This window comes from Scandinavium lactucae, from assembly GCF_033843265.1.
Lineage (GTDB): Bacteria > Pseudomonadota > Gammaproteobacteria > Enterobacterales > Enterobacteriaceae > Scandinavium > Scandinavium lactucae.
In genome coordinates, this window is record NZ_JAWXRD010000040.1 from 56523 (window position 1) to 111540 (window position 55018).

The following is a 55018-nucleotide window of genomic DNA, read 5'->3' on the forward strand; positions in this document are numbered from 1 at the left end:
AGCCTTCGACACGCGCCCTGAAGTAAAAGAGCAAGTGCAGAGTATGGGTGCCGAGTTCCTCGAACTGGATTTCGAAGAGGAAGCCGGGAGCGGCGACGGTTACGCCAAAGTGATGTCTGAAGCCTTTATTAAGGCAGAAATGGAACTCTTCGCCGCCCAGGCAAAAGAGGTAGACATCATCGTTACCACCGCGCTGATACCAGGTAAACCTGCGCCGAAACTGATCACCCGCGAAATGGTTGACTCGATGACGCCAGGCAGCGTGGTCGTTGATCTCGCGGCCCAGAACGGCGGGAACTGTGAATACACCGTGCCGGGTGAGGTGTTCACCACCGCCAACGGCGTGAAGGTAATTGGCTATACCGATCTCGCCGGTCGCCTGCCAACGCAGTCATCTCAGCTGTACGGCACCAACCTGGTGAACCTACTTAAACTGCTGTGCAAAGAAAAAGACGGCAACATCACTATCGATTTTGACGATGTCGTCATTCGTGGTGTGACCGTGGTGCGCGACGGCGAAGTCACCTGGCCTGCGCCGCCGATTCAGGTATCAGCCCAGCCGAAAGCGACGGCAAAAATCGACACCACGCCGGTTGAGCCAGAAGCTCCGAAATCCCCGTGGCGTAAATATGCGCTGATGGCGCTGGCCATTATCCTGTTTGGCTGGCTGGCAGACGTTGCGCCGAAAGAGTTCCTTGGTCACTTCACCGTGTTCGCGCTCTCCTGCGTGGTGGGTTACTACGTGGTGTGGAATGTTTCTCATGCGCTGCATACCCCGCTGATGTCGGTCACCAACGCCATTTCAGGGATTATCGTGGTGGGGGCGCTGTTGCAAATCGGTCATGGCGGCTGGGTGAGTTTCCTCAGCTTCATCGCCGTGCTGATTGCCAGCATCAATATTTTCGGTGGCTTCACCGTGACTCAGCGCATGCTGAAAATGTTCCGCAAAGGGTAAGGGGTAACACATGTCTGGAGGATTAGTTACAGCTGCATACATTGTTGCCGCGATCCTGTTTATTTTCAGTCTGGCAGGGCTTTCAAAACACGAAACGTCACAGCAGGGCAACTATTTCGGTATCGCCGGGATGGCCATCGCGCTGATTGCCACTATCTTTGGGCCAGAAACCGGCAACGTCGCCTGGATCCTGGTGGCGATGATCATCGGTGGAGCCATCGGTATTCGTCTGGCCAAGCGCGTCGAAATGACCGAAATGCCAGAGCTGGTGGCGGTGCTGCACAGCTTCGTGGGTCTGGCGGCGGTGCTGGTGGGCTTCAACAGCTACCTGTATCACGAACCGGGCCTGGAACCGATTCTGGTGAATATTCACCTGACCGAAGTGTTCCTCGGCATCTTCATCGGGGCGGTGACCTTTACCGGTTCCATCGTGGCGTTTGGTAAACTGCGCGGCAAGATTTCGTCCAAGCCGTTGATGCTGCCGAACCGTCATAAAATGAACCTCGCCGCGCTGGTTGTTTCCTTCCTGCTGATGGTGATGTTCGTTCGCACCGAAAGCGTGGGCCTGCAGGCGCTGGCGCTGCTGATTATGACCGTTATCGCGCTGGCTTTTGGCTGGCATCTGGTGGCGTCTATTGGCGGGGCAGACATGCCAGTTGTGGTGTCGATGCTGAACTCCTACTCCGGTTGGGCGGCAGCGGCGGCGGGCTTTATGCTCAGCAACGACCTGTTGATCGTGACCGGTGCGCTGGTCGGTTCGTCCGGTGCTATCCTGTCCTACATCATGTGTAAGGCGATGAACCGATCGTTCTTCAGCGTTATCGCGGGCGGGTTCGGTACAGACGGTTCCTCGACCGGTGCGGATGAAGAAGTGGGTGAACACCGCGAAATCAGCGCGGAAGATACCGCAGAGATGCTGAAAGGCTCGCAAACGGTGATCATCACCCCAGGCTACGGCATGGCGGTGGCCCAGGCGCAATATCCGGTGGCGGAAATTACTGAGAAGCTGCGCGCGCGCGGCATCAAGGTCCGTTTCGGTATTCACCCGGTGGCGGGTCGTCTACCGGGACACATGAACGTGCTGCTGGCGGAAGCCAAAGTGCCGTATGACATTGTGCTGGAAATGGACGAAATCAACGACGATTTCCGTGACACCGACACCGTACTGGTGATCGGCGCTAACGATACCGTTAACCCGGCAGCGTTAGACGATCCGAAGAGCCCAATCGCCGGGATGCCGGTGCTGGAAGTGTGGAAAGCGCAGAACGTAATCGTCTTCAAACGTTCTATGAACACCGGTTATGCTGGCGTGCAAAACCCGCTGTTCTTCAAAGAGAACACTCACATGCTGTTCGGCGATGCGAAAGCCAGCGTGGATGCGATCCTGAAAGCGCTGTAATCCCGTCAGAAAATAGGTAAATAAAGCCGTCTTCCGTTAAAAGGAAGGCGGCTTTTTTGTTATGATGGCCGTCACATTTTGAAATAGCAGCAGTGAAGGGAGAACAGCGTGTTTGCGGATTTCGGCGTACTGAATTACTGGACCTACGTGGTGGGGGCAATATTTATCATTCTGGTTCCGGGGCCCAATACCTTATTTGTGCTCAAGACCGGGGCCGCCTACGGGATTCGCACCGGCTATATGGCCGCGCTGGCGGTATTTATCGGTGATGCCGTGCTGATGTTCCTCTCCTACGCAGGCGTCGCCACGCTGATTAAAACCACGCCACTGCTGTTTAATATCGTGCGTTACCTTGGGGCGATGTACCTGCTGTACCTCGGCATTAAGATGCTGTGGGCAGTCATCAAACAGAAGGGCGGCGAGCATACTCACACCGCCGATCAGCGCAGCACCATCTTTAAACGCGCGCTGACGCTGAGCCTGACCAACCCGAAGGCTATCCTGTTCTACGTCTCTTTCTTCGTGCAGTTTATCGACGTCCAGTCCAGTACGCCGGGTCTGGCATTCCTGATCCTCGGCGTCACCCTGGAAATGGTCAGCTTTGTTTATCTGAGTTTCCTGATTGTCTCCGGTTCGGTCGTCAGCCGTTTTGTCGGCAGCCGTAAGAAATTGGTGAAGCTTGGCAACAGCCTGATTGGCCTGGTGTTTGTGGGATTTGCTGCACGACTGGCGTCGTTACAGTCGTAATGATGTAGGCCGTTCATCTGCTACCATCGTATTTAAAATAACTGACAACAAGGGAAGAGACGGAAATGAAATCACGTGCTGCAGTTGCGTTTGGCCCGGGCCAGCCGCTGAAAATTGTTGAAATCGACGTTGCGCCGCCGAAGAAAGGCGAAGTGCTGGTCAAAATCACCCATACCGGCGTGTGTCATACCGATGCTTTCACCCTGTCCGGTGACGATCCGGAAGGCGTCTTCCCGGCGGTGCTGGGTCACGAAGGCGGCGGGATTGTGGTCGAAGTCGGTGAGGGCGTGACCAGCCTGCAACCGGGCGATCACGTTATTCCGCTGTACACCGCCGAATGTCGCGAGTGTAAGTTCTGTAAATCCGGCAAAACCAACCTCTGCCAGGCGGTGCGAGCCACTCAGGGCAAAGGGCTGATGCCGGACGGCACCACCCGTTTCTCTTACAACGGCGAGCCGATTTATCACTACATGGGCACCAGCACCTTCAGCGAATACACCGTAGTGGCTGAAATTTCCCTCGCGAAAGTGAACCCGCAGGCACCGCTGGATAAAGTGTGCCTGTTGGGCTGCGGCGTCACCACCGGGATCGGCGCGGTGCACAATACTGCGAAAGTGAAAGAAGGCGACAGCGTGGCGGTCTTTGGGCTGGGCGGCATTGGCCTGGCAGTTATCCAGGGCGCGGTGCAGGCCAAGGCCGGACGGATTATTGCCGTTGACACCAACCCGGAGAAATTCAAACTGGCCGGAGAGATGGGCGCGACCGATTTCGTCAACCCGAATGACTCCGACAAACCGGTACAGGACGTGATCGTCGAACTGACCGACGGCGGCGTGGACTTCAGCTTCGAGTGCATCGGCAACGTCAACGTGATGCGTGCCGCGCTGGAATGCTGCCATAAAGGCTGGGGCGAAAGCGTGATCATCGGCGTTGCGGGGGCGGGCCAGGAAATCAAAACCCGTCCGTTCCAGCTGGTGACCGGGCGCGTATGGCGCGGTTCGGCGTTTGGCGGCGTGAAGGGTCGTACCCAACTGCCGGGCATGGTCGAAGATGCGATGGTCGGCAAAATTAATCTCGATCCGTTCATCACCCACCGTCTGCCGTTAGACCAGATCAACGAAGCCTTTGATCTGATGCACGAAGGCAAATCTATCCGCACCGTTATTCATTTCGGCGATAACTAATGCCCATGCCAGCGGGGTTCCTCCGCTGGCGTTTTCCCGCTTTATGTTCAAAGTGTGACCGGTGTAGCGCTTTTACCGGTAAGCAATCTCGCCGTCAGGCCGATGACAATCTTACGGGCGTTTTGATACGCCTCTACAATAAGAGAGTCGATAAGCCATGGACAAATCAGCCGTAGGGCAAAAGTCGCAAACCGTTAGTTTTTTACATCACATCCGTCTCGTGCCGCTGTTCTCCTCCATTCTGGGCGGGATCCTGCTGCTGTTCGCATTGAGTTCGGGCCTGGCGGGCTATTTCCTGTTGCAGGCCGACCGCGACCAGAACGATGTCACGCAAGAATTAGAAGTGCGGATGGGGCTGTCGAACAGTTCAAATCACCTGCGCACTGCGCGAATCAACCTGATCCACGCCGGGGCCGCCAGCCGTATTGCTGAAATGGACGACATGAAGCGCAATATTGCCGAAGCGGATCTGCGGATCAAACAGTCGCAGGACGGGTTTAAACAGTATGTGAATCGCGAAGTGAAAACCCCGGCCGACGAAGCGCTGGATAGTGAAATCAACGCGCGCTATAACGCCTACATCGACGGGATGAAACCGATGCTGAAATATGCCAAAAACGGCATGTTTGAAGCAATCATCAACCACGAAAACGAACACGCCCGTCTACTGGATGCCGCCTATAACAACGTATTGCTGAAAGCGATTAAGATCCGCAGCGAGCGGGCGCAGCATCTGTCTGAAACCGCCCATCATCGTACTCAGCTTGGCCTGGCCTTTATGGTCGGGGCGTTTGCCCTGGCGCTGGTTCTGACCCTGTTGACCTTCGTCTCACTGCGCCGCACGGTGATTAACCCGCTGCGCCGGGCGCTGCATCGCATTGAACAGATTGCCGACGGCAATTTGACTCTGCCGGAGGAAGCCACCGGACGCAGTGAAATTGGCAAACTGAACCATGACCTGCAAAAAATGCAGAGCGCGCTGGCCCAAACGGTTGGGACGGTGCGTCAGGGTGCCGAAGAGATCTACCGTGGCACCAGTGAAATATCCGCGGGCAACACCGATCTCTCTTCCCGAACCGAACAGCAGGCCGCGGCGATTGAACAGACTGCCGCCAGCATGGAGCAACTGACGGCTACGGTGAAACAAAATGCCGACAACGCCCATCACGCCACCAAATTGGCGGAAGATGCCTCCGGCAAAGCTACACGCGGGGGGCAAATTGTCTCCGGGGTGGTGGCGACCATGGGCAGTATCTCCACCAGTTCGAAGAAAATTTCCGAAATTACCGCCGTTATTAACAGCATTGCGTTCCAGACCAATATTCTGGCGCTGAACGCGGCGGTAGAAGCCGCCCGCGCGGGCGAACAGGGCCGTGGATTTGCGGTAGTGGCGAGCGAAGTTCGCACCCTGGCCAGCCGCAGCGCCCAGGCGGCGAAAGAGATTGAGGGGCTGATCAGTGAATCCGTCACCCTGATTGAGCGGGGATCTGGCGAAGTGGTTGCGGCGGGGAGCACCATGAGTGAAATCGTGGCAGCGGTGAAGCGCGTGACCGATATCATGCTGGAAATCGCCGCGGCGTCTGACGAGCAGAGCCGGGGCATTTTGCAGGTCAGCCAGGCGATTACTGAAATGGATAGCGTTACCCAGCAGAACGCCTCGCTGGTTGAAGAAGCCTCCGCCGCAGCCGGTTCGCTGGAAGAGCAGGCCGCACGCCTGACCGAAGCCGTTGGCGCATTCCGTTTGCAGCAGGGGGGTACGGTACGTCAGCCGAAATCGTCAGCCGGGAAAACCTATGTCCCGCAGCGTCCGGCGCTGGCCGAGGGCGATAACTGGGAAACGTTCTGATTACTCAAGGAAAAATGCCCGGCGGCGAAAACTTGCCGGGCCAACGGTAGGCCTGGCGAGCATAGCGCCGCCAGGCACTATTTCAGGGAGGGTTACTGCTTGTCTGGCAACGCGTAGGCGATGATGTAATCGCCGCGATCCGGAGACTGACGGGCACCGCCCGCATTAATGATGATGTACTGCTTCCCGGTTTTCGGTGACACGTAAGTCATCGGCCCGGACTGACTGCCTACCGGCAGACGGGATTTCCAGATTTCCTTCCCGTTGGCGGTATCAAACGCACGCAGGTAGAAATCCTGGGTGCCCGCGAAGAACAGCAGACCAGACTGGGTAGACAGCGATGCGCCGAGGGTTGGCATCCCAATCGGAATGGGCAGATGCATACGGATGCCCAGCGGACCGGTATCTTGTACCGTACCTACCGGAACTTGCCACACCACTTTCCCGCTTTTCAGATCCACTGCAGACATGGTCCCGAACGGCGGTTTCTGGCACGGAATACCCAGCGGAGACAGGAAGCGCTCACGCATTGCACCAAACGGCGTACCGTCCATCGGGACAATACCCATCTCGATACCACTGGCGTTTTTCGCTACGTTAGCACGCGGCACCATGTAGTTCGCGAGGCCCAGGCGCATATCGTTCACAAACATCAGGCTGTTGTTCGGGTCAACCGACACGCTGCCCCAGTTCATGCCGCCAAGTGAGCCCGGGAACTGCAAGGAGCGATCGAGGCCCGGCGGGGTGAAGACGCCTTGATGGCGCATCTCTTTAAACTGGATGCGGCATAGCAGCAGGTCAATCGGCGTTGCGCCCCACATATCGGACTCTTTCAGGGTCTGGTTACCGATCATCGGCATCCCTACAGAGTACGGCTGCGTTGGGGAATAGCGTTCGCCTTCAATATTGCCCGCAGGCACCGGGCGCTCTTCCACTTTCGCCACCGGCTGACCGGTTTGGCGATTGAGCATAAAGATCATGCCCTGTTTGGAGGTCTGCACCAGCACTGGCGTCGTGCCGCCTTTCCCGTCCGGCAAATCGTACAGCAGCGGCTGAGAGGGCAGGTCGAAATCCCACAGATCGTGATGGGTGGTTTGATAATGCCAGCGCACCTGGCCGGTTGTCGCGTCTACCGCGACGATAGACGAACTGTATTTATCGTCCAGGGCGGTACGTTCCCCGGCAAAGAAATCAGGGGTGGCGTTACCGGTTGGCAGATAAATCAGGTTCAGCTTCGCATCATAAGACATCGCAGACCAGACGTTCGGCGTACCGCGCGTATAGGTCGAGCCTGCCGGTGGCTCACCGGTCAGATTCGGGTTGCCCGGATCCCACGCCCATGCCAGTTTTCCGCTGTGAACATCAAACGCACGGACCACGCCCGGCGGTTCACCCGTCGAGAAGTTATCCGCCACGCGACCACCGACGACGACCACGTTTCCGGCCACCAGCGGGGTAGAGGTTTGCTGATAATAACCCGGTTTGATTTCGCCCATGCCGACGCTTAAATCGACCACGCCGTGGTTGCCAAAGTCTTCACAGGCTTTACCGGTATCGGCATTAATGGCAATCAGACGCGCGTCGGTGGTGGGCAGGAACAGGCGGCGAGGGCAGGCGGCAGGCTGGGTTTCTGCTGCCGGAGCCGCAGCGGCCTGAGTGTCCTCGTAATAGCCGAGCCCGCGGCAGCGCTGCCAGTTTGGTGCCGTGGCCTTCGAATCATAACGCCACTTCTCTTTGCCGCTGTCGACGTCCAGAGCCAGCACTTTGCTGTAAGGCGTACACACGAACAGCGTATCGCCTACCTGCAACGGTGTGTTCTGATCTTCTGCGCCGGAACCATTACTCTTAGGAATGTCTCCGGTGTGCGCGGTCCATGCCACCTGCAGCTGGTTTACGTTTTGCTTATTGATTTGATCCAGCGCGGCAAAACGATCGCCGCGGGTGGTATTCCCCCAATGCTCCCAGTTTTTCTGTGCTTCGCCAGGCGCGACCGGTTTGACGGGCACCGGCTCGCTGGCGGTGACCAGCGTTTGTGGGCGGAACATCCCCCCGGCGCTGACGAGCAGGATTATGGCCAGCACCGCCGCCACGCCAAATGCGGGCGCTTTGCGCACAGTGGCGGAGTGACCGAGGAACGGCCAAACTAGCGCAGCCAGCAGCGCCAGTACGCCAAAGGTGAACAGGCGTGAAAACAGCGGCCAGAACTCCCAACCCGCATCGCTGACGGCCCAGATAATCGAGGCCAAAAACGCCACCGCGTACAGCACAATCCCGCCGCGACGATTTTTGGCGATAAACCAGGCTGCAATCAGCATCACCACACCGATGATGACGAAGTACCAGCTCCCACCCACGCTGGCGAGCTTGGCACCCAGTCCAGCGACGGCGAGGCCGATAACGGCCATCAATACCACTAAAAGCCACTGCAGGATCCGGGGTAATCCGCGTGGCGAACGACCAGTTGCCATTTCTGTCTCCTTAACGACACCCATTCGCAAGCGTTATGAACCAGACGAATCATAAAAAACGTAATGGGTTTTTGAATGAAGCAAAAAATGCCTTCAGAGAGGCGTTGATATCACGTACATGAATTTCGAATGAACCATTTGGTGAATGCGAGCATGATAGATCTGTTAAATTGCATTGCGCAATTGTAAATAAATGATTTCGCATTATTTGATTAGCGACGGATTGATGCTGTGTTGTTTTTGGTCAAAAAACAAACAGTGAGGGCTGCTATACTTAAGACGTTATCAACAAAAAAGAGGATGCTATGGATACCGAATTAACCCCCACGCAGTTGGCCGTCGAATTTCTCCGTCGCGATACGAACCCAATCACTCCTGCACAGTATTTGAAACGCGTAAAACAGCTGGAACTGGAATTTGCTGATTTGATGGCGCTTTCCGCTATTGAGCTGAAAGAAGAGATCGACTACGCCTGGCACATGGGTATCCATTGATCCTGATGTCAGACACAAAAAAAACGGTGAGTTTCCTCACCGTTTTTTTATATCGCGTTAACGCTTAATCGTCATCTTCATCGTCGAGTTCAACCGGGGTCTGATACTGATCCGGTTTCAACGCCAGCAGGTCACAACGTAGGTGATCGATAACCTGTTCCGCGGTATTGCCGAGGAACGCCGCTGACAGCCCGGTACGTCCGACCGTGCCCAACACTACAATCCCCGCCTGTAAATGCTCGGCCAGATCCGGGATCACTTCTTCCGGTAGCCCTTTTTCGACGTGGGTCATCTCCTCGGAAATGCTGTATTTCTGACGCAGCGATTTCATCGCCAGCAGATGCTGGCCGCGAATGGCGTCGTTGTACACGCTCGGATCGAAATCCGGCAGTTCGATAGCGATATTAATGGGCGTGACCGGATACGCGCCGACCAGATGCACTTCGGTATGGTTAATCTCTTCGGCGAGTTGCAGCGTCTCACGCACCAGCTTGTCATTAAGCGCGTTGTGATACTCCTCCTCGCTGGCCAAATTCACCGCCACGATAGCTTTGCCGCCTTCCGGCCACGGCTGGTCTTTCACCATCCACACCGGGCAAGGGCATTTTCGTAGCAAGTGCCAGTCGGTGGGGGTGAAAATTACGGATTCCAGTTTGTCGTGCTGATGGGCCATTTTCAGCAGCAGATCGTGTCCGCCACTTATGATTTCCTGAATGATGGCCTCGAACGGACGGTTGTGCCAGACGACTTTGATTTCAATCGGCACCCCGGCATCGAGATAGAATTTTGCCTGCTCGCGGATCCATGCGGTCCGTTGGCTAATGACGCCCTGACGCATAGCGGTGCGCTCGTCAGGCGACAGAAGGGTGGTCATCTCGTAGGAAAAATCATAGATCGGCAAAAAGGCTGTAATCGCGCCACCAATCCGTTGATGAAGGTAAACAGCGCGCCGTAATGCGGGTTGATCGTCCTGGTTAGGATCGATGGCTACCAGCATGTGTTGATACTTTGCCATACAGGGTCTCCTTACAACTGTCACCACAGTCTGTAAATAAAAGATAACCCATCCGGCGTGATTGAAACAGGGGATAACCTTCCCCAGATCAATAAATCACGAAAATTCATCGATTAGTGTTAGGGGATGTTTACTTGTTGCGCAAATGATAACGAAAAGTTGAATATTTTTCCCCGCCTTGATGGATTAGCGTTATTTGCAATTTCAACCACAGGAAGAAAACAATGAACAAACTCTTTGGGCTGGCCCTGTTATCCACCTCGCTTCTGGCACCTGTCGCCTATAGTGCGCCGATGGGCACGCTCAGTGTCCATATCCTGAATCAGCAGACGGGTATTCCGTCGAAAGATGTGGATGTCACTCTGGAAAAGCAGCAGCCAACAGGCTGGGACAAACTTGCTCAGGGAAAAACGGATAACGATGGACGGATAAAGTCGCTTTATCCTCAGGACCAGGACATGCAGCCCGGGGTTTATCGGGTGACGTTCAAAACGGGGGAGTATTTTAAGCGTGATAACTTATCGTCGTTTTTCCCGGAAGTCCCGGTGCTGTTCACTGTGACCAAAACCAATGAAAAACTGCATATCCCTCTGTTGCTGAGCCAGTACGGCTACTCGACGTATAAGGGCAGTTGATACTCGCAGGTCAGGTAAAGCGGGGAATTACCTTCGCCAGATCGCGTACCTACGATCTGGCGAAAGGAAAAGGAAAGGGTGTTATCAGGCGACGTTGCGGGCGTGGCCAGCGAGAATGGCCAGCGCATCGCTATTTTCGATGGTGATGTACTTCCCTTTCACCGCCAGCATGCCGCTTTTCTGGAAGCGACCCAGCAGACGACTGATGGTTTCCACCGTCAGACCGAGATAGTTACCGATGTCGCCCCGGGTCATGGTCAGACGGAACTCACGCGGAGAGAAACCCCGTTCGGCGAAACGACGCGAGAGGTTATAGATAAACGCCGCCAGGCGCTCTTCCGCGTTTTTCTTCGACAGCAGCAGGATCATATCCTGGTCGCCTTTGATTTCGCCGCTCATCAGACGCATCATCTGCTGACGCAGGTTTGGCATCTTACCGGACAGATCGTCCAACGTTTCAAACGGGATTTCACAGACCATTGACGTTTCCAGCGCCTGAGCAAAGCTCGGGTGATGGGCGGTGCCGATGGCATCAAAGCCGACTAAATCGCCCGCCAGATGGAAGCCGGTGATTTGCTCGTCGCCTTGTTCGGTGATGGTGTAGCTTTTGATGGTCCCGGAACGAATGGCATACAGGGATTTCAGCTCATCGCCTGCTTTGAAAAGGGTCTGACCCTTCTGAATCGGCTTTTTACGCTCGATGATATTATCAAGCTGATCGAGCTCATGTTCATTGAGGGTGAACGGGATGCAGAGCTGGCTGATGCTGCAATCCTGGCAGTGGATAGCACAACCGCCAGACTGGATGCGTCGAATAATTCGCTTTTCCGGGATCATAGATTTGCTCAGGCTTTAATTGATATTGGTCAATTTTAACATCTTTTTGTGGAGCAAGTAAGCCTCGACACCTCGATTCACGCAATATATGCAGGGGAAATGATAAAATGCGCATATCCCTATGAAATCTATGATTTTAAGCTGGAATGAATTACTTATAAACTCCCTAAAAATTCCAGAAAGGCACGAAAAATCAAAGTAACAGATAGCCTTCATGGCGCAACAACCACTCTTTACGCTGTACGCCGCCGGCATAACCGGTCAGGGTGCCGTTGCGCCCGATGACCCGGTGGCAGGGTACTACCACGCTGACAGGGTTTGAGCCATTGGCGGCCCCTACAGCACGGGCCGCACCCGGTCGGCCCAACTGCTCGGCAAGCTCGCCGTAATGCATCACCTGCCCACAGGGAATGGAGCGCAGCGCCTGCCAGACCTCGCGCTGAAACGGCGTGCCAGCGGTGGCGCTGGGCAGGGCATCTATGACGCTCAGATCGCCGTCGAAATAATCTTTCATCTTACGACTTAAGCCATTGGGATCGCTGGCGGCAATGCGCTCATAGCCTTCGGTTCGATAGTGCAGCGCCAACAATTGCTCCATCCGGTCACTATGTTCTTCCCACTCGACAGCGCGCAGATTGAACGCTTCATCGCACAGGATCCACAGCGACCCGAGCGGGGTCGCAATTTTATCTTCCAGCAGTCTTAGCATCACGATTCCTTGGTTCAGTCGGGGGATCATTCCCGGCCCAATGGGAGGCTGACAAGATAGCATGCCACCCATCTCAGCAACCATAGAATTACCCCAGAGGGTGAGCTGGATTTTACTATTAATAGTTATTATCAGTAGCGTTACAATCGCGGGTTGGTGGTTGAAATATCATATAAATAAAAAGGTGACGATATTGTCCAGAACAGATCTGTTGAGCCGAAGGGATTATTATTACCAGCGGCAAGAATAATTCAGTCGTCGCGTGAAAATAGCGAAGTGTTAACCGTGGATGGGGTTATTTCAGGCGTGAGTATATTCAACGTATAAAAAAACAGGATCTGTCGACATCCGCCAGACCCCGCAGTATACACAGCAATATTTCCATAACGTGACCCTGCAATTGACTCCCCGTGCAGGTATTACAGTTATAGCGAATCTGGACGTAAATACCAGTACTTTTAGGTGATAGATTTCACGCTTTCCTAACATTATTTTTTGCATGTTACCCTGCATAAATTTTAGTTTAGTACAGGTTAACTGTCGATATTCCCCATTTGGTTAAAATTTATCCCAGAATATATTCTTTCAGCAATCAGTTTCCAGAATTCCAAAACGCGTTGAGCGTGAGGCAGGGCGCGGCTATAGTAGTTTTTCAGCAGTCGCCGTTGCAGCAGGAGGAGGTGAAGATGAACCCTGACGACAAATTTCTGTTTCTTGACGCCATGGAGGATGTCCAGCCCCTGAAGCGCGGCCACGATGTTCACTGGCAGCCCAGCCGCAATAACCGTTCGCCACAGCGGATCGACACGCTTCAACTGGATAACTTTCTCACCACCGGTTTTCTCGATATTGTGCCGCTTGGTACGCCGCTGGAGTTCAAGCGCGAAGGGCTGCAAAACGGCGTGCTGGATAAGCTGCGTCTGGGAAAATACAGCCAACAGGCCAGTTTGACCCTGTTGCGTCAGTCGGTAGAGCAGAGCCGGCAGCTGCTGTTTGCGTTTATCCATCAGGCGCGTCAGGACGGTTTACGTAATGTGCTGGTGGTCCACGGCAAAGGTAAGGCCGATAATTCGCACGCCAACATTATTCGCAGTTATCTGGCGCGCTGGCTGACCGAGTTTGACGACGTGCAGGCGTTTTGTAGCGCACTGCCGCATCACGGCGGCAGCGGGGCATGTTATGTGGCGCTGAAAAAATCAGAGCAGGCAAAACAGGATAACTGGGAGCGTCACGCTAAACGCAGCCGCTAGCGCAACAGCAGGGTCAGTTCTTTCGCCGCTTTCTGCAATTCCGGCAGCACGCGCTCGACCATCTCGCTGGCGGAGACCTGACCTGCATGCACCCCGACGTTAAGCGCCGCCACACAATGCCCCTGCGGATTAAACAGCGGCACCGCCAGCGAACGTAACCCCATCTCCAATTCCTGATCGTTGAGCGCGTAGCCCTGCTGGCGTACGCGCTTCAGCTCCGTGCGTAGTTTACTCACCGAATCAACCGTCTGCGGGGTGTAACGAATCATTGTCACCCGCGCCAGCATATCGTTCAGCTTCTCTTCCGGCTGGTGGCTCAATAACACCCGGCCCATCGAGGTGGCCCATGCGGGCAGACGGCTGCCGATATCCAGGTCGATGGTCATGATTCGGGAACTCGATGCCCGCGCGATGTACAAAATATCGTCCCCGTCCAGGGTGGCGATAGAACAGGATTCGTTCAGCATTTCACTCAGGTGTTTGAGCACCGGCTGCGCCGAACGTGCCAGCGGCGTGGAGGCCAGCCAGGCGTGGCCCAGCGACAAAATGCGTGGGCGTAACTGAAAGTTTTTTCCGTCTTCCGCGTACACAAATCCCAGCTTGCCGAGGGTGTACAGGCAGCGCCGCACCGCGGCGCGCGGAATGCCGGTTTTCTGACTGATTTGGGAAATCGACAGCACCGGGCGCTGCGGGGTAAAGGCCTGGATCACCTCCAGCCCACGGGCCAGCGAGGCCATATAATTCGGGTCACCTTTAAACGGGTCACTCTCGCCGTTCAGCACATCGTCGGGATGTTTGGTCATCTTTTTTGTCTCCGCGTTTGCCTGCGATCACATTCTGAAGACAAAGATACAGGATGTTCGATAATCGCACCATATTTCGATTATCGCCCTTGACCGACATCGTTAAGCGGGTCACATTTTGTGCGAACAACGCATAAAAGTGCGATAACCGCACAACAAGGAGCGACCTGATGATCGACAAAAGCGTCCCGACGCCGGAACAGGCCATCGCCGGGATCCCCGACGGTGCCACCATCATGATTGGTGGCTTCGGCCCCGCCGGACAGCCGACCTTCCTGATTGATGCCCTGATTGAACAGGGTGCCCGCGACCTCACCATCATCAACAACAATGCCGGTAACGGCGAAGTGGGCCTGGCGGCGCTGCTAAAAGCCGGGCGGGTGCGCAAAATGATCTGCTCGTTCCCGCGTCAGGTCGATTCGCAGATTTTCGACGACCTCTATCGCCGCGGCAAAGTGGAGCTGGAGCTGGTTCCGCAGGGCAATCTGGCGGCGCGTATTCAGGCGGCGGGTGCCGGGCTGGGCGCGGTGTTCACCCCCACCGGCTATGGCACTCCGCTGGCGGAAGGCAAAGAAACCCGCGAAATCGACGGTCGTCATTACGTGCTCGAATACCCGATCCGCGCGGATTTCGCGTTGATCAAAGCTCATCGGGCGGATCGCTGGGGCAACCTGGTTTATCGCAAAGCGGCGCGCAATTTCGGGCCGATTATGGCTACCGCGGCAAAAATCACCGTGGCGGAAGTGTCAGACATTGTGCCGTTGGGGGAACTTGACCCGGAACACGTCATTACGCCGGGGATCTTCGTTCAGCGTGTGTACTCGCTGGCTAACCTGACTGCGGCCAAAAGTGCCTGAGGAACAGACGATGCAAAAACTGACCCGAGACGAGATGGCAAAACGCGTGGCGCAGGATATTCCCGAAGGCGCTTACGTTAATCTGGGTATCGGCCTGCCGACCCGAATCGCCAACTACCTTCCGGCGGATAAAGAAATCTTCCTGCACAGCGAAAACGGCCTACTGGGTATGGGGCCAAAACCACAGCCGGGTGAAGAAGATCCGGAGTTGATCAACGCCGGGAAAGAGTACGTGACCCTGTTGCCCGGCGGCTGCTTTTTCCATCACGGTGACTCGTTTGCCATGATGCGCGGCGGCCATCTTGATATCTGCGTGCTTGGCGCATACCAGGTCTCCGCCAGTGGTGATTTAGCCAACTGGAGCACCGGCGCACCCGACGCTATTCCGGCGGTCGGCGGGGCGATGGATCTGGCGATTGGTGCCCGGCAGGTGTTCGTGATGATGGATCACCTGACCCGCGACGGCGAATGTAAGCTGGTGGAACACTGTAGCTATCCGCTGACCGGGGTGGCATGCGTCAGCCGCATTTATACCGACCTCGCCGTTATCGACATCACCCCTGAAGGCCCGACGGTACGGGAAATTTTCAACGGTCTCTCTTTTGAAGAGTTACAGCGGCTCACGCCGGTGAAACTGATTTTCAGCCAGCTGGCGCACAGCGCATAAGGAATCATCATGACTCAGGCTTATATCTGCGACGCGGTGCGCACCCCGTTCGGGCGTTTTGGTGGTACGTTGGCCAGCGTGCGTGCCGATGATTTGGCTGCGCTGCCGTTGAAAGCGTTGCTGGCGCGAAATCCGGGGCTGGATCCGGCACACATCGACGATGTGATTTACGGCTGTGCCAATCAGGCCGGGGAAGATAACCGCAACGTGGCGCGGATGGCGCTGCTGCTGGCCGGGCTGCCGGAAAGCGTTCCGGGCAGCACCATCAACCGCCTGTGTGGCTCCAGCCTCGATGCCATCGGCATTGCGGCCAGGGCGATTAAAAGCGGTGAAACGCAGCTGATGATCGCCGGGGGCGTGGAAAGCATGTCCCGCGCGCCGTTCGTGATGGGTAAGGCCGATAGCGCCTACAGTCGCAGCATGAAAATGGAAGACACCACCATCGGCTGGCGGTTTATCAACCCGCTGATGAAAGCGCACTATGGCGTCGATTCGATGCCCGAAACGGCGGAAAACGTGGCGCAAGAGTTTGGCATTTCACGTGCCGACCAGGATGCTTTCGCTTTACGCAGCCAGCAGCGTACCGCGCTGGCGCAGGAGAAAGGGCTGTTTGCCGACGAACTGATCGCGGTGTCGGTGCCACAACGTAAAGGCGACGCCCTGAATTTTGAGCGCGATGAGCACCCGCGCACGACCTCGCTGGAATCACTGGCTAAACTGAAAGGGGTGGTGCGTGCCGACGGCAGCGTCACGGCGGGCAATGCCTCCGGCGTGAATGATGGGGCATGTGCGCTGCTGCTGGCGAGCGAACAGGCGCTAACCCGCCATGATTTACAGCCTCTGGCGCGGATAGTGGGCATTGCGGCGGCAGGCGTTGCACCGCGCATTATGGGCTTTGGCCCGTCGCCTGCGGTACGCAAAGTGCTGGCACAAACCGGCTTGACGCTGGCGCAGATGGATGTGATAGAACTGAATGAAGCCTTTGCCGCTCAGGCGCTGGCGGTAACTCGCTCCCTGGGGCTGGCGGATGACGCGGCCCACGTCAATCCGAACGGCGGGGCGATTGCACTGGGGCATCCGCTGGGGGCGTCGGGTGGACGGCTGGCGATGACCGCTGCCTATCAGCTGAAACGCACCGGCGGGCGCTACGCGCTGTGCACCATGTGTATCGGCGTTGGTCAGGGGATTGCGCTGATTATTGAACGGGTTTAAGGAGCAGGAATGGATGTGTTGACCCCGTTGTTGCGCGGTAGCGCGCTGACAGCAATGTTTAGCGATACGCAAACCGTGCAGGGGATGCTCGATTTTGAGGCCGCACTGGCGCGGGCCGAAGCACAGTGTAACGTGATCCCGGGCTCTGCCGTGGCGGCGATTGAACGCGCCTGTGACGTACAGAACATCGATTTACCTGCGCTGGCTGACGCCGCCGCCAGCGCAGGCAACCTGGCGATCCCGCTGGTTAAACAGCTGACCGCTCAGGTGAAACAGCATGATGTCGAGGCCGCCCGGTATGTACATTGGGGGGCGACCAGCCAGGACGCGATCGATACCGGGTTTGTGCTGCAACTGCGTCAGGCGTTGCTCAAAACTGACGCCATGCTGAGTTCGCTGTTAGCCGCGCTCGCCGAACAAACTGAAGCGCATCGCGACACGGTTATGCCCGGTCGTACCTGGATGCAACATGCGCTGCCGGTCACCTTTGGCCTCAAACTGGCGGGTACGCTGGATGCCTTGCTACGCTGGCAGCGACGCTTGCGCGACCTGCAAGATAATGTGCTGACCTTACAGTTTGGCGGTGCGGCGGGCACCCTGGCGTCGCTCAATCAAAACGGCCCGGCGGTGGCGCAGGCGCTGGCAAAAGAGTTGAGTCTGACGCTGCCGGATACGCCCTGGCACAGCCAGCGCGATCGGCTGCTCGAGGTCGGTCACTGGTACGCGGGCGTGTGCGGCACACTCGGGAAATTTGCCAACGATTTTGCACTGCTGATGCAAACCGAAGTGGCAGAAGTCAGCGAACCCACGGCCCCTGGACGCGGCGGTTCTTCCACCATGCCACATAAACGCAATCCGGTCGGCTGCGCGGCAATTCTCACCGCCGCGCAGCGCACTCCGGGTTTGATGGCTACGCTGTACGCCAGCCAAATTCAGCAGCATGAACGGGCGCTCGGCGGCTGGCAGGCAGAGTGGGAAGTGCTGCCTGAACTGCTGACCTTGAGCGGAGCGGTGATGGATCAGAGCGAACAACTGGTGCGCGGGATGCAGGTCGATACCGCCAAAATGCGCGCTGACCTCGATATCACCCACGGCCTGATCATGGCTGAAGCCGTCACCCTGGCGCTGGCGAAACACATCGGCAAGCAGGATGCGCATCATCTGGTAGAGACGTTGTGCCATCAAGCGCTGGAGCAGAAGCGTCCGCTGCTGCACCTTCTGGAACAGAACGCCCGTATCACTATGCATTTTTCTTCGGCTGAACTTACTGCGCTGCTGGACCCGTCTACGGCCACCGGCAGCGCCCGGCATTTTGTGCGTCAGGTTCTGACGCGGTATCAGGAGCAACGCCATGACGATTCATTATCAGATTGATGGCCCGGAAAACGCACCAGTGCTGGTGCTGTCCAACTCGATGGGCACCACGCTGTCGCTGTGGGAGCCGCAACTGGCGGCCCTCCGCGCCCATTTTCGCGTGCTGCGCTACGATACTCACGGGCACGGACAAACGACCAAGCGCGGCAAAGTGAGCCTTGCGCAGCTGGGCGAGGACGTGATTTCGCTTCTCGATCACCTGCACATCGACAAAGCGTGTTTCTGCGGGATTTCCGTCGGCGGCCTGACCGGACTGTGGCTGGCGCGTTTTGCCCCTGATCGTTTTTACGGTTTTGCGCTCGCCAACACCGCGGCAAAAATTGGCGATCAGGCCAGCTGGCTTTCGCGGGCCCGCGCGGTGCGTCAGGAGGGGATGGAAGTGGTTGCGGCCGGAACGGCTGACCGCTGGTTTACCCCGGCTTTTCGTCAGCACGCGCCGGAAGTGGTGGAACAGCTGGTTCATCAACTGACGCATATGGATCCGGAGGGCTACGCCGAAGGATGTGAAGCGCTGGCCGCCGCCGATTTACGCGCCGAAGTGAGCGCCATTACTGCGCCAGTGCTGATCATTGCCGGACAAAACGATCCGGTGACTACCGTTGCCGACGCCGACTATCTCTACAAAAATATTGCGGGCAGCCAACGCGTGACGCTGCCTGCGTCGCATCTTTCTAACGTGGAAGCCGCCGACGAGTTTACCGCCGCGCTGCTGACCTATTTCCGGGGGCAATAAATGGACGATGAAGCGCGTTATAAGCAGGGGATGGAGGTGCGCCGCAAGGTCCTTGGCGATGCCCACGTGGACCGCACCCTTGACAACCTGTCGCCGCTCAATGAGGAGTTTCAGAACTTCATCACCCGCTATGCATGGGGAGAAACCTGGACGCGTCCGGGGCTTAGCCACCACACCCGCAGCCTGATAACCATTGCGATGTTGATTGCGCTCAACCGTGAAGCGGAACTGAAAATGCACCTGCGGGCGGCGTTTAATAACGGTGTCACCCGCGATGAACTCAAAGAGCTGATCATGCACTCGGCGCTGTACTGCGGCCTTCCGGCCGCCAACGCCACGCTGCATCTGGCGCAGCAGGTGTTTGATGAGTTAGATGCGTAACAATGCCCGGCGGCGCAGCGCTTGCTCGCGCCTACGGGATCGTTTCACCTTTGCGCAACGTTAACACTTCGAAGCCGTCGGCGGTGACGGCGATGGTGTGTTCCCACTGAGCCGACAGCTTTTTGTCGCGGGTGACCACCGTCCAGCCGTCTTTTTTGGTTTTGATTTTGCTGTCGCCCTGATTAACCATCGGTTCGATCGTGAACACCATCCCTTCGCGCAGCACCTCTCCATCGCCGGGTTTGCCGTAGTGCAGCACCTGCGGCTCTTCATGCATCTCTCGTCCGATGCCGTGCCCGCAATATTCCCTCACCACGCTATAGCCGTTGCTTTCAACATACGACTGAATGGCGTGCCCGATATCGCCCAGCGTCGCGCCCGGCTTCACGGCTTTAATGCCTTTCCACATCGCTTCGTAGGTCTTGTTCACCAGCCGACGAGCCAGCGGGGAGACGTCACCAATCAGGTACATTTTGCTGGAATCGGCAATCAGACCGTCTTTTTCCAGGGTGATATCGACGTTCACAATCGCCCCGGATTTCAGGTGCTCGGTGGTCTTCGGAATGCCGTGGCACACCACGTCGTTGACCGAGGTATTCAGCACATACGGAAAATCGTACTGCCCCTTGCTGGCGGGGCGCGACTGCAGATCGTTGACGATAAACGCTTCGGCCCAATCGTTGATTTGCAGGGTGGACACACCCGGTACGATCCGCGCGTCAAGCATCTCAAACACCGAGGCCAGTAGTTCACCGGCGCGGCGTTGGATCGCGAGTTCTTCCGGGGTTTTAATGAGAATTGATGGCATTGATAACCTCCAGCAAACGGTCTGAGCCTGATTTCAGCATCATCATTTTGATTTGCTGATAGTTAAGTTCCGGATACAGCTCGCTCATCATGCCGAGGCGCATCCAGTATTCAGCCTGTGCATTGACTGAACGCGACATCGCTTTGCTGGCGTCACGAATGTCTTCGTGGAGCAGATCGGAGATTTTGACGATACCCATAGATATACACACCATAATGAAATATATATAAAGCGTATATCTTTCGTCACGTAATGTCACGCCGAGTGTATCGCTATGAAAACGCAACATCCCGTTCCCGCAGAAAGTGAGTCGATGATCCATGTCTTTGGTCATCGTAATCCTGACAGCGACAGTATTTGCAGCGCGCTGGTGGTGGCCGACTGGCTGACGTTTACCGCCCGTCCGGCTACCCCTTTTCGGTTGGGGGAACTCACCCCGGAAACCCGTTATATCCTCGATGCGGCGGGCGTTTCGCCGCCTGCCTTATTGACTGAAACTCTCACCGATAAAAAGGTCTGGCTGGTCGATTTTTTCGATGCGGAGCAGGGGCCACCCACGCTACTGGATAGCGATATCATCGGCATCATTGACCACCATCGCATTGGGACGGTGGTGACCCGTAATCCGCCGGATGTCTGGGTTCGTGCCGTCGGGTGCAGTGCTACGATTATCCTCGCTATTCTGACCCGCGAAAGCCCGATGCCACTTTCCGCCTCGCAGGCCACCTTGCTGCTGGGGGCTATTCTCAGCGACACGGTGGCGCTCACCGGCCCGACGACGACCGCGCAGGACCGGCAGGCGGTGGCCTCCCTGCGGGATAGCGTCGAGGTGGATTATCAGACGTTCGTTGACGGTCTCCTGGCCGCGAAAACCGATCTTAGCGGTCAATCTTCCTCCCAGCTTGTTCATCGTGACGCTAAAAATTATCAGCTTCACGGTCTGTCGATTTTGCTGTCACAGATTGAAGTCGCCGCGATGTCAGATATCGATCCTCACTTACCGGCGCTGCTACAGGAAATCGACCGCGCCAGGCAGCAGTCGGCCCTGGATATGGTGGTGCTTATCCTGACGGACATCACCCAGCACAACTCGGTTTTGTATTTCTCAGACAACAAGGTCTTGGGGGCTTGCCAGGTGCCGCTTCCCGGTATGACCAGCCGCAAAAAGGAGATCCTGCCCTGGCTGACCGAGCGTCTGGCGTTGACTAAAGGCTGACGGATGTCCGGACTGGCGCGTTGGAATTCAGTCAATGGTGCGGGGAATGTCGCTCAGTTTGGTGGTCCAGGCGGGGGAGAGCATCTCGCGCTTCATGGTCCACGCCGGGGAAATCCCCTGACCGGCGAACCACAGCTTGTTGCCTTTTTTGTTCTGCGTATCAATAAGCGACATCAATTGTTCGCCGTTGGGACGCGGGAAAAACTCGTCAAACAGGTTGAGCTGCGCCACTCCCTGACTGAAAAAATCCCCCAGCATCACGCCCGCTTTCTGATAACGCGGCCCCTGTTTCCAGATGACGTCAAGGCAGCGGGTGGCGGCGGCGATGATATCGCGGGTGTCCTGGGTTGGGGTTAACAAGCGAATACCGTGGCTGTTGCTGTAGTAGGGTTCGTGCTCATCGTGTGGGCTGCTTTTAATGAACGCCGCGACGTAGCGACAAAACTGATGCTCATGGCGCATTTTCTCCGCCGCCCGTGCCGCCCAGGTGCAGATGCCTTCCCGGACTTCGTGATAGTCGCCGGTGCGTTTACCGAACGAGCGCGAGCTGATAATTTCCTGTTTCGCCGGGGGATACTCTTCAAACGCTACGCAGGGCTCGCCGCGTAGCTCGCGCACGGTACGCTCCAGCACCACGCTGAAATTTTTGCGGATAAACCACAGGTCGCAGTCCGCCAGCTTCAGGGTGTTATCAATGCCCATCGCATTGAGTTTTTTGCTTAGCCTGCGGCCCACGCCCCAGACTTCTTCCACTGGCGTGATCGCCATCAGCTTGCGCTGGCGCGCCGGGGAGGAGAGATCGACCACGCCTTTGGTCTGCGGATAGATTTTTGCCGCATGATTGGCCAGTTTGGCGAGCGTTTTGGTCGGCGCAATCCCGACCCCGACCGTCAGCAGCGTGCGCTGGAAGATCTGCTCGCGGATCGCGCGCCCCACTTTTTCCAGCTCCTGAATCCCGGTCAGATCGGCGAATGCCTCATCAATGCTGTAAACGTCAACTCTCGGGCAGATTTCTTCCAGGGTGCTCATTACCCGATGGCTCATGTCGCCGTACAGCGCATAGTTGCTGCTGAAGATCACCACGCCCTGATGCGCCAGCGCCGATTTCAGCTTAAACCATGGTTCGCCCATTTTGATGCCGAGCTTTTTGGCTTCGGCAGAGCGCGAAATAATGCAGCCGTCGTTATTGGACAGCACCACCACCGGCGTGCCGATAAGCTCGGGCCGCCACGCGGTTTCGCAGGAGGTGTAGAAGTTGTTGACGTCAACGAGTGCGAGCATGGTGAATAATTTTCTGTTTACTGTATATATATACAGTATCGCGTATGGGCAGAGTAAAGCAAGGGGGTCAGGAGGTTGTATCTTGATGTTGTTGATGTTTGAGAAAAATTAGTTTTACAAAACGCGCTACAGAAATTATCTATTTCCCAGCATAAAAGAATCGCCCGGCTATTTAGGCCGGGCTGAGAATTCATGACTTATTTGGCACTCTTATTAATCCCTGACTCTGCGAGTAGGGTTAATTTATTATCGGCAGTCTTCTCTTCTTCGAGGGTTTGCCCAAGCAATTTTTTAGCATCACGATAACCTAATAAATCGGCGAGGGTACATAGGGTCCCGTAAGCGGCTATTTCGTAGTGCTCTACCTTTTGCGCTGCGGCAATTAACCCGGCATCGCGTACCGCACCTTTATCGATACCATCGATGATTTCCTGACCTTCTTCAATCAACCCCTCCATCGCCACACATTTCATACGTTTTAAACGCAGGTCGGGGATGCTGTCTACCACCCCATCGATACGCTCGACATGACCACGGGTTTCTTCCAGGTGGCTGGTGAATGCTTCACTTAATTTTGCATCTTCAGAGGCGCGGGCCAGTTTTGGCAGCGCGCGCGTTAGCTGCTTCTCTGCACTGTAGGTGTCTGAAAGTAGATGTACGAAGAGATCTTCTAGGGTTTTAATCTGCATAACAGCTCCAGGATCTGTTCTTAAATTAAATGAAGGCAGCATGGGCAAAGCGGAGAGCAGATTCACCCATACTGGTGAGGTTGTGGCCTTTAACGCAGCGGCTATTTATCCGCTTTGCGTCCGCCTCCGTGACTGTTTTCTCCACCTTTACGCCCAGCTTCCGACGCGCGCTGCGGGTCGTTTTTAAAACTACCGCCGCTGTGCTGACCGCCTTTACGTCCTGCTTCGGAGGCTTTTTCTTTATCTTCTGCAAAATTACCGGAACCACCTCTATGTTGTACCATAACGATTTCCTCATATTGCGTTAGAAATATGATGACAGGGCAAACCATGCTCATCGCGTCGAAATATAAATTTAGCCTGGTTTGATTCAGGGTCAAATATCAGTTTTGGAGATATTGATGTTGCATGATGAATATTTTAGCAAGCGAAGCGTGAGTAATCGCCTGCCAGGTATGGGCTATTTTGATAACATCCTTTAAGTTCTATGGCTTAGCGCTAAGTAAATAAATGTGGGATTTTATTGTTAATAAAAATATATTTTTTTGTGTATTTTATTTATTTACAAACATTGAAGGGGAGTAACATTTGAATCGACAGCAATAATCCATAAATATAAAACTTCACCAGGAACTTTCTCAATTGGCGAAGCGTGCAGATAAAATATTGTCGCACTTCTGAACAAGGATAAATCCGCTTCCGACTCGCTGCTGTCTCATCCAGGGTGAAGCCGACGGCTTCGCTGAAAAACTGAAAACTTGCGCCATACTTGTTCTCTACAGGATAAATTTCAGCGCAGGAGACAGATGACATGAGCAGTCAGCCCAAGGATAACAACGCTCAGGGCAGCCAGCCCGTAGATGAAAAAATAGAATGGTTACACTTTGAAAGTGGCGTCAGAAGATGGGGAACGCTATTTCTGTTCATTTTTGTTGTGGCCGGGGGAATCGGACTATTATCGAAAGGCTATATCAGCCAGGGATATAAGCGAAGCGGAAACCTCAGTGTTGAGTATGAGCGCTTTGGCCGCATCATCAGTGATATGTCGATGAAAATCACGGTCAATACACAGGATAAAAAAACGTATACCGTGGTGCTCGATGGTGATTTTATGGACACGTTTGAAATATTAACCTTACATCCTGTGCCGGTACGAACTTACAGTGACGGGGCGGCGCTGAAGATGGTTTACAACGTAAAGCCGGGCATTGATCAACAGGTGATATGGTTGGGAACGCAGCCACGGAAAGCGGGTATGGGAAATATCCGTATTTCCCTTGATGACCAGGACTCGATCCCTTTTCGCCAATTTATCTATCCCTGACAGGAGCGCAGCATGGAAACGGTATTTCGTGCCTTAGGTATCTACCTTATTTTGTTGATCGTATTTAGAATTGCAGGCAGAAGGGCGCTGATGCAAATGACCTCTTTTGACCTCATTCTGCTATTAATCATCAGCGAAGCGACACAACAGGCGTTATTAGGCGATGATTTTTCGGTGACCGGTGCCGCGTTAACCATCATCACCTTGATTATTGCGGATATATTCTTTGGCTATATCAAGCGCAAATCAAACTGGATAGACTATATGCTGGATGGATCGCCGATCATTCTTGTGGAAAATGGTGTGCCCGCGTATCACAAGATGAATAAAGCGGGGATTACTCTGGATGATATTATGATATCAGCACGAACCAACCAGGGGATATCGGACCTGGAAAAAATAAAATTTGCCATCCTTGAGAAAAATGGACACATCTCAATAATGAGCGCCGAAGGATAATCAATGGGGTGAAGGTTCGATGGTGGCCCTGATTATCAGGGCTAAAAATGAGTATCGCATGTACAGGATTGGTTGCGTTTTAATATGCCAGCCTGAACAGAGTGTCCCTGCTAGCCAACTTTGGAAGAACAACATCACGATGAGCACTTCAACCACAGTTATCGCCAATCAACTCGGCCATTTACTCATTGCCAGAAAGCTGACGCTTACCACCGCAGAATCCTGCACTGGCGGACATATCGCGTCAACGTTATGTGCCGCCGAGGACACGCCATTATACTTCGGGGCGGGGTTTGTGACGTTTAACGATGCGGCAAAAGAAGCGGTGCTGGGTGTTCATCCTCTGACCCTCAAAAACCATACCGCCGTGAGCCAGGAAACCGTCACCGAAATGGCAGCAGGGGCAATTACCCGCACGGGTGCGCAGGTGAGCATTGCCGTCAGCGGCTATGCCGGGCCTGATGGGGGTGAGGATGGCACACCAGCCGGAACCGTCTGGTTTGCCTGGTACTTATCGCCATCGGACATCGTCAGCGAATGTGTTCATTTTGACGGCGATTGTGAGGCGGTCATTACCCAAGCCACTGCTTATGCCCTGACAGGTTTGTTGTCGCGGTTGGCGGAACCCGCCAGGGCATAAGTGGGCGTTTATTTTTGAAGACGGTCGATTCGGACAACCGGCGGTGACAATTTCTTGTCGAGGCTGCCGTTGATGCTGATCATCTGATCGGGTTGAACTTCGCGCCCGTCAAAAACGGCTTTCGGGATGATAACGTCGATGGTGTCCGTTTTGTCGCGGAAGACATAGCGATCGTCACCTTTATGCTTGATGAGATTACCCCGTAAGGAAAGCGTCGCGCCATCATGCATGGTTTTGGCAAATTTGACGGTCATCACGCGTGCATCATCGGTTCCGCGATAGCCATCTTCAATTTTATGCGCAGGAGGCGGGGCGACGTTTTCTTTGAGCCCTCCGGTTTCTTGCGCCTGAACGCTTTGCACACCGAGTAAACAAAACAGGATAATTAACGGGCCTTTCTTCATCGTGTCTCCTTAGTTTTTAAGAAGGTATCCCTTTAAGCCTGGTCGCTATCATTTCGTTTGGCAAATGGAGGGGCCGGTGGGGCGACCCATCATGTTAAAATTTTTCGCATAACTGTATAAATATACAGCTGGTGGTGAAAGCGACACTTTCATTTCTGTTTGTGCGGGGCAGACCGCTGCGGCAGAGTGATCACTGTGGTGACCACCCCGAGGATCTGCACGTCGTCGCTTTCGTGAAGGGGGATCGGTGAATAGGCCGGATTCTCCGGCATCAGATGTGGGGCAGGGTGCAGCCGCAGACGCTTGACGGTAAATCCGCTGCTCAGACGGGCCACCACGATATCGCCATCGCCTGCCCGCAGGCTGGAATCCACCAGCAACATTGACTCCGGCACGATCGCTGCATCGCGCATCGAATCGCCTGATACGCGCAAAACGTAGGTGGCAGAGGGATGCGGGATCAGGCTTTTCACCAGATCGATTGCTTCATCAATATAGTCCGCCGCCGGGCTCGGAAAGCCGCAGGAGACGCGCTCGGTAAAGAGCGGCAGGGCGATGGCACTCTCTGTGTCAGTGGAAGGAATGGGCTTCATCAGTAAACAACCTCGGAAATACTGTTTATATATACAGTATTGCCGGGATTGATGGGAATGATCAAGTGCCCTGACGGCGGATCCCGGAAAGCCGTTGAAGATCAATACAAAATAAAATGGCCGCTTTCTTGCCGTCGGGAGGTTTACCCGCCGTTAGCGATTGCCCGTTATCTCAGGCAGCACTTGTTCGATCATCCTGATAATGCTTCTGACCCTCTGCGGGATAAAGCGGGCATCGGGATAGACGGCATAGAGGAAGCGGTCCGGTAATCGGTAAGCGGGTAATACCGGAACCAGTCTGCCGGATTGTAAAGCCCTGGCCGCGAGGGGGCGCTGCATGCCACCGATACCGATACCTGCCTCGAGCGCCTGTAACAGCGCGTCACTGTTGTTGGCCCGGAAAACAGTATTCACTTTTACGTCGATAGTTTCATCCCCACAGACTAACCGTAACGGCGCGTCCGGCCCGATGCCGCTGAAGCGTACGTGTGGATGGGCAGCCAACTCGTCCACCGAATGAACCGGATTAAAATCGGGGGCAGCAAAGAGCGCCGTTTCAATACGCGCCAGCACGCGCGCCGGATGCGCGTTCGGCGGCTCATGGCTCAGTCTCAGCGCGACATCCACCTGTTCCGTGACAAGATCGGCGAGGCGATCATCAAGTGAAAGCCTGAGCTGCAATCCGGGATGCATTTTCTGAAGCAACAGCAGATGGGGCAGAAAAAGCTGTCCCAGCCCGCTCGGCAACTGCACGTGCACCTTGCCCTGAAATTCAGGTTCGGCAGGATTCAGCCGCCTTTCTGCTTCACGCATGGCGTCCAGCAGAATCTGCATATCATGTCGGTAACGTTCTCCCTGTTCGGTCAGCACCATCACTCGCGTGGTTCGATGCAGCAACACCACACCGAGTGCTTCCTCGAGGGCCGCGATCTGCTGACTGATGGCCGATTGTTTCATCCCGCTCTGGCGGGCGGCAGCAGAAAAAGAGCCCGCTTCTGCGACGCGTAAAAAGGTGGAAATGGCATTGAGCTTATTATTCATTTAATGATTCTGCTTATAAGTGCCATCGATTTCATGGGGTATGTGTGAAAAAAATAATATATCACACTGTACCTGTCACCTTATCGGGAGAAACATCATGAATAATACCCAGCAAAAACACGTCGCGCTGGTCGCTGGTGCCAGTGGTATTGTTGGCAGGCAGTTGGTCAAAACGCTGCTGCACAATGAGTGGGAGGTCATCGGCCTGAGCCGCCATGCTGAATCCCATCCTGAAGGCATTCCGCTCATAAACGTCGATTTACTCGACGAACAGCACAGCGCCCGAATGTTGCAGCCTCTCAATGGCGTCACGCATATTTTTTACAGCGCCTGGTTGAACGCCGCGAACTGGACAGAAATGGTTGAACCGAATGTCACCATGCTACGCAACCTGGTCAGCAACATAGAGAAAACGACACCCCTAAAAACGGTAAGTCTGATGCAGGGATATAAAGTCTACGGCGCACATCTTGGACCGTTCAAAACCCCGGCGCGTGAAAGCGATCCTGGGGTTCCCGGGGCTGAGTTTAATGCCGCTCAGCTGACGTGGCTCAGCCAATTTCAACGGGGAAAAACGTGGCACTGGAATGCCATCAGACCGGGTGTTGTGGGGAGCACGGTGCCTGGAAACACCATGAATCTTGCGCTGAGCATCGCCCTGTATGCGTCGTTGTGTAAGGCCCTGGGTTTACCTTTGCGCTTTCCGGGTTCAGAACAAACCTGGCACAGCATCGTGGATCATACTGACGGCGAATTGCTGGCAGAGGCTACGCTGTGGGCATCGACATCGCCGGTGGCAGAGAATCAGGCGTTCAACGTGAATAACGGTGATGTCTGGCGTTGGAGTGAGCTGTGGCCGGGCATTGCACGCTGGTTTGAGCTGGAATACGCCCCGCCGGTCAGGTTGTCATTTCACCAGTTATTTAAGGACTATGGTGGGATATGGCGTGAACTTGCCGGGCAGCGACTGGTGGAAGCGGATATTTTACAGCTGAGCGACGGACGTTTTGCCGATTTCGTGTTTGGCTGGAATTACGACATGTTTGGTGATGGCAGTAAGCTTCGCCGGGCGGGGTTCACGCGTATGCAGGCCACCGACGACATGTTCTTCAGCCTGTTCATGCAGCTGAGAGCCGCGCGCATTATTCCCTAAGAACGCTGCAGGAGACGCGCCCGGTAAAGAGCAACAGGGAATTTAAGGTGGGCGGAGGCTTCGTTTCCGTCCAGGGTGAGATCTCAATAACCAATCCTGATAACAGTATGAAATATTTTAATAATCTGGGTATTTGACGTGACTGATGATGACGTTTACCCAGGGATGATATATAACAATCACTGATATAAATTAACATTTACATAACGTTGTTAAGGTTACGCAAAATGAAGCAAGTTGGCATTGTGGGTTGGCGGGGAATGGTCGGTTCTGTTCTACTGCAACGGATGCTGGAAGAAAATGATTTTAAGGATATTTCTGCGCATTTTTACAGTACCTCCAGCGTGGGGGCTGCGGGTCCGGTCATCGGGGACAAGACCTATACGCTCAAGGATGCTAATTCGATTGAAGCGCTTGCGGAAATGGACATCATCATAACGTGTCAGGGCGGGGATTATACTAAAGCGGTCTATCCTGCATTGATTTCCCATGGCTGGAAGGGCTACTGGATTGATGCCGCCTCAGCGCTGCGGATGGATGAAAAAGCCTGCATTATTCTCGATCCCGTCAATCGCGCCAATATCGATCGGGCAGTCAAAGAGGGAATTAAGCTTTTTGTCGGCGGCAACTGTTCGATCACGCTGAGTCTCATGGGGCTCGCCGGGCTGATAAAGGCCGATCTCATTGAATGGATGAGTGTGATGACCTATCAGTCTGCATCGGGTGCCGGTGCACAGTATGTCCGGGAATTGATCACGCAAAGCGCTTATATAAGTAGCCATTTGTCCTCCGAGGAGCTGGCTTCCTCAGGCTCAGTGCTTCCGTTAGTCAATAAGGTCAGTGAACTGATTAACAGTGCTAACATGCCGATCCAGAACTTCGGCGCGCCTTTAATGGGCAGTATCATTCCATGGATTGACAGCGATTTAGGCGATGGCAATAGCCGTGAAGAATGGAAAGGTGAGGCTGAAACGAACAAAATTCTGGGTCTGTCACCCGGGACGATCCCGGTAAACGGTTTGTGTATACGGGTCGGCGTGATCCGCTGCCACAGTGCTGCAATCACCCTGAAGCTCAAGCGTGAAGTCAGCGAAGAAGAGTTTGCGCAGTTAGTGACGCATTCCCATCCTTGGGTTAACTACGTGCCCAATAACAAGGAAGAGAGTGTCAGTAAATTGACCCCGGCATATATCAGCGGTTCGCTTCAGGTGGGGATTGGCCGTTACAAGAAAATGTCGCTCAACAATGACCCAATCTATTCGGTTCTGACGGTAGGCGATCAACTCTTGTGGGGCGCGGCCGAACCTTTGCGCCGCATGTTAAATATTCTGCTCGGCAGGGTTTGAATCATTTTATTTAGCCAAAAGCACCTGTTGAGCCGGTGCTTTTTTTCATTCAGGTCATGCGATCCGCGATGTTAATAAAAAGAATGAACAGGATGATTTATGACGACAAAACCCACCGCTAAAGTTTGTGCGGCACCGGGTCTTTACCCTACGCTAAAAACGTTCCCCGCCACCGTCCATGCGCTGCTTTTTTTTACACTCGTCGTACGGTTTAGCTATTTTATGGCGTGGCCGTTTATCTCGGTGATTATGACCCAGAATTATCATATGTCACCGGTAGCCATTGGCCTGGCAATGACCTGCAGCGCGCTTATCTCGGTGGTACTCGGGATGTATGGCGGGCAGATTTCGGACAGGCTGGGACGACGGGTTATTCTTCTGCTGGGCTGTGGTTTTTCTGCCGTGGGCTATATGATCCTGGCGCTGGCTACCGGGATGGGATTGTTTATCATCGGCCTGATGATTATCGGCGTCTGTTTTGCGTGGGTCGATCCCCCGGTACGTGCGCTGATGAGTGATTTGCTGGGTGACCGCCGCCGTCGTGCGCTTGCCCTGCAAATGCGCTACTACCTGATCAACGTCGCGGCGGTATTTGGCCCGCTGGTAGGGATCGTCTTTGGCCTGACGTCACAAAAGGGGACGTTCCTGATTACCGGGCTGACCTATCTGCCTTTTTTCGTCTACGTGCTGTTGTTTATCCCCGCGGGTAAACTGCTGGGTGAACTGCAGACCGGCAGTGGCCCGGCGATTAAGCTGCATCAGGTAATGGGCATTATCGCCAGAGACAGAATCTACGTAGCGGCGCTGCTGTGCAGTATTTTGTGCAGTATCGTATTTATCCATTATGAAGCCGTGCTGCCCCAGTATCTGTTGTCAATCGACAGCAACGCGGCGGTTAAACTAATTACGCTGATCCTGGTTACGAATGCCTGTACCGTTTTGATGTTTCAGACGTTTGTTATGCGGTTTCTGGCACAGATCAACCTGCCAAAACGCATCCTTCTGGGTGGCGTCATTTTCGCGTTTTCGCAGCTTTGCTTTTTTTTAATACAGTCTACGGAAACCTGGGTCTGGCTGACCGTTACTGGTGTATTCAGCATGGGGGAAGCTATTCTGATGCCGAACCTGAACATTTTGCTCGATCAGTTGGCCCCGGCAGCGCATCGGGGAGCCTATCTTGGGGCATCAACTCTGTCGACGCTCGGGGTTGCTATCGGACCGTTAATCGGTGGCGTGATGCTGGCGATGACCGGGGCGGGGGTATTTATCGGCACCGCATTACTTAGCCTGCTGTTGTGCGTGATTATTTACGCTTGCAGGATAAGGATGCTGGCACGGCTGCAGGATTCATAAAAATAAGGGGCCGCTGGTGGCAGGGAGCACATCACCAGCAGTACCACGCACAACACCAGGACATAGATTCGTGCGTGCTATATCAGGTACAGTAGGTATAGTCCGGCGGCTAAAAACTATTTATCACCCGGCCTGATTTCATAAATTCCTTAGCCTCTGTTTTCAACAAGAAACAGCCTCATCCGGATGCTTTTTCGTTAACGGTCATAATGAAATTTAGCGGATGTTGTTCCTGGTTTTCATAGAAGTGAGGCACATCCGTTCTGGCGGTAGCCGAGCAACCGCTATTCACCTTATACACCGTCTCTTTAACACCAAGCGTAAGCGTTCCAGACTGCACATATAGCAGCTCCAGCGTGCCAGAGGGGTGTCCCGGAGAATGAAACTTCTCGCCGGGCAGCATTTCCCATAACCAGAGTTCGGTCATGTCCGGCCCATCCGAACCGGCAAGGAGTCGGGCACTTCCCCCCTTGTCTCCTCTCCACAGTTCAGGGATCTCCGCTTCAGTAATAATGTGAACGTCAGGCTTAATGCTCACATCCACAAAATCCGCGACAGATACCCCCATCGCTGCGGCAAGACGACACAACAGCGCAATACTCGGGTTGGCCTTACATCCTTCAATTTCGACCAGCATGCCTTTACTGATATTGGCTCGTCGGGATAACTCATCAAGTGACAATTTTTTTTGCTTACGATAAAGCTTAATCCGCTGAGATACGGCTTCGTTCACGGTGCTGACATCCGCACCTGCGCTGGTCACTAAATTGACTTTTTTGGTCATTGGTCGATATCATGGAATAAATTAGTCATTAAAGGATTATCCCGTGTTTACAGTCGCTCCGTCAATTGCCCCAGAGGTCTATGGTATCGCCCCCGGTTTTCGGGCTCTCAGTATCTATGTACAGGCCGCGCCTGTAGTGAACCCTGATGTCGGGGAATCGGCGCTGAAAGCCGCCTGTGAAGCCGTTCAGATGGGCGTTCCTGAGTGGGCTGAAGCACATATGGCTGCCTGGGCAGCGGTGTTTCAGGGCTTCGGTGCCAAGCCGAAACGTACTCCCTGCTCGGCTGATGCATTGCGTAAGCGTGTGCTTCGTGATGGGACGATGCCGGCCCTCGATCCCGTGGTGGATCTCTATAATGCCGTCAGCCTGCGATATGCCATTCCTGTTGGAGGCGAAAATAGGGCTGCATACCAGGGATCGCCGCGCCTGATAATGGCAGAAGGCTACGAGCCTTTTGATACCTATAAAGACGGTGAACCTGTGGTGGAGTATCCCGCGCGTGGGGAAGTTATCTGGTGTGATGATGTCGGTGTGACCTGTCGTCGCTGGAACTGGCGACAGGGGATCAGAACCCGTTTAGATGTGGAAGCTCAGCAAATGTGGTTCATTCTGGAGAGTCTCCCGCAGATGCCACTGGAGAAGCTTCATGAAGCTGGAAAGATGCTGACCGACGGTTTTGAAAAAATGATGCCGGGTGTGCGGTTTGAGGTTGCTCTCATCAGCGAGTAATATCGGTTATGTCATTCAGCAGAAACGGTATTCCGAAAAGGGTGCTGGTTTGACAACCGCGCTCTACAATAACTTTCCCACCGGACCGGTAATCTGCCGGTCCTTGTGAAAAGGTTTATACGCGACGATTTATTTTCTCTAATCGGATATCCGTCTCGTTGATATCCGTTTGATTCCCCCAGCCGAGATGCAGGTAAAATTTCGCTGCACGACTGTGCTTATCGGTTTCCAGCCAGGCAATATCATGGTGTTTGAACAACTGCTGTTCAGCGGCCATAACAAGCCTACGCCCGGCACCTTTACCTTCATACTCCGGGCGAACAAAAGCTGCAAATAGGCAACCTTCATCCGGTAAAATCATTGAGAAACCGATGATTTTTTCATTTTCTGTCGCAACCCATGCGCAGGCGCTATTCTGAATCATATCGGCCACTACGCTTTCAGTAATTCCCATCTGCCGCATTTCTTCGCGACTAAGATGATTTTCGATAACCGATGTTCTGACATCGAAAATACTATCGACATCAGAAATGAGTGCAGGTCGTATATTAATATTCATTAGGTCTGCCCAAACATGAGTAAAATAAAACTACATAACAATGTTAAATATATCATATAGATACAATTGCGTACATGCGCAGGCAGTTTACTGACCAGCCCCTCTGGGCGGGAAACGCTCACACCGCTAATTCATCAACCACTTTAGCGACCGTTTTAATCTCCCGAATACTGCCGATGCCGGTACCCAGTGAGATATAACCTTCATCAGTATTACCTTCGAGCATCCCGATACGCAGACCCCGTAAACCGCCCATGGTTTTGCCAAGCTCTTCGTTACTGGCTCCTGCTTTATCCATTTGCACCAGTTTTTCTGCCAGCTTGCCAGGTAATGAACGATAGTAATCGGGCAGAGTACGGAACAGCAGCATGTCGAGTCCGTCAGCGTGAATGATTTTGTCTTTCACTGACTGCGGTACACGGCTTTCTTCGGTACTGATAAAAACGGAACCCGCAAAAACGCCACTTGCCCCAAGCGCGTGGGCTGCTCTGGCGGTACGGTTATCGCTTATACCTCCGGCAGCCAGGACCGGAACATGCTGAACGGCATCGGCAATCAGCGGTACGATTGAAAATGTTCCCAGCGCCTTACCGGGTAAAGTTCCGCCTTCGTCAAAACCGGTGGCGACAATAATATCCGCTCCGGCAGCTTCAGCGAGGCGAGTATTTTCAGGTGTTGGGTTGATATCGCGATAGATAATCTTAATACCCGCGTCTTTCAGGTCGTCAAATAATGCGGGGATCACCGCGCCTTCGCCATAGCCGGTATAAACCACCACTTTCACCGCTTCCTCTTTTATTACCTGCAAGATAGGTGGCGTCCAAGGGTCATTTTCAGGCGTCGGAATCAGATTAACGCCAAACGGTTTTTCCGTAAGCGCCTTGGTTTTACGAATTTCTTCACGCATTTTCTCGGCCGTTTCAAGTGGCGTAGAAACGGCGGTTTCGGCCGTTAAACCTGCGTTTGGCCCTAGCACGCCAAGCCCTCCGGCGTTGCTGACAGCGGCAACTAAACGGGCATCGGTTAACCAGGATAAGGGGCCCTGAATAACAGGCTTTTCAATACCCAGAATCTGGCAGATACGGTTATTTTGCATGGTGTAATGTCCTTAATTAAGAGGTCAGGCAGCCTGCTGCGGCGGCCTTACCGAGTTTTCATATTTCGCAATGGAGAGAGTGTAGAGCCCGTAATTGTTTTGAAAAATAGCCAAAATGATTCATCACTATTATAAAATAAGTAACAATGTGACTATCCGGTGCGAGTCAGCAGCCTCTACATCTCTTGCGAAAGAAGCACAAAATGCAAATTAATCTCTTTGAATCTATTAAGATTTTTATCGAAATTGTCGAATCAGGTAGCCTGACGCAGGCGGCGGAGAATCTGCAAATTCATCGTCCTGCTGTCACCAAAGCCCTGCAACAACTGGAGCAACACAGCGGCATTCGGCTAATGCAGCGAACGACACGGCGGATTAACCTGACGCCAGAGGGAGAAGAATTTTATCGCCGCAGCAAGCCCTTGTTGGCCCAGGCCGATGAGTTACTGGAATCCTTTGGTGGCGACCGCGTTTTACACGGGCAGTTGCGGGTGGATATGCCGATTGCATTTGCGGCTTTACTCGTCGTGCCAAATTTGCCTGATTTTTATCGTGAACATCCTGCGATCGACATCATTCTGAGCAGCTCCGATCGCCGCCGGGATATGCTGCGCGATGGCCTGGACTGTGTGCTGCGGGTAGGGGAACTGGAGGACGGTGATTATATCGCCCGCAAGATGGGCAACATCAACATGACAACCTGCGCCAGCCCAACTTATCTTGCGCAGCATGGCATACCAAAAACACTGGAGGCGCTGCGTGAGCATCAGGCCGTAAACTGGATTAACAGCCGTAGCAGGCAAATTATGCCATGGAAGTTTGAAACCCCGTCGGGGACAGCCGAGCTAACACTTTCAGGCAAGCTGGTCCTCGATAACTCCGAAGCCTATGTTGCTGCGGGTCTGGCTGGGCTGGGTGTGCTACAAGGGATGACTATTTTTTTGCAGCCTTATCTCGAAAGCGGCCAGCTGATAGAAGTGCTACCAGACTTTCCCGTTCCGCCGCGCGCGTTATCACTCCTTTATCCACATCGTCATCTCTCTCGTAAAGTCCGGGTATTTGCCGAGTGGGTGGAGGGGTTATTGTAGTTTTCCGTCGAAGGATGAGGCCGTTTAGGGGCGGAATCATTTCCGCCCCTCGCGGATGTCCATTAAAAATCTTGCATAAGGTCAGCAACAATTTGGGCAGCCGGACGGACTGACTTGATAACGGAAATCCCGGTGCCTGTGGACACAACCCCTTGATCAAAATTGCCGAGTCTCATCGCCTGCCACAAAGAGTGATAACCGTTCATTGCCTTAAACATGGTTTCGCGATCGGTATCCTGGGCTTCTAATTCTGCCAGTTTCGGGCTCAGATCGGTCGGTAAGGTGCGGTAATAGGCAGGCTGCGTCCGGAAAAGCAGCAGATCTTCAGCGCTCGAATTGACTATCAGGCGTTTGACTTTTTCATCGGCGGGATTTTCAAGAGCCGTTAAAAAGAGGCTGCCAGCAAATACACCTTCTGCCCCCAGTGCCATTGCGGCCCGCACACCCCGGACATCGCCTATACCACCTGCGGCGATTACCGGGATTTTTACACTATCCGCAATCATGGGCACAATACTGAACGTACCGATCACGCGGCACGGCACGGTGCCACCTTCATCAAAACCTGTTGCAATGATGATATCGGCCCCTAATTTCTCCGCTTCTTTCGAATTAGCGATAGTAGGGGTCAGGGCGCGGTAGAGCGTTTTGATGCGGTGGCGTTTAAAGAAATCATAAATTTCAGCATCCAACACTTCATTGATAAGCACCACTTCCACACCTTCTTCAACCAGCATTTCTGCGGTGGGTCGCCAGAAACTCATATCAGGTCCGTTAATTAACGTTACGGCGAAAGGGTTAGCCGTCAGTGCTTTTACTTTCCTGATCTCCTTGCGCATGCGATCCAGCGCTATATAACGTGAACCCGGCAGGCTGTCTTGCCCGGCGTGTGGCCCTAACGTACCCAGGCCTCCGGCGTTTGAAACGGCAGCGACGAGCTCCGCACTGGTAAGAAAATACAAGGGAGCCTGTATAAGTGGATAACGGATATGTAAGAGTTCAGTGACGCGATTATTCATTGTTCAGTCCTGGTGAAAATCAGAAAGGGAAATTTTATCCATTGAAAAATGGAATGGAATCACCAAAAATAAACAGATGATGCCCAAATATGGAAAGATAAGTGGACTTCAACGCAACAAAATTATTTATCGCGGTGGTGAATGCAGGCAGCTTTTCTGCGGCCAGTGAAAGAATGAGTATGCCAATCTCCACCCTGAGTCGAAAAATTAACGAGCTTGAGCAGGCGTTAAACGTACAGCTCCTGAATCGTTCAAAACAAGGGGTTAAGCCAACCTACCAAGGACAACAGTTCTTTGAACAGGCTCGTCTGGGGGTTGAACTGCTGGAGGATGCGCAAAAATCAGTCACCTCAGCCCACAAATTACAGGGCAAATTACGTCTTTCTGTGCCACCCAATTTCTCACTCTGGTGGGATTTACTGCTCGAGTTCCAGCAGCGTTATCCTGATATCAAGGTATTTTGTCATTCGAGCGAAAGGGTCGTTGATTTGTTTGAAGATGGCGTTGATGTTGCGCTCAGAATGGGCAATTTAAATATTGATGACGTGATTGCGAAACCCCTGATGACAGCGGAAGCCCTGTTTGTGGCAAGTCCCGCATTATTAGCACGTTACGGCACACCAAAGACCTTAACTGAAATGGCCCAGCTTCCGATTGCGGCCTGGGAAAGCCTGACTCATGGCTCTTTTGAATGGGGCTCTGGTGTTGAAAAGGTGAAATATGAGCCACTCTTTTCTACCAATAATACCCAGGCATTAATTCATTATGCCCTGAGGGGGATGAGCGTCTCACAGGTAATGGATTTTTCAGTCAGACCCTGGCTGGAAAGCGGTGAGCTGATCCAGCTTCTGCCCGGGATAGCCAAACAATCCCTCCCGTTGCTGCTTGTCTATGCGGGCCATAAACGACCTTCCACCCTGGTGCGGGCTTATCTGGATTTTTGCTCAGAATGGGTTGGAAGGTTGAAGTAGCATTAAAATAATGACGTGCGTGACTTTTCTGGTGGTATCCAGAGGAAAGGTGTCGTCTGAATCTGTAGCGTCAGGTGTTGCAGCGACAAGCGAAAACGGGACGACTATTTTTTGTAGTGGCGAGAAGGACGGCCCGATAAAAACCGCCGCACGGATCACGGCACAGGATGATGAAAATGAACGGTATAGCCCTGTTCCTGCCAGTGCTGCAACAGCTCCTGTTGACGTCTGGTTGGGGCCAGGCCTGTCCAGACAAAAAGGGTCTGGCCGGGGAAAAATTCGGGGCGAGGGGACTCCAGCGGTTCAGCCAACACGGCAATATGCCAGCCAGACTGGGAAAGACGCCAGGCTTCCAGCCATAAACGAAGGCGGTCTTCCACATCCCAGGCGACGAGCAACGCTTCTTTACCTGATTTACGGCGGGTTTCGACCAGATTCGCGGCCACGTATTCAATCAGGATGCCATCGAGCAGGCTGCACATGGTGCGGGCGGTGTTGTGATCCAGGCTCAGGCGCTGGCGAACGGGGATGTACACATTGTCAATGAGTGCGGCGACCGGATGTTCGCGACCAGCGGCAATAATTTTGGCGCGCAGTTTAGGGGCCTGGGCCTGGCGAAGGACGGCCATCATCTCTTCTTGCAGCGTGGCCCAGTCATCATTGAGCGGCGTGCGATTGACATCCAGCAGCTCTTTAACGCGACTGACAGGCGTTCCGGATTTAATCCAGCGTTTAATCTCTTCAATGCGCTGGATATCTTCTTCGTCGAACTGCCGGTGGCCGCCCTCACTGCGCTGCGGTTTGAGCAAGCCATAACGTCGCTGCCATGCACGCAGCGTGACGGGGTTTATCCCGCAACGTTCCGCTACGTCACCAATGCTGTAAAAAGCCATAGCTTCCCTCATACCTGAATCAATGCCCCCCTGAATCATCCTTGTACAGGAAGGTCATCGGCTGTACAAATTATAATTAGTTGTACAGCCTCCAGCTAAGAGTTTAGCAAAATTAATCTAAAGGCTACAGTGGCGTTTTTTTCTCGGGCCAGGCAACGGCCGGAATGCCGTTCAGACAAGGGGGGGCGAAGAGATTGCCCTGGAACAGCGCAATGCCTGCGGATTCAAGCCACATCCACTCTTCAGGTTTCTCCACCCCGACGGCGGAAATCTGGATTTCCAGAGAGGCACAGCACTGAATAATGGCATGTACAATAGCCTGACGAGGCCCGCTTTTGTGTACATCTTTAATCAATTCGCGATTAATCTTAATTCTGTCTGGCTGGAACTGAGTGAGCAAAAATAAACCGGCAAAACCGGCCCCAAAGTGATCGATGGTGACGCTGATACCTGCGGCTTTCAGCTCTTTGACCGCACCCTTAAATTCATCAACGCGCGAAATAACCTCGTTTTCGGTGAATTCGACCACGATTTGCTCCGGCACCAGACCGTTAGCTTCAATTTCATCCAGTAAATAACGCACCGCGCCGGGAATTTGCACCAGCGTCATCGGCAACAAATTGACGGAGAGCACGTTGTCCTGTAGGCCGAGCGCATGCGCCATCGCAAAGGCCACTTTCTTGCTGCGAAGGTCGGCTGCATACAATTCGCCATCGGGAAGGTGGGCGAAGTAGTGCGCAGGCAAATCGCCGGTGGGGGTGCGGATCAGCGCTTCCAGAGAGGTTATTTCCTGCGCCAGAGGGTCGATAATCGGCTGGAACGCAAAGCTGCAGTCAGCGGCTATCGGCGTGTAGTCCGCAGGCAGGTTAACGGCCTGTCCATCGGCAATAAACTCCCACGAATCCGCGGGCGGGATCTCGTAGTAATTCTGTTTTTCCTTGGCCTCAACGAAGGTACGGAAGAACTGCAGGGCACGGTCGTTGTAGGTCAGCTGATAGCGGGTAGTGCCTTTGTCCAGCACGGTTTGCAGCACGGCTTCCCGTTCGTGTTCACGCAGGTCAATCAACTCCATACCGGCCTTGCCAAACCGGCGCGCCGGGGCGTAGTCATACAAAATCTCAACCACGTTGTAGTGACGGCGATCCTGGCAGATACGCGCATAAATGGCGTTCACGTTCTCTTCCGGGCCTTCCAGCAGCTGGAAGAAATGGGTGCCGTTAAACAGCAAGATACCCGTGACGCTGGCCCGTTGGTTGGTGAGATTAGCGGCGGCTACCATCCCTTCCAGCGCTTTGAACGGCACGTTGTCGCACAAGTGGCTGCGATAAATGATGGTGGTGAGCATGGTCATTCCGGAAATGAGCGAGTGTGGGTCAACAGTAGCAGATAATGGCGCTAACGTCGTTCAAATCAACACGTTGTCTTAACATCGATTTCACATGAAAGGGCGGGGGGCGCGATATGCGTACCGTTTTCATCAGGCTGGATCTTTCATTATGTACAGTAAATCGCAGGTAAATTTCATCTGGAAAAATCCTATATCGTTGAAAAAACGTAAATAGCACTTTTTGCAAATTAGCAAGCTAATCTTTTGTACACATTTCCTGTACAAGTTTTAAAAATTAACCTAACTTGATAATCAATTGTAACATTCAAATATTCGAACAGGAGCGACACATGCAGCAGCACAATGGGGTAGCCGTCGATTCAGCTGGGGCGATTTCCCGCTACTTCGCAAAAGCCAACCTGCCGACTCAGCAGGAAACCTTAGGCGAGATTGTGACTGAAATTCTTAGCGATGGCCGAAATCTGAATCGCAAGTCACTGTGTACCAAGCTTCTTAAGCGTCTGGAAAAGGCAGCAGGCCCTGAAGAAGAGAAACACTATAACGCCCTGATCGGCCTGCTGTTTGAGAGCCGTGAGAGCACAGCGTCCACAGAGCGCTGATATTCACAAAGCACGCAGAAGTGAGGTTTACCGATGAAGCGTTGATGTACTCCATCACATGATCTTCTTCACTAGATAGTGCTTAATGTTGCATTCTGTTTACGAGGAAATGCAGCAATAAGAGACAGTCGTTATGAAGAGAAGTCACCCTGAACAACTGAAAGATGAACTGATTGGCGAGGCCGTGCTGGACCTTCTCAGGAACAAAAGGCCAGTGAATGCGAAATCGCTAATACATCAGCTGCGGGTTATGCAGGCGTCCGAAAAGGACAGCGAGCGTCTGAGTCTTATCACCAAAATACTCGCAGACATGAATACAGCTCTGTCACCGCGCCAGCAGGATGAAGGCGAAATCAGACTCAGGGACCGAGTCGATGGGGGGATGAATGGCCGCGAACCGAGTAACAGTGGCAAGCTCCATTGATCTCAAAAAAAGTTACTGAAATATGAACGAGAAAATGAGAATGGCGATGCTACATGAACCTGATATTTACACAGCCCTGAATGACAAAGCACTCTCAAATTACTTCCGTCACGCGGGCGATATGCTGGCAGAAGAGTCTGCAGTATTGGGAGTGGCAGTGCGTGGGATCATATCTTCAGGCAATCATCTGACCAACAAAAGCATCATTTTAAGCTTAATCCATATGCTGGAGTGTACTGATGACGTGGTGAAGTCAGACGTCATCCGTAAGACGCTGGAAATCGTGGTGGGTTACACCTCTGATGACATGTGATATTGCTTAATACGGCCCGCTTCGGCGGGCTTAGCGCCTACTTCTCCGGGCAAATGGCGGATTTTAATCAGAATACCGTCTCCAATCACGCTATCCCCCCAACGTTGAATTCGACAGAACACGCATCGTGCCGTTGCGCGAAAGTTGTACTTTGCGGCGAATGTATTTTCGGCGCTCATCGCCTTGCGTAGTGAGGTCGGTGGGGTAACCAGCAAACGCAGCTGATAATAGCTAGCCTCATAAGTACCCGGACACATGCTGATTCTACTGTGCAACCCGCTTCCTTAAATTCTTTTGTTCGATAATTGCAAACTTGCCGTAACGAAGAGGCTCTCTCAAAAAATAGAGCCTACGCTTGCACTTAACGCGGTGAGGCAAAAAAACCGGGTATAATCATTCATCTGAAAAATATCAAAACCGGCTGCCATGAAAGACGACATTAATCAGGATATTACCTTCCGTAAGCTCACCGTTTTTGTGATGTTCATGAACAAAGGCAACATCGCCCGTACCGCAGAGGCGCTGGAACTGAGCAGCGTCAGCGTCCATCGGGCGCTGCATACCCTGGAAGAGGGCGTCGGTTGCCCGCTGTTTGTCCATAAAGGCCGCAATCTAGTGCCGTTGCCCGCCGCCTGGACGCTGCTGGAATATTGTCAGGACGTGATAAGCCTGATGAGTAAAGGCCTGGAGCAGACGCGCAAAGTGGCGGGCGTTGGGCGCGGACGGCTGCGCATCGGCACGCTGTACTCGCTGACCCTGGAAACGGTGCCGAAAATTATCATGGGCATGAAGCTGCGCCGTCCCTCGCTGGAGCTGGATTTGACCATGGGCTCTAACCAGATGCTGCTGGATATGCTGGAAGATGATGCCCTGGATGCGATTTTAATTTCCACCAACGAAGGTGAGTTTGACGGGTCAGCCTTCGACGTTATCCCGCTGTTCCATGACGATATTTTTCTCGCTGCCCCGGCCAGTGTGCCGCTCAATACCGCTCAGGATGCCGATCTGCGTGATTACGCCGACCGCAAATTCGTGTCGCTGGCGGAAGGTTTTGCCACCTACGCCGGGTTCCAGGAAGCGTTCAGTATTGCCGGATTTGAACCAGAAATCGTTACCCGCGTAAATGACATTTTCTCGATGATAAGCCTGGTGCAGGCGGGCGTGGGGTTTGCCCTGATCCCAGGACGCATGAAGAAGGTGTACGAGAACGATGTGCAGTTGTTGAAGCTGGCGGAACCGTACCAGATGCGCCAGCTGATTTCGATTGTCTACGCACACCACCGGGAACGCGATCAGGACCTGTTGGCGCTGGCGGCAGAAGGGCGCATGTACGCCCGGAGTATTAACGGCTAAGCCGTTTAACCAGATGCTGCGCCACCTCGACGCTGTTGCGCTCGAGGCAAATCGCGTCGCCTTGCCAGCCCGCCAGATGCGTTAATCCGGTCAGCACGCTGCCCGGCGGCATCTCGATGGCGAGGCGGGCGTCACGCTGATTGGCTGAGACCATCGCATCCTGCCACTGCACGGTGCGCGCCATGTTATACGCCAGATCGTCGGCGATTTTCTGCGGCTCCCACAGCACCCGGCCCGTCGATCCACTGAGGTAGGCACGCTGAGGGCGTGACAACGTCACTGATTGAAACGCATCGGCCAGTTCCGCCGCGGGTTTATCCAACAGCGCACAGTGCGACGGCACGCTGACCGCCAGCCGGGTCGCTTTGCTGGCCCCGGCCTCCAGTGCCTTTTGCGCCACGCGCGCCATCTCTTCATCGCGCCCGGCAATCACAATCTGCGTGTCGGCATTGAGGTTGGCGATATACGTCTCGCTGCCCGCCATCAATTTTTCGACCTGACTAAGTGGGAGGCCGACGATCGCCGTCAGACCATAACCGTGGGGATAGGCCTGCTCCATTAAATCGCCGCGCAGCGCTACCAGACGCAGTGCATCGGCAAAACCCAGCGCGCCGGAAATCACCGCTGCGGGGTACGCGCCAATCGACAGGCCGCTGACGATATCCGGCGCGACGTCGTGGCGGATAAGCTCTCGCGCCCAGGCCACGCCTGCAATCAGCAGGCACAGCTGCACCGCACGGGTGTGCTGAAGCGCGTCGGCGGTATCAAGCGTGTCGGTTTCAGCCCCGAGTACGGTGCGGACCTCGGCGAGCAGTGCGTCACGATCGGGCAAGTTTTGCAGCATCCCGGCGCGTTGGGTGCCCTGGCCGGGGAAGGTAAAGAGGATTTTCATCATGGCTCCCTGTGCCACGGCGTCGCGGTCAGCTGCGGGCCACTGGCGGTTTTTAGCAGGACGCGTCCTTCGCGTAGCCATTCGTTCAACGCGAAAGCGCCAAAGGGGGTTTCAATCTGGGTATCCGCCCGGCATGGCAGTTTTTCGACCTGCGTCTGCCACTGGCGTAATTCATCCGGCGTCAGCGGCTGTGGGGCGCGGATGATCAAATCGAGATCGCTGTCGGCATGCAGAACCGGAATTTCGGTAGCGAGCGCATACCCGGTGCTGCCGGTCACACCCCAGTGCCAAGGCCACGCAAAGGTGGTGAGTAAAATAGCCGCCTGAACCGGCGGCTGGGAGACAAACGGGGAGTGCAGCAGGCGTTCGCGTTCCGCGAGCATTTCAGGCGTCACCGTACGGGTGACGGCGTCTGCGTTAACCCATCCGGCGGCACGCTGTTCGCGCTTGATGCCGCGGACGCCCACCGGAATATCAGCCTTGTCATTCACATCGCGCCGCACCACCACCGGCAGGCCGGGATGCCACTGGCTCGTGACCCACGTCTCCTGAATGTTCAGCAAAGCGTCAGCGTTTTTGAGCCACAGCAAATCGTGGGGGCGCGGTGTGAAAGTCATATTACATGCCTGAAGTTAAGGTAATGAACAGCGGTAACGACAGGATACACAGAACCGAGCTCAACAGCAGCACCGCTTCTGCGTCGGGAGACTGCACGCCAAAGCGGTTGCCGAACACCACGCCGAAGAAGCCCGCAGACAGCGCAATCATCAGGATAGCGGTGACAGCCACAGAACCGTGCAGACCGAAGGCCAGAACGATACCCCAGGCGATAAAGGGTTGGATCAGCAGTTTGGTAAGGGTGGCAATCCCGACCATCGCGTTCAGTTTCAGCTTACGGGCCGACAGGATAACCCCGGTCAGGAACAGGGCGGCCGCGGTGGCAGACAGGCCCAGTGGTTTAATCGCCGACAGCAGCAGGTCCGGCATTTTGATGCCAATCGCCGAGAGGATAACACCCAGCAGTGGGCCCATCACGATAGGTTTTTTCAGTGAACGCCACATCAGCACCGGCAGCATCGCCAGGGTAGAACCACTGTTTTCACCGGCTGCGCGCGCTTTTTCACGCTCAAGGATCAGCAGGCAGAACGGGGTCATCAGCACGGAACCACAGGCGATAGACACCGCCACCGACAGAGAGGTCGCAGAACCTTCACCCAGCACGCTGCCGAGGATCGGCAGGCCCAGCGCCGCATAATTCGGCAGGGCAACGGTCAGGGTCAGGACGGCTGCATCCTGTGGTGATTTTTTGAATACGCTGGTGGCGAGAAAATAGATAGCCGCGTAGGTAATCCACATGGCACCGGTCAGCACCACGATCAGCGGAGACTGGGCGACGATCCCAGCCCATGGCGTCTGCACGGTTGCGCTAAAAAGCGCCGCAGGCAGGGCAAAGTCCATCACGAAGATATTCAGCAGCGACACATTTTTGTTGTCGACCATTTTGGCTTTGCCGGCCCAGAAGCCCAGCAGCATGATGATAAAAATCGGAGCAAGAGCATGAACAATTACGTAAGTCATAGATCACCTGTAGATAAAAAAAGATTTGGCACTGACACGATGTTTATATTTTTCTAAAAGCGGCTGTACCGTGGGCGCTATGCTGCGCCCGACGGCGACCGCTTTCGGCAGGTCTTTTTTTACGTACTTCTTACTGCGACTCGTTACCAGCTGGCGCGCATCCGTTCGCGGACCAGGGTTGAGCTCCGGCGATTTTCCGCGCCGAGACGGTTTTTCAAGCCAGGGTCCTGACGTGCGTCGCGAACAGACTGTTGCAGGATGATTAACACCTGCGCCAGATCGGCGTCGGTTGGCGCGTCCGGATTGCTGATATTCAGCAGGTCGGAGAGCAGGCCAAGCGTTGCATAGTTGCTAACGTCGTAAGCCATTGGTGGAATGGTGGCCGCCAGTTTCTCCAGCGCATCCACGGAACGCAGGGTGATACGCGCCGCAGACGCTTTACCCATGGCGTGGACCAGCACCCCCTGATCGTTGAAGGCAATCAGACGATTGGCCTGATACCCGTGCGCCAGAAACGCCCCGGACATCGCTTTCCCGACGATAAGACCAATCACCGGATGGCCCGCCAGACGGGCTTTGGCGTAAGCTCCGGCGGCCCCAGCCAGCGCCTGGTGGATCCCGAAGGCCTCTTCGCGGCGGCCATAGGCCTGGCTTGGGACGTCAATAACCGCCACGATAGGGCGCTTCACGTCGCGGTCAGCGTCGGCATCGATGGTTTCATTCACCACTTTCGCCAGCGTCCAGCCTTCCAGCAGACCGACTTCACCGTTGGCGGCGCGTGGATAGTGGTTGTTGGCATCCGGCACCACGGCGATGAAACGCACGCTTTCGCCATTCAATTCACCGTCAGCGACCTGCACCGACGGGCACAGACCGCTCATGCGTGGCGCGTTCGGCGCGAGTTTTTCCAGCCATACGGCCCCACGGCTATTGGACTGAGTCATCATTTCACCTCCCGGGCAAAAAGCTGTTTGATCTGCGCCGTATCGGCCTGCTGACGGGTATCAAAGTTCGTCAGACGGGCGAGGAATTCGGCATATTTGTCGCTGCGGTTCTGCGCTGGAACGCCTTTGGCGATCGCCTCATTCATCGCGTCTTTCACCGCGTTGATACCGTCGCCAACCAGGGCATCAACGAGGCCGCTTTGATAGCGAATCTCGCCCCCGGTCATGCTCCAGATAAACGGTCGGTCGCGGGAGTCATACTCTTCGATACCGGCTTCCTGTTCGATAACCTGCGGCCCGTTGAGGCCCAGACGGGCTTCGCGGGTGACAATCAGGTAGCTGCACAGCGCGGCGGCGATCGACATCCCGCCGAAGCAGCCAACGGTGCCCGCGATAATGCCGACCACCGGGGTGTAGCGACGTAGGTCCACGATCGCCGCGTGGATATCGGCGATGGCGGCCAGACCGAGGTTGGCTTCCTGCAAACGCACGCCGCCAGTTTCAAGGCACAGCACGGCCTGCGTCGGGATACCGTTGCGGTTATCTTCTGCCGCCAGTTCGAGCGCGGCGGCCATCTTGGCCCCGGACACTTCGCCCATGCTGCCGCCCTGGAAGGTGCCTTCGATGGCAATCACCACCGCCGACTGACCGTTGATGGTGCCGCGTGCGACCACCATGCCATCGTCGGACTGTGGGACTACGCCCTGCGGCGCGAGCCACGGCGACATAATTCCTTCGAACGGATCGAGCAGTTCACGGTAGCTGCCTTCATCCAGCAGCGCATGGGCACGTTCGCGGGCCCGTAATTCAATAAAGCTGCGGTCGTTACGCATGGCTCACCTCTTCAAAAACCTGTTCGATACGAATGCGTGCCACCCCGGGCGTCGCGCCGAAATCGTGAATGATCAGCGTGCCTGCGGGCAGGCCGTTAGTCAGGTTCAGGCGGTCAAACAGCGCATTCCAGCGACGGGTGCTGTTGTCGACCGAGGTGGTGATATCAATACTGAGCGTGTCCCCTTCGCTGGCGGTGAACAGAACTTCCATATCACCAGAACCAACGACCCCTGCGAGGGCTTTGCCGCTGAACGTGCGGCTGGCAGGGAATGACAATGTAATGTGTTCCATAACATCCTCTTTAAATTGAGCAAGACGCGGGCTGGCTGACCCTGTCGAGAAACAGCGTGGCGGCAAGCAGATCGGCGGCCCCGCCGGGTGAGGCGTTGAGGGCCAGCATCTGCGCATCCAGACGGGCGAGAGCCTCGCGGCCTGCGAATGTCGCGCAGCCCCCAGCGGCAAGCACCGCCCGGGCACCGGTCTGCATCGCATCCAGGCCGGTCATGCCCGCACGAGACAGCACGCAGGTATCGCTGAGCGAGGTCATGACGGCCATCAGCGCATCGAGACGGGCGTCGCTTTCATGAGCACCCTGGGCGCGGCTGCGTAACAGCTGCGGCAGGGCCAGGGTCATTACATGCGGAAACGCCTGTTGCGCTTCCTCACGTGCGCCCGGGACCCGATAGCGGTGCGTCGCCTTTAACCCTTTGCTGAAAACTTTCGGCGCGGCGCTGTCCGGCAAACGGGCGAGCAGGGCGGCGGTGGCCGCAATCTCCTGCGCGCTGGCGTTGTCATTCAGCATCGCGGCGGCGCTGACCAGCAGGCCCAGCGCCCAGATAGCCCCGCGATGGGTGTTAACCCCGTCGGTGGCGGCCATCATCCGCTGTTCGCCTTCACGACCCAGACGACCGACGGTTTCGCGCAGGGCGATGTCGGCGGGGCGCTGCCAGCTGTGTCGGGCCAGTTGCAGAAACGTAGGGGTCAGGCTGTGCGCAGAGCGCTCCATCAGTGCCAGAGACAGATCGTGATGGGCACCGTTTCCCCGGCTGTCCACCAGACCCGGCTTCGGGCTTAATCGCGCTTCGTCGATCAGGCAATCGCGGGCGATAACCGCCAGTCGATGCGCCTGAATCTCTGCTTGAGTCTGTGACAGCTGTTTCATTACCAGCTCCGGAATTTCGCAGGTGGGTTATAAAGACCGTCTGACCATTCGACCAGATCCGCCACGCTGCCTGCCGCGAGCAGGGAACGGGTGGCATCGCTGCGGCGAATGCCCATGTCTTCCGGATACACCACTTTGCCGCTCTTACGCAGGTCAGCGACGCGTTTGGCGTCAACGCCGAGGCCGATATCGGTGATCCCGGCTACGGCGGCAACCATGGCGCGGCGCTCTTCCATATCTTTGGCACGGTAGAGATAGGCGATGCCTTCTTCGGTCAGCACATGGGTCACGTCGTCGCCGTAAATCATGACCGGAGCCAACGGCATTCCGGAGGATTGAGCCACTTCAACCGCATCGAGTTTTTCCACGAAGGTCGGCTTGACGCCTGCCTGGAAGGTTTCAACCATCTGCACCACCAGTTTTTTACCGCGCTGCATCGGGTCGGGTTCGGTCATCATGTTCAGCCACGCCGGAGTGGCATGACGGCGACCGTGTGGGTCATGGCCCATGTTTGGCGCACCGCCGAAGCCGGACAGGCGACCACGGGTCACGGTAGAAGAGTTTGCCAGGCCGTCGACCTGTAAGGTCGAACCGATAAACATATCCACCGCGTACTGGCCTGCCAGCTGGCAGAACGCACGGTTAGAACGCATCGAGCCATCGGCACCGGTAAAGAACACGTCCGGGCGGGCGCGGATGTACTCTTCCATCCCCAGTTCGCCGCCGAAGCAGTGCACGCTTTCCACCCAGCCGCTTTCAATCGCCGGGATCAGCGTCGGATGCGGGTTGAGGGTCCAGTGTTTACAGATTTTGCCCTTCAGGCCGAGCTGTTCGCCGTAGGTCGGCAGCAGCAGTTCGATAGCCGCGGTGTTAAAACCGATGCCGTGGTTCAGGGACTGCACCTGGTGTTCCGCGTAGATACCTTTAATCGCCATCATCGCCATCAGGATATGTTCCTGTTTGATGAGACGCGGGTCGCGGGTGAACAGCGGTTCGATAAAGAACGGTTTATCCGCCACCACCACGTAATCAATCCACGAGCCGGGAATATCGACGCGCGGCAAGTCGCACTCATCGTCGACCAGTTCGTTAACCTGGGCGATAACGATCCCGTCGCGGAAGGCCGCGGCTTCGACCAGCGCAGGCGTGTCTTCGGTACTTGGCCCGGTGTAGAGGTTGCCTTTGCGGTCAGCTTTGTAACCGGCAATCAGCGCCACGTTCGGGCAGAGATCGACATACAGACGGGAGTAGAGTTCGATGTAAGTATGGATAGCGCCGATTTCGAGCTGACCGTCCTGAAGCAGCTGCGAAATACGCAGGCTTTGCGGACCGGAGAACGAGAAATCGAGCTTGCGGGCGATACCTTTTTCGAAGATATCAAGGTGTTCGCTGCGTCCGACGCTTGGCATGATCATATGCAGGTCATGGATTTTTGCCGGGTTAACTTCAGCCAGCATACGCGAGAGGAAATCCGCCTGTTTCTGGTTGTTACCTTCCAGCACCACGCGGTCGCCGGGAGCAATCAGTTTTTCCAGCGCATCCACCAGACCGTCGGTGGGAATTACCTTACCCTGCACCGGAAGGGATGCTACGCGGCGTGCTTTTTCGCTACGGCGCGTGTTCCAGTTCCGGGCCGGAGTTTGGCCAGCATTCATTATCAACCTCCTGATTCAGCAAATCATTTTTGCCTGGATTTATGCTGCAGTAAGTCTGCTCCGTAAGGAGTAGAGCATCAATTAAGCTGCGGAAAGGATTGTTAGCCTGAGAGTAATAATTGCCGATGAAATTATGTGACGGCGATCGAAGCAAGAAAGTTGAGTGTAGACTATGCAGGAGAAGGCGGGTTTGTGAGCGAGGCTTAAAGGTGAGTTGGCCTACCGCCGAGGGGCGATAAGCCGCTGCTTGAGATTATTTCTTCTTACCGATCATCGATTTTAAATCAGCGAATGGGTTATAGGTTGCGGCACCCACGTCGTCCTGCGCATCTTCCCCGGCAATCACCGTGCTACCGTACTGATCCGCTTCGGTGTACTTCGAGTGTTCGTGGTCGTGGCAATACAGGCACAACAGCTCCCAGTTGCTGCCATCCGCCGGGTTATTAGTATGATCGTGGTCGATATGGTGAACCGTTAATTCACGCAGATTGGAATAGACAAACTCGCGCGAGCAGCGTCCGCAGACCCACGGATAAATTTTGAGTGCTTTCTCACGGTAGCCGCTTTCGAGGCGCGTGTAGTTTTTTGGGATCACAGCCATGGCCGATGTTACCTGTCATAAAGAGTGTTGCGGCTATTGTATCCTTGATGGAATAGCAGGAGAAATGAAAAAACCAGACTTAGTCTGGGTGAAAAACGTTTTCACATCCGAGGGCAATCGCCAGTAAAAAATGCGTGTCCCGAGACGTTGCTAACAACTCCATACCCACCGGCAACCCGCTCTCAACCTTACCACACGGCAAGGTAATGGCAGGCAGGCCGCTGATAGCGGCCAGTTCAGGGGCACAACCCGGCGGCATTTTATCCAGGCTTGTCGGCTGACTACCGACGGTGGGATAGACAAAAGCATCAATGCGATCATGGTCTGCCGTCTGGGTGAGTGCCTGGTATAACCCGCGCTGGAAGCGACGGCCATTCAGCCACTGCGGCGTTTTCAGGCTATGCGAGGTGAGCATCTGTTCCAGCAGGGAACGAAATTCGGGGAGGAACGCCCCGGAGGCGACAATCTCCCGCAGATTGTTGGGCCCGTTTTGCTGTTGCACCAGCCAGCCATTGAAAGCCACCTGGAACTCATCCAGGCTCAGACAGGGCTGCGATTTCACCTGCGCCAGTATCGGCAGGTTCACGTCAACAAGGGTCGCCCCGGCCAGCCGCAGCTGATTCAACGCGTGATGCCAGACACGGAGCTGCGCCGGATTTTCGCCTTGCAGCGCCGGAATTACCCCCAGACGAAGTGACGATAACGGGGCGGCCTCCGGTTGCGTTGGCGGCTCGCCGTGCATAATGGCGTGCAAGAGTGCCGCATCACGCACGGTGTGAACCATTGGGCCGACGGTGTCCTTGCTCAGAGCTAACGGCGCAACGCCCGCAAGCATGTCGCGCCGGAACGCAGGTCGCAGTCCGACGAGGCCGGTATAGCTACAGGGAATGCGAATCGAACCGCCGGTATCCGTCCCTAACGCAGCGTCGGCCATTCCGGCGGCGACAGCCGCCGCGCTGCCGCCGCTGGAGCCACCTGCTGTTACTTCAGGCTGCAAGGGATTACGCACATCGCCGCCGAGCGAGCTGCGGGAACGGACGTCAAAGGCAAACTCAGACATATTCGCTCTGGCGAGAATAATCGCCCCGGCAGCCCGCAGACGCTGTATGACGAGAGCGTCTGATGCCGCCTTGACTGAGGCCAGACCTTTACAGCCCAGCGTTATCGGCCACTCTGCGCAGGCGATATTGTCTTTCACGATCAGCGGAACGCCGTGCAATGGCCCCATCATCGCCCCACGCTGTTTGCGTTGCTGGTAGCGTTCGGCTAATACCATCGCATCGGGATTGACACCAAGAATGGCATTCAGGTGCCGGTTGTCAGTGATGGCCTGAAGCCGCCGGGCTATCTCTTCGCGACAATCGAGGGGAGGGATAAGACGCATTGCATGCATAGAATAATGTCCTGAAAAAAATGGCAGGCCATTAAGCCTGCCTCTTGATCCGCTTAGTCCCGGGTGCCTGCGGTAATGGCATCGATTTCCTGCGGGCGCAGGCGGATCTCTGCGGCACGGCGGTGGCCCTGCATGCCCTCGGTGCGGCTTTGGCGGATAGCCGGTTCGGCGATCGCCGGGATGCCTTGCTCATCAATCCACTGATGGGTACAGACTTTGACATACGCCCCGACCCACAGCCCGCCGGTGTAGCGCGCTGCCGCCATGGTCGGCAAAGTATGGTTGGTGCCGCAGCATTTATCCGAGAAGACAACGCTGGCGTTTTGCCCGATAAACAGTGAACCATAATTGCGGATCTTCGCCGCGGTAGCGTGCGGATCGCGGGTATGAACCTGTAAATGCTCGGTTGCTATATGGTCGGCAAAGGCCACCAGCTGTTCTTCTGAGTCGCAAACCACGATTTCGCCCTGACGACGCCAGGCTTCTCCCGCCGTGGCGGCGGTAGGCAGGTTACCTAATTGACGTTCAATTTCGGCAAGGGTACGACTGGCGATATCCTGGCTGGTGGTCGCCAGGCCGACGCGGGTGTGGATATCATGCTCCGCCTGGGCCAGCAGATCGGCGGCCAGAATACGCGGGTCGGCGGTGTCATCTGCCACGGTGAAAATCTCACTCGGCCCGGCCAGCGCATCAATCCCGACTTTGCCAAAGACCTGACGTTTGGCTTCGTTCACGTAGGCATTGCCAGGGCCGACGATTTTATCCACGGACGGGATGCTTTCTGTTCCCCAGGCCATCGCCGCGATGGCCTGAGCCCCGCCGACTTTGAAAATGCGGTGCGCCCCGGCCAGATGGCAAACGGCGATCATCGCCGGATGCGCGCCCGGTGGCAGGCAGGCAATAATCTGCTCACAGCCTGCCACGGTGGCGGGCACAATCGACATGACGGGCGCGGAAAGGATAGGGTAGCGCCCACCGGGCACGTAGCAGCCGACGGTCTGGACCGGAATGATCCGGTGCCCGAGATGGACCCCCGGCAGCGTTTCGACTTCCAGAGGTAACAGGGTAGCGAACTGCGCCTGCGCAAAGCGGCGCACCTGCGAAATGGCAAACTCGCTGTCGCGACGGGTCTGCGGGTCCATTGCCGCCAGCGCCTGCTCAATTTCCTGGGCAGAGACTTCAAACTGCTGCGGCACGACCGTGTCAAACTGTTGAGAGTAGTCGCGCAGCGCCGCATCACCTTCTCGCTTCACGCGGGCGATAATGGCGCTGACGGTATCGGTCAGGGAACGGTCGGCTTTCTCATCCTGTCCCTGCGGGCGTTTGATCCAGTTCACCTGGTTAACAATTGATTGTGCAGACATTATGCGTTCTCCATCTGACCGAGTTTGATTTGTGCCAGCAGCGCCAGGTGATCGTACACCACCCACTCATCGACAATTTTGCCGTTCACAATGTGATAATGAGACATACCCATCACGAACAGACGCTCTCCGGTTGGTTTGCCCAGTTCGCCATAGCCGAGGTGATGGCCTTCCATTATCCAGCGGATAGCCACTTTCACGCCGCCTTCATCGCACGGATTGGAGCAGATATGCTGCGGCAGCCATGCCCCGTCCGGGATCATGCCAATCAGCGCCAGGGTCTGGTGCGTAACCGATGCCACACCGTACAGCTCTTTCATTAACGGGCCGTGATACTGCACGTTCGGGGCATAGACCTCTTTGATTTTGCCCAGCATCCGGCGGTTATAGATTTCATGCATCCAGCGCAGGCACTGCTCTTCGGTGTCGGTATGGGCAATGGAGACATCGCACTCCACCTCTGGTGGATACTGGCCCAGCATCCGGCCATTCTCACCGATATCGGTGACGCGGAAGCCCTTATCAAACTGCTCCTTAGCCATGTTAAAGGCTATCTCATCGGTATTGAGGCCCAGCTGTTTCATCATCGACATGTTGTCACTCACCACCCACTCACGATAAATCTTGTTCTCGTGGATCATGCAGTCGGCGACGGTACGGGTGACAAAGGTACGGTTAGTCGGTTGGCCGAGATGGCTGAATTGGGTATGACGCCCGGTGCCGGTCACCAGGTGGGAGGTATAGAAACCATCAACGTCATTGCCATTCCAGATGACCTGCGTCGCCATGCCCCGACGTTCCGGGAAGGCCACCAGTCGTTTCAGCGTGTCCTGCACGACTTCTTCACGGGTATACAGCGTACCCAGCGCGTTATACAGCACGCAGTTATGCGTGTAGTGGGTATAAATTAAACCCACATCGCGTTCATCCCATATTTTATGGGTGCAACGCACGATATAATCGACAATATCGGTATAACACTCATCAAAGCCTCTTAATGACTGTACGCGCGGGCGTTTCTCCGGCACCAGGTCGATAAAGTCGCGGCGTTCAATCTGTAATACCGGTTCGTCACGCTGAATTTTATGGGTATTTTTCTCGGGTACTGCTGGAGCTTTATTGGTTGCTTCAGTTGAAGACATAGGACCTCCTGCATTGATGTTCAGATGTTTTCAGATAATACGATCCCTGCATTCATAAAAAATGAATGAGAGGGGGGCGCCGCAATTAATATTGCGGCGGGTAAAAAGGATTAGGCTATTAAAATATTATTGATTGACGATTTGTGACCAAATAGCTAATTCATCGATGCCTAAATATTCGCGAATAATTAATCCATCGCGGAGCTCAAGTTGGCTAATGCCGGTTATCGACACGGGTTTGCGCGTCGGTGCTCCAAATTTCCCGTAGCCGTCATGCCAGGTTAATAATGACCAGCGCAGGGAAATACGCACCGGTTCATTGGCATCTTTACGCACAATTAAATGGTGAAGCTGGGTTTCGCTGTCAGCGAACGAGGCGCGATAACCTGCCAGCAGGGCGCTG

60 protein-coding genes (2 of these 60 only partly in view) are annotated in these 55018 nt (G+C 54.9%); 28 read left to right on the forward strand and 32 right to left on the reverse strand.

Annotation, left to right across the window (positions count from 1 at the left end; translation table 11 throughout):
• From pntA to SIK69_RS17940, 5 genes are all read left to right on the forward strand, one after another.
• Positions 1 to 955, forward strand: the 3' portion of a protein-coding gene (pntA, locus tag SIK69_RS17920; RefSeq protein ID WP_319630508.1) for a Re/Si-specific NAD(P)(+) transhydrogenase subunit alpha. Its footprint begins 575 nt before the window's first position; only the last 955 of its 1530 coding nucleotides appear in the window; the start codon falls outside the window, past its left edge; it ends in the stop codon at positions 953 to 955.
• Between the two features lie 10 nt (positions 956 to 965).
• On the forward strand, positions 966 to 2354 hold the full coding sequence (pntB, locus tag SIK69_RS17925) for a Re/Si-specific NAD(P)(+) transhydrogenase subunit beta (RefSeq protein ID WP_319630507.1): 1389 nt from the start codon (positions 966 to 968) through the stop codon (positions 2352 to 2354).
• Positions 2355 to 2462: 108 nt separating this feature from the next.
• Positions 2463 to 3101 carry a leucine efflux protein LeuE gene (gene leuE / locus SIK69_RS17930; RefSeq protein WP_319630506.1) on the forward strand — a complete coding sequence of 213 codons (639 nt, stop codon included), beginning with the start codon at positions 2463 to 2465 and terminating at the stop codon, positions 3099 to 3101.
• A gap of 65 nt (positions 3102 to 3166) precedes the next feature.
• Complete coding sequence (locus tag SIK69_RS17935; protein WP_319630505.1) at positions 3167 to 4285, forward strand: S-(hydroxymethyl)glutathione dehydrogenase/class III alcohol dehydrogenase; 1119 nt, start codon at positions 3167 to 3169, stop codon at positions 4283 to 4285.
• A 157-nt stretch (positions 4286 to 4442) separates the two neighbouring features.
• Positions 4443 to 6131: a methyl-accepting chemotaxis protein gene (locus SIK69_RS17940; RefSeq protein WP_319630504.1), complete on the forward strand. Its 1689-nt coding sequence runs from the start codon at positions 4443 to 4445 to the stop codon at positions 6129 to 6131.
• A gap of 92 nt (positions 6132 to 6223) precedes the next feature.
• Here SIK69_RS17940 and SIK69_RS17945 read toward each other — a convergent pair whose 3' ends face one another.
• On the reverse strand, positions 6224 to 8599 hold the full coding sequence (locus SIK69_RS17945; protein WP_319630503.1) for a glucose/quinate/shikimate family membrane-bound PQQ-dependent dehydrogenase: 2376 nt from the start codon (positions 8597 to 8599) through the stop codon (positions 6224 to 6226).
• A 305-nt stretch (positions 8600 to 8904) separates the two neighbouring features.
• Between SIK69_RS17945 and SIK69_RS17950 the strand changes: the two genes are divergently transcribed.
• Positions 8905 to 9093 carry a YdiH family protein gene (locus tag SIK69_RS17950; RefSeq protein ID WP_319630502.1) on the forward strand — a complete coding sequence of 63 codons (189 nt, stop codon included), beginning with the start codon at positions 8905 to 8907 and terminating at the stop codon, positions 9091 to 9093.
• Positions 9094 to 9157: 64 nt separating this feature from the next.
• Here SIK69_RS17950 and uspE read toward each other — a convergent pair whose 3' ends face one another.
• Complete coding sequence (gene uspE / locus SIK69_RS17955; protein WP_319630501.1) at positions 9158 to 10108, reverse strand: universal stress protein UspE; 951 nt, start codon at positions 10106 to 10108, stop codon at positions 9158 to 9160.
• 224 nt (positions 10109 to 10332) lie between these two features.
• Here uspE and uraH point away from each other — a divergent pair, with 224 nt between their 5' ends.
• Complete coding sequence (uraH, locus tag SIK69_RS17960) at positions 10333 to 10743, forward strand: hydroxyisourate hydrolase (RefSeq protein WP_319786693.1); 411 nt, start codon at positions 10333 to 10335, stop codon at positions 10741 to 10743.
• Positions 10744 to 10827: 84 nt separating this feature from the next.
• On the opposite strand, the gene fnr is transcribed toward uraH, so the two are convergent.
• A complete protein-coding gene (gene fnr, locus SIK69_RS17965; RefSeq protein WP_319630499.1) occupies positions 10828 to 11580 on the reverse strand; it encodes a fumarate/nitrate reduction transcriptional regulator Fnr in 753 nt (250 codons plus the stop codon).
• 193 nt (positions 11581 to 11773) lie between these two features.
• Complete coding sequence (gene ogt / locus SIK69_RS17970; RefSeq protein WP_319630498.1) at positions 11774 to 12289, reverse strand: methylated-DNA--[protein]-cysteine S-methyltransferase; 516 nt, start codon at positions 12287 to 12289, stop codon at positions 11774 to 11776.
• 686 nt (positions 12290 to 12975) lie between these two features.
• Between ogt and smrA the strand changes: the two genes are divergently transcribed.
• On the forward strand, positions 12976 to 13539 hold the full coding sequence (gene smrA / locus SIK69_RS17975) for a DNA endonuclease SmrA (protein ID WP_319630497.1): 564 nt from the start codon (positions 12976 to 12978) through the stop codon (positions 13537 to 13539).
• Here smrA and SIK69_RS17980 read toward each other — a convergent pair.
• Positions 13536 to 14342 carry an IclR family transcriptional regulator domain-containing protein gene (locus SIK69_RS17980; protein ID WP_319630496.1) on the reverse strand — a complete coding sequence of 269 codons (807 nt, stop codon included), beginning with the start codon at positions 14340 to 14342 and terminating at the stop codon, positions 13536 to 13538. The two genes, smrA and SIK69_RS17980, sit on opposite strands and share 4 nt — an antisense overlap.
• Before the next feature lie 170 nt (positions 14343 to 14512).
• Here SIK69_RS17980 and SIK69_RS17985 point away from each other — a divergent pair, with 170 nt between their 5' ends.
• The 6 genes from SIK69_RS17985 to pcaC are packed head-to-tail and all read left to right on the forward strand — an operon-like array spanning position 14513 to position 19566.
• Positions 14513 to 15199 (forward strand): 3-oxoacid CoA-transferase subunit A, encoded by a 687-nt coding sequence (locus SIK69_RS17985; RefSeq protein ID WP_319786694.1) that lies wholly within the window; start codon positions 14513 to 14515, stop codon positions 15197 to 15199.
• A gap of 10 nt (positions 15200 to 15209) precedes the next feature.
• Positions 15210 to 15866 (forward strand): 3-oxoacid CoA-transferase subunit B, encoded by a 657-nt coding sequence (locus tag SIK69_RS17990; protein WP_319630494.1) that lies wholly within the window; start codon positions 15210 to 15212, stop codon positions 15864 to 15866.
• A gap of 9 nt (positions 15867 to 15875) precedes the next feature.
• The gene (gene pcaF, locus SIK69_RS17995) at positions 15876 to 17078 is read left to right on the forward strand and encodes a 3-oxoadipyl-CoA thiolase (RefSeq protein WP_319786695.1); all 1203 of its coding nucleotides are present in this window, start codon (positions 15876 to 15878) and stop codon (positions 17076 to 17078) included.
• A gap of 9 nt (positions 17079 to 17087) precedes the next feature.
• Positions 17088 to 18452 carry a 3-carboxy-cis,cis-muconate cycloisomerase gene (locus SIK69_RS18000; protein WP_319786696.1) on the forward strand — a complete coding sequence of 455 codons (1365 nt, stop codon included), beginning with the start codon at positions 17088 to 17090 and terminating at the stop codon, positions 18450 to 18452.
• Positions 18430 to 19185, forward strand: a complete 756-nt coding sequence (gene pcaD / locus SIK69_RS18005) for a 3-oxoadipate enol-lactonase (protein WP_319786697.1) — start codon at positions 18430 to 18432, stop codon at positions 19183 to 19185. Before SIK69_RS18000 ends, pcaD begins: the two co-directional genes overlap by 23 nt.
• Entirely contained in the window at positions 19186 to 19566 is a 381-nt protein-coding gene (pcaC, locus tag SIK69_RS18010; protein ID WP_319786698.1) for a 4-carboxymuconolactone decarboxylase, read from the forward strand.
• Positions 19567 to 19597: 31 nt separating this feature from the next.
• Here pcaC and map read toward each other — a convergent pair whose 3' ends face one another.
• Both map and SIK69_RS18020 read right to left on the reverse strand, forming a co-directional pair.
• Complete coding sequence (gene map / locus SIK69_RS18015; RefSeq protein ID WP_319630489.1) at positions 19598 to 20374, reverse strand: type I methionyl aminopeptidase; 777 nt, start codon at positions 20372 to 20374, stop codon at positions 19598 to 19600.
• Positions 20355 to 20573: a ParD-like family protein gene (locus SIK69_RS18020; RefSeq protein ID WP_319630488.1), complete on the reverse strand. Its 219-nt coding sequence runs from the start codon at positions 20571 to 20573 to the stop codon at positions 20355 to 20357. The genes map and SIK69_RS18020 overlap by 20 nt, the downstream gene beginning before the upstream one ends.
• Before the next feature lie 75 nt (positions 20574 to 20648).
• On the opposite strand from SIK69_RS18020, the gene SIK69_RS18025 reads away from it, so the two are divergent.
• Positions 20649 to 21590 carry a DHHA2 domain-containing protein gene (locus tag SIK69_RS18025; protein ID WP_319786699.1) on the forward strand — a complete coding sequence of 314 codons (942 nt, stop codon included), beginning with the start codon at positions 20649 to 20651 and terminating at the stop codon, positions 21588 to 21590.
• A gap of 27 nt (positions 21591 to 21617) precedes the next feature.
• On the opposite strand, the gene umuC is transcribed toward SIK69_RS18025, so the two are convergent.
• From umuC to SIK69_RS18040, 3 genes are all read right to left on the reverse strand, one after another.
• Positions 21618 to 22871 carry a translesion error-prone DNA polymerase V subunit UmuC gene (gene umuC, locus SIK69_RS18030; RefSeq protein WP_319786700.1) on the reverse strand — a complete coding sequence of 418 codons (1254 nt, stop codon included), beginning with the start codon at positions 22869 to 22871 and terminating at the stop codon, positions 21618 to 21620.
• 197 nt (positions 22872 to 23068) lie between these two features.
• A complete protein-coding gene (locus tag SIK69_RS18035) occupies positions 23069 to 23560 on the reverse strand; it encodes a YciE/YciF ferroxidase family protein (protein WP_319630485.1) in 492 nt (163 codons plus the stop codon).
• A 101-nt stretch (positions 23561 to 23661) separates the two neighbouring features.
• Positions 23662 to 23844, reverse strand: a complete 183-nt coding sequence (locus SIK69_RS18040) for a con-10 family general stress protein (RefSeq protein WP_319630484.1) — start codon at positions 23842 to 23844, stop codon at positions 23662 to 23664.
• 527 nt (positions 23845 to 24371) lie between these two features.
• Here SIK69_RS18040 and SIK69_RS18045 point away from each other — a divergent pair.
• From SIK69_RS18045 to SIK69_RS18055, 3 genes are all read left to right on the forward strand, one after another.
• A complete protein-coding gene (locus tag SIK69_RS18045) occupies positions 24372 to 24884 on the forward strand; it encodes a hypothetical protein (RefSeq protein WP_319630483.1) in 513 nt (170 codons plus the stop codon).
• Positions 24885 to 24896: 12 nt separating this feature from the next.
• Complete coding sequence (locus SIK69_RS18050) at positions 24897 to 25343, forward strand: DUF421 domain-containing protein (RefSeq protein ID WP_319630482.1); 447 nt, start codon at positions 24897 to 24899, stop codon at positions 25341 to 25343.
• Positions 25344 to 25482: 139 nt separating this feature from the next.
• The gene (locus tag SIK69_RS18055; RefSeq protein WP_319630481.1) at positions 25483 to 25983 is read left to right on the forward strand and encodes a 2-oxo-tetronate isomerase; all 501 of its coding nucleotides are present in this window, start codon (positions 25483 to 25485) and stop codon (positions 25981 to 25983) included.
• An 8-nt stretch (positions 25984 to 25991) separates the two neighbouring features.
• Here the strand turns inward: SIK69_RS18055 and SIK69_RS18060 are convergent, their stop codons facing one another.
• From SIK69_RS18060 to SIK69_RS18070, 3 genes are all read right to left on the reverse strand, one after another.
• A complete protein-coding gene (locus SIK69_RS18060) occupies positions 25992 to 26387 on the reverse strand; it encodes a YdeI family stress tolerance OB fold protein (RefSeq protein WP_319630480.1) in 396 nt (131 codons plus the stop codon).
• A 149-nt stretch (positions 26388 to 26536) separates the two neighbouring features.
• Positions 26537 to 26980, reverse strand: coding sequence for a translesion error-prone DNA polymerase V autoproteolytic subunit (umuD, locus tag SIK69_RS18065; protein ID WP_319630479.1), 444 nt, complete (start codon positions 26978 to 26980; stop codon positions 26537 to 26539).
• Positions 26981 to 27133: 153 nt separating this feature from the next.
• On the reverse strand, positions 27134 to 28021 hold the full coding sequence (locus SIK69_RS18070; protein ID WP_319630478.1) for a LysR family transcriptional regulator: 888 nt from the start codon (positions 28019 to 28021) through the stop codon (positions 27134 to 27136).
• Between the two features lie 97 nt (positions 28022 to 28118).
• Here SIK69_RS18070 and SIK69_RS18075 point away from each other — a divergent pair, with 97 nt between their 5' ends.
• The 3 genes from SIK69_RS18075 to SIK69_RS18085 all read left to right on the forward strand — a co-directional run bounded on the left by SIK69_RS18075 (position 28119) and on the right by SIK69_RS18085 (position 31873).
• A complete protein-coding gene (locus SIK69_RS18075; RefSeq protein ID WP_319630477.1) occupies positions 28119 to 29174 on the forward strand; it encodes an SDR family oxidoreductase in 1056 nt (351 codons plus the stop codon).
• Between the two features lie 227 nt (positions 29175 to 29401).
• Positions 29402 to 30520 (forward strand): aspartate-semialdehyde dehydrogenase, encoded by a 1119-nt coding sequence (gene asd, locus SIK69_RS18080; protein ID WP_319630476.1) that lies wholly within the window; start codon positions 29402 to 29404, stop codon positions 30518 to 30520.
• 99 nt (positions 30521 to 30619) lie between these two features.
• Positions 30620 to 31873 carry an MFS transporter gene (locus SIK69_RS18085; protein ID WP_319786701.1) on the forward strand — a complete coding sequence of 418 codons (1254 nt, stop codon included), beginning with the start codon at positions 30620 to 30622 and terminating at the stop codon, positions 31871 to 31873.
• Positions 31874 to 32051: 178 nt separating this feature from the next.
• On the opposite strand, the gene SIK69_RS18090 is transcribed toward SIK69_RS18085, so the two are convergent.
• The gene (locus SIK69_RS18090) at positions 32052 to 32657 is read right to left on the reverse strand and encodes a helix-turn-helix domain-containing protein (protein ID WP_319786702.1); all 606 of its coding nucleotides are present in this window, start codon (positions 32655 to 32657) and stop codon (positions 32052 to 32054) included.
• A gap of 43 nt (positions 32658 to 32700) precedes the next feature.
• On the opposite strand from SIK69_RS18090, the gene SIK69_RS18095 reads away from it, so the two are divergent.
• Positions 32701 to 33387 (forward strand): B3/B4 domain-containing protein, encoded by a 687-nt coding sequence (locus SIK69_RS18095; RefSeq protein WP_319786703.1) that lies wholly within the window; start codon positions 32701 to 32703, stop codon positions 33385 to 33387.
• A gap of 115 nt (positions 33388 to 33502) precedes the next feature.
• On the opposite strand, the gene SIK69_RS18100 is transcribed toward SIK69_RS18095, so the two are convergent.
• Both SIK69_RS18100 and SIK69_RS18105 read right to left on the reverse strand, forming a co-directional pair.
• On the reverse strand, positions 33503 to 33946 hold the full coding sequence (locus SIK69_RS18100) for a GNAT family N-acetyltransferase (protein WP_319630472.1): 444 nt from the start codon (positions 33944 to 33946) through the stop codon (positions 33503 to 33505).
• A 118-nt stretch (positions 33947 to 34064) separates the two neighbouring features.
• The gene (locus SIK69_RS18105; RefSeq protein WP_319786704.1) at positions 34065 to 35042 is read right to left on the reverse strand and encodes an NAD(P)H-dependent flavin oxidoreductase; all 978 of its coding nucleotides are present in this window, start codon (positions 35040 to 35042) and stop codon (positions 34065 to 34067) included.
• 203 nt (positions 35043 to 35245) lie between these two features.
• Here SIK69_RS18105 and SIK69_RS18110 point away from each other — a divergent pair, with 203 nt between their 5' ends.
• The gene (locus SIK69_RS18110) at positions 35246 to 36130 is read left to right on the forward strand and encodes a LysR family transcriptional regulator (RefSeq protein ID WP_319786706.1); all 885 of its coding nucleotides are present in this window, start codon (positions 35246 to 35248) and stop codon (positions 36128 to 36130) included.
• 62 nt (positions 36131 to 36192) lie between these two features.
• Here the strand turns inward: SIK69_RS18110 and SIK69_RS18115 are convergent, their stop codons facing one another.
• Positions 36193 to 37149, reverse strand: coding sequence for an NAD(P)H-dependent flavin oxidoreductase (locus SIK69_RS18115; RefSeq protein ID WP_319786707.1), 957 nt, complete (start codon positions 37147 to 37149; stop codon positions 36193 to 36195).
• Positions 37150 to 37250: 101 nt separating this feature from the next.
• On the opposite strand from SIK69_RS18115, the gene SIK69_RS18120 reads away from it, so the two are divergent.
• Positions 37251 to 38120: a LysR family transcriptional regulator gene (locus tag SIK69_RS18120; protein WP_319786708.1), complete on the forward strand. Its 870-nt coding sequence runs from the start codon at positions 37251 to 37253 to the stop codon at positions 38118 to 38120.
• Between the two features lie 155 nt (positions 38121 to 38275).
• Here SIK69_RS18120 and SIK69_RS18125 read toward each other — a convergent pair whose 3' ends face one another.
• Complete coding sequence (locus tag SIK69_RS18125; RefSeq protein WP_319630467.1) at positions 38276 to 39013, reverse strand: MerR family transcriptional regulator; 738 nt, start codon at positions 39011 to 39013, stop codon at positions 38276 to 38278.
• A gap of 124 nt (positions 39014 to 39137) precedes the next feature.
• Positions 39138 to 40358 carry a diguanylate phosphodiesterase gene (locus SIK69_RS18130; RefSeq protein ID WP_319786709.1) on the reverse strand — a complete coding sequence of 407 codons (1221 nt, stop codon included), beginning with the start codon at positions 40356 to 40358 and terminating at the stop codon, positions 39138 to 39140.
• Positions 40359 to 40690: 332 nt separating this feature from the next.
• On the opposite strand from SIK69_RS18130, the gene ycgZ reads away from it, so the two are divergent.
• The 4 genes from ycgZ to SIK69_RS18150 all read left to right on the forward strand — a co-directional run bounded on the left by ycgZ (position 40691) and on the right by SIK69_RS18150 (position 43050).
• Positions 40691 to 40960: a regulatory protein YcgZ gene (gene ycgZ, locus SIK69_RS18135; RefSeq protein WP_319786710.1), complete on the forward strand. Its 270-nt coding sequence runs from the start codon at positions 40691 to 40693 to the stop codon at positions 40958 to 40960.
• 133 nt (positions 40961 to 41093) lie between these two features.
• On the forward strand, positions 41094 to 41384 hold the full coding sequence (locus SIK69_RS18140; RefSeq protein WP_319630464.1) for a hypothetical protein: 291 nt from the start codon (positions 41094 to 41096) through the stop codon (positions 41382 to 41384).
• Between the two features lie 46 nt (positions 41385 to 41430).
• Complete coding sequence (locus SIK69_RS18145; protein WP_319630463.1) at positions 41431 to 41697, forward strand: biofilm/acid-resistance regulator YmgB/AriR; 267 nt, start codon at positions 41431 to 41433, stop codon at positions 41695 to 41697.
• 426 nt (positions 41698 to 42123) lie between these two features.
• The gene (locus tag SIK69_RS18150) at positions 42124 to 43050 is read left to right on the forward strand and encodes a LysR family transcriptional regulator (protein WP_319630462.1); all 927 of its coding nucleotides are present in this window, start codon (positions 42124 to 42126) and stop codon (positions 43048 to 43050) included.
• On the opposite strand, the gene mdcH is transcribed toward SIK69_RS18150, so the two are convergent.
• The 13 genes from mdcH to SIK69_RS18215 all read right to left on the reverse strand — a co-directional run.
• A complete protein-coding gene (gene mdcH, locus SIK69_RS18155; RefSeq protein ID WP_319786711.1) occupies positions 43040 to 43942 on the reverse strand; it encodes a malonate decarboxylase subunit epsilon in 903 nt (300 codons plus the stop codon). The genes SIK69_RS18150 and mdcH overlap by 11 nt on opposite strands.
• The gene (locus tag SIK69_RS18160; protein WP_319630461.1) at positions 43942 to 44559 is read right to left on the reverse strand and encodes a malonate decarboxylase holo-ACP synthase; all 618 of its coding nucleotides are present in this window, start codon (positions 44557 to 44559) and stop codon (positions 43942 to 43944) included. The genes mdcH and SIK69_RS18160 overlap by 1 nt, the downstream gene beginning before the upstream one ends.
• Before the next feature lies 1 nt (position 44560).
• Positions 44561 to 45520, reverse strand: coding sequence for an AEC family transporter (locus tag SIK69_RS18165; protein ID WP_319630460.1), 960 nt, complete (start codon positions 45518 to 45520; stop codon positions 44561 to 44563).
• Positions 45521 to 45663: 143 nt separating this feature from the next.
• The gene (mdcE, locus tag SIK69_RS18170; RefSeq protein ID WP_319787214.1) at positions 45664 to 46464 is read right to left on the reverse strand and encodes a biotin-independent malonate decarboxylase subunit gamma; all 801 of its coding nucleotides are present in this window, start codon (positions 46462 to 46464) and stop codon (positions 45664 to 45666) included.
• A complete protein-coding gene (locus SIK69_RS18175; protein WP_319630459.1) occupies positions 46464 to 47297 on the reverse strand; it encodes a biotin-independent malonate decarboxylase subunit beta in 834 nt (277 codons plus the stop codon). Before SIK69_RS18175 ends, mdcE begins: the two co-directional genes overlap by 1 nt.
• Entirely contained in the window at positions 47290 to 47589 is a 300-nt protein-coding gene (mdcC, locus tag SIK69_RS18180; RefSeq protein ID WP_319630458.1) for a malonate decarboxylase acyl carrier protein, read from the reverse strand. The genes SIK69_RS18175 and mdcC overlap by 8 nt, the downstream gene beginning before the upstream one ends.
• A 10-nt stretch (positions 47590 to 47599) precedes the next feature.
• A complete protein-coding gene (locus SIK69_RS18185) occupies positions 47600 to 48460 on the reverse strand; it encodes a triphosphoribosyl-dephospho-CoA synthase (protein WP_319630457.1) in 861 nt (286 codons plus the stop codon).
• A complete protein-coding gene (mdcA, locus tag SIK69_RS18190; RefSeq protein WP_319786712.1) occupies positions 48460 to 50115 on the reverse strand; it encodes a malonate decarboxylase subunit alpha in 1656 nt (551 codons plus the stop codon). Before mdcA ends, SIK69_RS18185 begins: the two co-directional genes overlap by 1 nt.
• Before the next feature lie 253 nt (positions 50116 to 50368).
• A complete protein-coding gene (gene yajD, locus SIK69_RS18195; protein ID WP_319630455.1) occupies positions 50369 to 50716 on the reverse strand; it encodes an HNH nuclease YajD in 348 nt (115 codons plus the stop codon).
• 79 nt (positions 50717 to 50795) lie between these two features.
• The gene (locus SIK69_RS18200; RefSeq protein ID WP_319786714.1) at positions 50796 to 52109 is read right to left on the reverse strand and encodes an amidase; all 1314 of its coding nucleotides are present in this window, start codon (positions 52107 to 52109) and stop codon (positions 50796 to 50798) included.
• Between the two features lie 53 nt (positions 52110 to 52162).
• Positions 52163 to 53473 (reverse strand): histidinol dehydrogenase, encoded by a 1311-nt coding sequence (gene hisD, locus SIK69_RS18205; protein WP_319786715.1) that lies wholly within the window; start codon positions 53471 to 53473, stop codon positions 52163 to 52165.
• A complete protein-coding gene (locus tag SIK69_RS18210; protein WP_319630452.1) occupies positions 53473 to 54615 on the reverse strand; it encodes a nuclear transport factor 2 family protein in 1143 nt (380 codons plus the stop codon). The genes hisD and SIK69_RS18210 overlap by 1 nt, the downstream gene beginning before the upstream one ends.
• Positions 54616 to 54741: 126 nt before the next feature.
• Positions 54742 to 55018, reverse strand: the 3' end of a protein-coding gene (locus SIK69_RS18215; RefSeq protein ID WP_319630451.1) for a nuclear transport factor 2 family protein. Its footprint extends 698 nt past the window's final position; only the last 277 of its 975 coding nucleotides appear in the window; the start codon falls outside the window, past its right edge; the stop codon is at positions 54742 to 54744.

What these genes read in the sequence shown, in the direction of transcription:
- pntB (WP_319630507.1), top strand. Translation starts at nt 966, where the DNA reads ATGTCTGGAGGATTAGTTACAGCTGCATACATTGTTGCCGCGATCCTG.
- SIK69_RS17935 (WP_319630505.1), top strand. Translation starts at nt 3,167, where the DNA reads ATGAAATCACGTGCTGCAGTTGCGTTTGGCCCGGGCCAGCCGCTGAAA.
- SIK69_RS17940 (WP_319630504.1), top strand. Translation starts at nt 4,443, where the DNA reads ATGGACAAATCAGCCGTAGGGCAAAAGTCGCAAACCGTTAGTTTTTTA.
- SIK69_RS17945 (WP_319630503.1), bottom strand. Translation starts at nt 8,599, where the DNA reads ATGGCAACTGGTCGTTCGCCACGCGGATTACCCCGGATCCTGCAGTGG.
- SIK69_RS17950 (WP_319630502.1), top strand. Translation starts at nt 8,905, where the DNA reads ATGGATACCGAATTAACCCCCACGCAGTTGGCCGTCGAATTTCTCCGT.
- uspE (WP_319630501.1), bottom strand. Translation starts at nt 10,108, where the DNA reads ATGGCAAAGTATCAACACATGCTGGTAGCCATCGATCCTAACCAGGAC.
- uraH (WP_319786693.1), top strand. Translation starts at nt 10,333, where the DNA reads ATGAACAAACTCTTTGGGCTGGCCCTGTTATCCACCTCGCTTCTGGCA.
- fnr (WP_319630499.1), bottom strand. Translation starts at nt 11,580, where the DNA reads ATGATCCCGGAAAAGCGAATTATTCGACGCATCCAGTCTGGCGGTTGT.
- ogt (WP_319630498.1), bottom strand. Translation starts at nt 12,289, where the DNA reads ATGCTAAGACTGCTGGAAGATAAAATTGCGACCCCGCTCGGGTCGCTG.
- smrA (WP_319630497.1), top strand. Translation starts at nt 12,976, where the DNA reads ATGAACCCTGACGACAAATTTCTGTTTCTTGACGCCATGGAGGATGTC.
- SIK69_RS17980 (WP_319630496.1), bottom strand. Translation starts at nt 14,342, where the DNA reads ATGACCAAACATCCCGACGATGTGCTGAACGGCGAGAGTGACCCGTTT.
- SIK69_RS17985 (WP_319786694.1), top strand. Translation starts at nt 14,513, where the DNA reads ATGATCGACAAAAGCGTCCCGACGCCGGAACAGGCCATCGCCGGGATC.
- SIK69_RS17990 (WP_319630494.1), top strand. Translation starts at nt 15,210, where the DNA reads ATGCAAAAACTGACCCGAGACGAGATGGCAAAACGCGTGGCGCAGGAT.
- pcaF (WP_319786695.1), top strand. Translation starts at nt 15,876, where the DNA reads ATGACTCAGGCTTATATCTGCGACGCGGTGCGCACCCCGTTCGGGCGT.
- SIK69_RS18000 (WP_319786696.1), top strand. Translation starts at nt 17,088, where the DNA reads ATGGATGTGTTGACCCCGTTGTTGCGCGGTAGCGCGCTGACAGCAATG.
- pcaD (WP_319786697.1), top strand. Translation starts at nt 18,430, where the DNA reads ATGACGATTCATTATCAGATTGATGGCCCGGAAAACGCACCAGTGCTG.
- pcaC (WP_319786698.1), top strand. Translation starts at nt 19,186, where the DNA reads ATGGACGATGAAGCGCGTTATAAGCAGGGGATGGAGGTGCGCCGCAAG.
- map (WP_319630489.1), bottom strand. Translation starts at nt 20,374, where the DNA reads ATGCCATCAATTCTCATTAAAACCCCGGAAGAACTCGCGATCCAACGC.
- SIK69_RS18020 (WP_319630488.1), bottom strand. Translation starts at nt 20,573, where the DNA reads ATGGGTATCGTCAAAATCTCCGATCTGCTCCACGAAGACATTCGTGAC.
- SIK69_RS18025 (WP_319786699.1), top strand. Translation starts at nt 20,649, where the DNA reads ATGAAAACGCAACATCCCGTTCCCGCAGAAAGTGAGTCGATGATCCAT.
- umuC (WP_319786700.1), bottom strand. Translation starts at nt 22,871, where the DNA reads ATGCTCGCACTCGTTGACGTCAACAACTTCTACACCTCCTGCGAAACC.
- SIK69_RS18035 (WP_319630485.1), bottom strand. Translation starts at nt 23,560, where the DNA reads ATGCAGATTAAAACCCTAGAAGATCTCTTCGTACATCTACTTTCAGAC.
- SIK69_RS18040 (WP_319630484.1), bottom strand. Translation starts at nt 23,844, where the DNA reads ATGGTACAACATAGAGGTGGTTCCGGTAATTTTGCAGAAGATAAAGAA.
- SIK69_RS18045 (WP_319630483.1), top strand. Translation starts at nt 24,372, where the DNA reads ATGAGCAGTCAGCCCAAGGATAACAACGCTCAGGGCAGCCAGCCCGTA.
- SIK69_RS18050 (WP_319630482.1), top strand. Translation starts at nt 24,897, where the DNA reads ATGGAAACGGTATTTCGTGCCTTAGGTATCTACCTTATTTTGTTGATC.
- SIK69_RS18055 (WP_319630481.1), top strand. Translation starts at nt 25,483, where the DNA reads ATGAGCACTTCAACCACAGTTATCGCCAATCAACTCGGCCATTTACTC.
- SIK69_RS18060 (WP_319630480.1), bottom strand. Translation starts at nt 26,387, where the DNA reads ATGAAGAAAGGCCCGTTAATTATCCTGTTTTGTTTACTCGGTGTGCAA.
- umuD (WP_319630479.1), bottom strand. Translation starts at nt 26,980, where the DNA reads ATGAAGCCCATTCCTTCCACTGACACAGAGAGTGCCATCGCCCTGCCG.
- SIK69_RS18070 (WP_319630478.1), bottom strand. Translation starts at nt 28,021, where the DNA reads ATGAATAATAAGCTCAATGCCATTTCCACCTTTTTACGCGTCGCAGAA.
- SIK69_RS18075 (WP_319630477.1), top strand. Translation starts at nt 28,119, where the DNA reads ATGAATAATACCCAGCAAAAACACGTCGCGCTGGTCGCTGGTGCCAGT.
- asd (WP_319630476.1), top strand. Translation starts at nt 29,402, where the DNA reads ATGAAGCAAGTTGGCATTGTGGGTTGGCGGGGAATGGTCGGTTCTGTT.
- SIK69_RS18085 (WP_319786701.1), top strand. Translation starts at nt 30,620, where the DNA reads ATGACGACAAAACCCACCGCTAAAGTTTGTGCGGCACCGGGTCTTTAC.
- SIK69_RS18090 (WP_319786702.1), bottom strand. Translation starts at nt 32,657, where the DNA reads ATGACCAAAAAAGTCAATTTAGTGACCAGCGCAGGTGCGGATGTCAGC.
- SIK69_RS18100 (WP_319630472.1), bottom strand. Translation starts at nt 33,946, where the DNA reads ATGAATATTAATATACGACCTGCACTCATTTCTGATGTCGATAGTATT.
- SIK69_RS18105 (WP_319786704.1), bottom strand. Translation starts at nt 35,042, where the DNA reads ATGCAAAATAACCGTATCTGCCAGATTCTGGGTATTGAAAAGCCTGTT.
- SIK69_RS18110 (WP_319786706.1), top strand. Translation starts at nt 35,246, where the DNA reads ATGCAAATTAATCTCTTTGAATCTATTAAGATTTTTATCGAAATTGTC.
- SIK69_RS18115 (WP_319786707.1), bottom strand. Translation starts at nt 37,149, where the DNA reads ATGAATAATCGCGTCACTGAACTCTTACATATCCGTTATCCACTTATA.
- SIK69_RS18125 (WP_319630467.1), bottom strand. Translation starts at nt 39,013, where the DNA reads ATGGCTTTTTACAGCATTGGTGACGTAGCGGAACGTTGCGGGATAAAC.
- SIK69_RS18130 (WP_319786709.1), bottom strand. Translation starts at nt 40,358, where the DNA reads ATGCTCACCACCATCATTTATCGCAGCCACTTGTGCGACAACGTGCCG.
- ycgZ (WP_319786710.1), top strand. Translation starts at nt 40,691, where the DNA reads ATGCAGCAGCACAATGGGGTAGCCGTCGATTCAGCTGGGGCGATTTCC.
- SIK69_RS18140 (WP_319630464.1), top strand. Translation starts at nt 41,094, where the DNA reads ATGAAGAGAAGTCACCCTGAACAACTGAAAGATGAACTGATTGGCGAG.
- SIK69_RS18145 (WP_319630463.1), top strand. Translation starts at nt 41,431, where the DNA reads ATGCTACATGAACCTGATATTTACACAGCCCTGAATGACAAAGCACTC.
- SIK69_RS18150 (WP_319630462.1), top strand. Translation starts at nt 42,124, where the DNA reads ATGAAAGACGACATTAATCAGGATATTACCTTCCGTAAGCTCACCGTT.
- mdcH (WP_319786711.1), bottom strand. Translation starts at nt 43,942, where the DNA reads ATGAAAATCCTCTTTACCTTCCCCGGCCAGGGCACCCAACGCGCCGGG.
- SIK69_RS18160 (WP_319630461.1), bottom strand. Translation starts at nt 44,559, where the DNA reads ATGACTTTCACACCGCGCCCCCACGATTTGCTGTGGCTCAAAAACGCT.
- SIK69_RS18165 (WP_319630460.1), bottom strand. Translation starts at nt 45,520, where the DNA reads ATGACTTACGTAATTGTTCATGCTCTTGCTCCGATTTTTATCATCATG.
- mdcE (WP_319787214.1), bottom strand. Translation starts at nt 46,464, where the DNA reads ATGACTCAGTCCAATAGCCGTGGGGCCGTATGGCTGGAAAAACTCGCG.
- SIK69_RS18175 (WP_319630459.1), bottom strand. Translation starts at nt 47,297, where the DNA reads ATGCGTAACGACCGCAGCTTTATTGAATTACGGGCCCGCGAACGTGCC.
- mdcC (WP_319630458.1), bottom strand. Translation starts at nt 47,589, where the DNA reads ATGGAACACATTACATTGTCATTCCCTGCCAGCCGCACGTTCAGCGGC.
- SIK69_RS18185 (WP_319630457.1), bottom strand. Translation starts at nt 48,460, where the DNA reads ATGAAACAGCTGTCACAGACTCAAGCAGAGATTCAGGCGCATCGACTG.
- mdcA (WP_319786712.1), bottom strand. Translation starts at nt 50,115, where the DNA reads ATGAATGCTGGCCAAACTCCGGCCCGGAACTGGAACACGCGCCGTAGC.
- yajD (WP_319630455.1), bottom strand. Translation starts at nt 50,716, where the DNA reads ATGGCTGTGATCCCAAAAAACTACACGCGCCTCGAAAGCGGCTACCGT.
- SIK69_RS18200 (WP_319786714.1), bottom strand. Translation starts at nt 52,109, where the DNA reads ATGCATGCAATGCGTCTTATCCCTCCCCTCGATTGTCGCGAAGAGATA.
- hisD (WP_319786715.1), bottom strand. Translation starts at nt 53,473, where the DNA reads ATGTCTGCACAATCAATTGTTAACCAGGTGAACTGGATCAAACGCCCG.
- SIK69_RS18210 (WP_319630452.1), bottom strand. Translation starts at nt 54,615, where the DNA reads ATGTCTTCAACTGAAGCAACCAATAAAGCTCCAGCAGTACCCGAGAAA.